This window comes from Exiguobacterium sp. UBA6309 (genome assembly GCF_002439205.1).
Classification (GTDB): Bacteria; Bacillota; Bacilli; order Exiguobacteriales; family Exiguobacteriaceae; genus Exiguobacterium_A.
This window is the reverse complement of the sequence record NZ_DJTL01000039.1, coordinates 1-55307: the sequence shown is the minus strand read 5'-3', so window position 1 is coordinate 55307 and position 55307 is coordinate 1. Positions and strand designations below refer to the sequence as shown.

61 protein-coding genes and 1 other RNA gene are annotated in these 55307 nt (G+C 48.2%); 26 read left to right on the top strand and 36 right to left on the bottom strand.

Going from position 1 to position 55307, the window contains the following annotated elements; translation table 11 throughout:
• The first annotated feature begins 140 nt into the window (after window positions 1-140).
• The 3 genes from B3M90_RS14290 (at window position 141) to solA (ending at window position 3050) form a co-directional block, all read left to right on the top strand.
• On the top strand, window positions 141-581 hold the full coding sequence (locus tag B3M90_RS14290) for a hypothetical protein (protein ID WP_290784702.1): 441 nt from the start codon (window positions 141-143) through the stop codon (window positions 579-581).
• A gap of 122 nt (window positions 582-703) precedes the next feature.
• A complete protein-coding gene (locus tag B3M90_RS14285; protein WP_290784700.1) occupies window positions 704-1837 on the top strand; it encodes a methyl-accepting chemotaxis protein in 1134 nt (377 codons plus the stop codon).
• Between the two features lie 70 nt (window positions 1838-1907).
• The gene (gene solA, locus B3M90_RS14280; protein ID WP_290784698.1) at window positions 1908-3050 is read left to right on the top strand and encodes an N-methyl-L-tryptophan oxidase; all 1143 of its coding nucleotides are present in this window, start codon (window positions 1908-1910) and stop codon (window positions 3048-3050) included.
• A 58-nt stretch (window positions 3051-3108) separates the two neighbouring features.
• Here solA and B3M90_RS14275 read toward each other — a convergent pair whose 3' ends face one another.
• A complete protein-coding gene (locus tag B3M90_RS14275; protein ID WP_214855831.1) occupies window positions 3109-3378 on the bottom strand; it encodes a hypothetical protein in 270 nt (89 codons plus the stop codon).
• 149 nt (window positions 3379-3527) lie between these two features.
• Between B3M90_RS14275 and B3M90_RS14270 the strand changes: the two genes are divergently transcribed.
• On the top strand, window positions 3528-4046 hold the full coding sequence (locus B3M90_RS14270) for a transcriptional regulator (protein ID WP_214855829.1): 519 nt from the start codon (window positions 3528-3530) through the stop codon (window positions 4044-4046).
• Between the two features lie 63 nt (window positions 4047-4109).
• Entirely contained in the window at window positions 4110-5225 is a 1116-nt protein-coding gene (locus B3M90_RS14265; RefSeq protein ID WP_290784695.1) for a hypothetical protein, read from the top strand.
• A gap of 52 nt (window positions 5226-5277) precedes the next feature.
• On the opposite strand, the gene B3M90_RS14260 is transcribed toward B3M90_RS14265, so the two are convergent.
• On the bottom strand, window positions 5278-5628 hold the full coding sequence (locus B3M90_RS14260; RefSeq protein WP_214855825.1) for a cupin: 351 nt from the start codon (window positions 5626-5628) through the stop codon (window positions 5278-5280).
• A gap of 196 nt (window positions 5629-5824) precedes the next feature.
• Here B3M90_RS14260 and B3M90_RS14255 point away from each other — a divergent pair, with 196 nt between their 5' ends.
• The 3 genes from B3M90_RS14255 to B3M90_RS14245 are packed head-to-tail and all read left to right on the top strand — an operon-like array spanning window position 5825 to window position 7700.
• Window positions 5825-6052 (top strand): PLD nuclease N-terminal domain-containing protein, encoded by a 228-nt coding sequence (locus B3M90_RS14255; RefSeq protein WP_290784692.1) that lies wholly within the window; start codon window positions 5825-5827, stop codon window positions 6050-6052.
• The gene (locus B3M90_RS14250) at window positions 6049-6933 is read left to right on the top strand and encodes an ABC transporter ATP-binding protein (protein ID WP_290784690.1); all 885 of its coding nucleotides are present in this window, start codon (window positions 6049-6051) and stop codon (window positions 6931-6933) included. The genes B3M90_RS14255 and B3M90_RS14250 overlap by 4 nt, the downstream gene beginning before the upstream one ends.
• Window positions 6930-7700 (top strand): hypothetical protein, encoded by a 771-nt coding sequence (locus B3M90_RS14245; RefSeq protein WP_290784688.1) that lies wholly within the window; start codon window positions 6930-6932, stop codon window positions 7698-7700. The genes B3M90_RS14250 and B3M90_RS14245 overlap by 4 nt, the downstream gene beginning before the upstream one ends.
• Before the next feature lie 46 nt (window positions 7701-7746).
• Here the strand turns inward: B3M90_RS14245 and B3M90_RS14240 are convergent, their stop codons facing one another.
• Genes B3M90_RS14240 through nikA form a run of 5 tightly spaced genes read right to left on the bottom strand, consistent with a single transcriptional unit; the run spans window position 7747 to window position 12750 of the window.
• Complete coding sequence (locus tag B3M90_RS14240) at window positions 7747-8544, bottom strand: ATP-binding cassette domain-containing protein (RefSeq protein WP_290784686.1); 798 nt, start codon at window positions 8542-8544, stop codon at window positions 7747-7749.
• Entirely contained in the window at window positions 8541-9347 is an 807-nt protein-coding gene (locus B3M90_RS14235) for an ABC transporter ATP-binding protein (RefSeq protein ID WP_290784684.1), read from the bottom strand. Before B3M90_RS14235 ends, B3M90_RS14240 begins: the two co-directional genes overlap by 4 nt.
• Window positions 9344-10189: a nickel ABC transporter permease subunit NikC gene (nikC, locus tag B3M90_RS14230; protein WP_414655235.1), complete on the bottom strand. Its 846-nt coding sequence runs from the start codon at window positions 10187-10189 to the stop codon at window positions 9344-9346. The genes B3M90_RS14235 and nikC overlap by 4 nt, the downstream gene beginning before the upstream one ends.
• Complete coding sequence (nikB, locus tag B3M90_RS14225) at window positions 10186-11127, bottom strand: nickel ABC transporter permease (RefSeq protein WP_290784682.1); 942 nt, start codon at window positions 11125-11127, stop codon at window positions 10186-10188. The genes nikC and nikB overlap by 4 nt, the downstream gene beginning before the upstream one ends.
• Before the next feature lie 12 nt (window positions 11128-11139).
• Window positions 11140-12750 carry a nickel ABC transporter substrate-binding protein gene (gene nikA, locus B3M90_RS14220; protein WP_290784680.1) on the bottom strand — a complete coding sequence of 537 codons (1611 nt, stop codon included), beginning with the start codon at window positions 12748-12750 and terminating at the stop codon, window positions 11140-11142.
• Window positions 12751-13004: 254 nt separating this feature from the next.
• Here nikA and B3M90_RS14215 point away from each other — a divergent pair, with 254 nt between their 5' ends.
• Window positions 13005-13562: a hypothetical protein gene (locus tag B3M90_RS14215; protein WP_290784678.1), complete on the top strand. Its 558-nt coding sequence runs from the start codon at window positions 13005-13007 to the stop codon at window positions 13560-13562.
• Window positions 13563-13617: 55 nt separating this feature from the next.
• Here the strand turns inward: B3M90_RS14215 and B3M90_RS14210 are convergent, their stop codons facing one another.
• The gene (locus B3M90_RS14210) at window positions 13618-14574 is read right to left on the bottom strand and encodes a sensor domain-containing diguanylate cyclase (protein WP_290784676.1); all 957 of its coding nucleotides are present in this window, start codon (window positions 14572-14574) and stop codon (window positions 13618-13620) included.
• A 382-nt stretch (window positions 14575-14956) separates the two neighbouring features.
• On the opposite strand from B3M90_RS14210, the gene B3M90_RS14205 reads away from it, so the two are divergent.
• From B3M90_RS14205 to B3M90_RS14180, 6 genes are all read left to right on the top strand, one after another.
• Window positions 14957-15949, top strand: coding sequence for a siderophore ABC transporter substrate-binding protein (locus B3M90_RS14205; RefSeq protein ID WP_290784673.1), 993 nt, complete (start codon window positions 14957-14959; stop codon window positions 15947-15949).
• 20 nt (window positions 15950-15969) lie between these two features.
• Window positions 15970-16965, top strand: a complete 996-nt coding sequence (locus B3M90_RS14200) for an ABC transporter permease (protein WP_290784710.1) — start codon at window positions 15970-15972, stop codon at window positions 16963-16965.
• A complete protein-coding gene (locus B3M90_RS14195; RefSeq protein WP_290784671.1) occupies window positions 16962-18026 on the top strand; it encodes an iron chelate uptake ABC transporter family permease subunit in 1065 nt (354 codons plus the stop codon). The genes B3M90_RS14200 and B3M90_RS14195 overlap by 4 nt, the downstream gene beginning before the upstream one ends.
• A complete protein-coding gene (locus B3M90_RS14190) occupies window positions 18023-18775 on the top strand; it encodes an ABC transporter ATP-binding protein (RefSeq protein WP_290757138.1) in 753 nt (250 codons plus the stop codon). Before B3M90_RS14195 ends, B3M90_RS14190 begins: the two co-directional genes overlap by 4 nt.
• A gap of 25 nt (window positions 18776-18800) precedes the next feature.
• Window positions 18801-19499 (top strand): dihydropteridine reductase, encoded by a 699-nt coding sequence (locus B3M90_RS14185; RefSeq protein ID WP_290784669.1) that lies wholly within the window; start codon window positions 18801-18803, stop codon window positions 19497-19499.
• A gap of 124 nt (window positions 19500-19623) precedes the next feature.
• Window positions 19624-20403 carry an HAD-IIB family hydrolase gene (locus B3M90_RS14180; protein WP_290757141.1) on the top strand — a complete coding sequence of 260 codons (780 nt, stop codon included), beginning with the start codon at window positions 19624-19626 and terminating at the stop codon, window positions 20401-20403.
• Window positions 20404-20438: 35 nt separating this feature from the next.
• Here B3M90_RS14180 and B3M90_RS14175 read toward each other — a convergent pair whose 3' ends face one another.
• Window positions 20439-20705, bottom strand: coding sequence for a hypothetical protein (locus tag B3M90_RS14175; RefSeq protein WP_290784667.1), 267 nt, complete (start codon window positions 20703-20705; stop codon window positions 20439-20441).
• 165 nt (window positions 20706-20870) lie between these two features.
• Between B3M90_RS14175 and B3M90_RS14170 the strand changes: the two genes are divergently transcribed.
• A complete protein-coding gene (locus B3M90_RS14170; protein ID WP_290784665.1) occupies window positions 20871-21977 on the top strand; it encodes a citrate synthase/methylcitrate synthase in 1107 nt (368 codons plus the stop codon).
• A 283-nt stretch (window positions 21978-22260) separates the two neighbouring features.
• Here B3M90_RS14170 and B3M90_RS14165 read toward each other — a convergent pair whose 3' ends face one another.
• The 7 genes from B3M90_RS14165 to B3M90_RS14135 form a co-directional block, all read right to left on the bottom strand.
• Window positions 22261-22818 carry a DUF1349 domain-containing protein gene (locus tag B3M90_RS14165; protein ID WP_251137927.1) on the bottom strand — a complete coding sequence of 186 codons (558 nt, stop codon included), beginning with the start codon at window positions 22816-22818 and terminating at the stop codon, window positions 22261-22263.
• A gap of 103 nt (window positions 22819-22921) precedes the next feature.
• On the bottom strand, window positions 22922-23449 hold the full coding sequence (locus tag B3M90_RS14160; protein ID WP_214855785.1) for a general stress protein: 528 nt from the start codon (window positions 23447-23449) through the stop codon (window positions 22922-22924).
• Window positions 23446-24492, bottom strand: coding sequence for a DUF871 domain-containing protein (locus B3M90_RS14155; protein WP_290784663.1), 1047 nt, complete (start codon window positions 24490-24492; stop codon window positions 23446-23448). The genes B3M90_RS14160 and B3M90_RS14155 overlap by 4 nt, the downstream gene beginning before the upstream one ends.
• Before the next feature lie 82 nt (window positions 24493-24574).
• On the bottom strand, window positions 24575-25948 hold the full coding sequence (locus B3M90_RS14150) for a PTS transporter subunit EIIC (RefSeq protein ID WP_290784661.1): 1374 nt from the start codon (window positions 25946-25948) through the stop codon (window positions 24575-24577).
• 12 nt (window positions 25949-25960) lie between these two features.
• The gene (gene murQ / locus B3M90_RS14145) at window positions 25961-26845 is read right to left on the bottom strand and encodes an N-acetylmuramic acid 6-phosphate etherase (RefSeq protein WP_290784659.1); all 885 of its coding nucleotides are present in this window, start codon (window positions 26843-26845) and stop codon (window positions 25961-25963) included.
• A 120-nt stretch (window positions 26846-26965) separates the two neighbouring features.
• Window positions 26966-28519 carry a lysine--tRNA ligase gene (gene lysS, locus B3M90_RS14140; protein ID WP_290784657.1) on the bottom strand — a complete coding sequence of 518 codons (1554 nt, stop codon included), beginning with the start codon at window positions 28517-28519 and terminating at the stop codon, window positions 26966-26968.
• 428 nt (window positions 28520-28947) lie between these two features.
• Entirely contained in the window at window positions 28948-29901 is a 954-nt protein-coding gene (locus B3M90_RS14135; RefSeq protein WP_290784655.1) for an SMI1/KNR4 family protein, read from the bottom strand.
• 156 nt (window positions 29902-30057) lie between these two features.
• Between B3M90_RS14135 and B3M90_RS14130 the strand changes: the two genes are divergently transcribed.
• Both B3M90_RS14130 and B3M90_RS14125 read left to right on the top strand, forming a co-directional pair.
• Window positions 30058-30969: an EamA family transporter gene (locus tag B3M90_RS14130; RefSeq protein WP_290784653.1), complete on the top strand. Its 912-nt coding sequence runs from the start codon at window positions 30058-30060 to the stop codon at window positions 30967-30969.
• Window positions 30970-30972: 3 nt separating this feature from the next.
• Entirely contained in the window at window positions 30973-31434 is a 462-nt protein-coding gene (locus B3M90_RS14125; protein ID WP_290784651.1) for a hypothetical protein, read from the top strand.
• 78 nt (window positions 31435-31512) lie between these two features.
• Here B3M90_RS14125 and B3M90_RS14120 read toward each other — a convergent pair whose 3' ends face one another.
• The 6 genes from B3M90_RS14120 to B3M90_RS14095 all read right to left on the bottom strand — a co-directional run bounded on the left by B3M90_RS14120 (window position 31513) and on the right by B3M90_RS14095 (window position 33619).
• Window positions 31513-31989, bottom strand: a complete 477-nt coding sequence (locus B3M90_RS14120) for a glutathione peroxidase (protein WP_290714634.1) — start codon at window positions 31987-31989, stop codon at window positions 31513-31515.
• Window positions 31990-32062: 73 nt separating this feature from the next.
• Window positions 32063-32281 (bottom strand): hypothetical protein, encoded by a 219-nt coding sequence (locus B3M90_RS14115; protein ID WP_290784649.1) that lies wholly within the window; start codon window positions 32279-32281, stop codon window positions 32063-32065.
• A 73-nt stretch (window positions 32282-32354) separates the two neighbouring features.
• Window positions 32355-32477 (bottom strand): hypothetical protein, encoded by a 123-nt coding sequence (locus B3M90_RS14110; RefSeq protein WP_290784647.1) that lies wholly within the window; start codon window positions 32475-32477, stop codon window positions 32355-32357.
• A gap of 133 nt (window positions 32478-32610) precedes the next feature.
• Complete coding sequence (locus tag B3M90_RS14105; protein WP_290784645.1) at window positions 32611-33102, bottom strand: GNAT family N-acetyltransferase; 492 nt, start codon at window positions 33100-33102, stop codon at window positions 32611-32613.
• 25 nt (window positions 33103-33127) lie between these two features.
• Entirely contained in the window at window positions 33128-33418 is a 291-nt protein-coding gene (locus tag B3M90_RS14100; protein WP_290784643.1) for a hypothetical protein, read from the bottom strand.
• 51 nt (window positions 33419-33469) lie between these two features.
• On the bottom strand, window positions 33470-33619 hold the full coding sequence (locus tag B3M90_RS14095) for a hypothetical protein (protein WP_290784641.1): 150 nt from the start codon (window positions 33617-33619) through the stop codon (window positions 33470-33472).
• A 492-nt stretch (window positions 33620-34111) separates the two neighbouring features.
• Here B3M90_RS14095 and B3M90_RS14090 point away from each other — a divergent pair, with 492 nt between their 5' ends.
• Window positions 34112-35338 carry a hypothetical protein gene (locus tag B3M90_RS14090; protein WP_290784639.1) on the top strand — a complete coding sequence of 409 codons (1227 nt, stop codon included), beginning with the start codon at window positions 34112-34114 and terminating at the stop codon, window positions 35336-35338.
• Window positions 35339-35553: 215 nt separating this feature from the next.
• Here the strand turns inward: B3M90_RS14090 and B3M90_RS14085 are convergent, their stop codons facing one another.
• A complete protein-coding gene (locus tag B3M90_RS14085; RefSeq protein ID WP_290757190.1) occupies window positions 35554-36699 on the bottom strand; it encodes a THUMP domain-containing class I SAM-dependent RNA methyltransferase in 1146 nt (381 codons plus the stop codon).
• Between the two features lie 111 nt (window positions 36700-36810).
• Window positions 36811-37184: RNase P RNA component class B (gene rnpB, locus B3M90_RS14080), an RNA gene on the bottom strand.
• Window positions 37185-37318: 134 nt separating this feature from the next.
• Here rnpB and B3M90_RS14075 point away from each other — a divergent pair.
• A complete protein-coding gene (locus tag B3M90_RS14075; protein WP_029341396.1) occupies window positions 37319-37762 on the top strand; it encodes a hypothetical protein in 444 nt (147 codons plus the stop codon).
• Between the two features lie 46 nt (window positions 37763-37808).
• Here the strand turns inward: B3M90_RS14075 and B3M90_RS14070 are convergent, their stop codons facing one another.
• From B3M90_RS14070 to B3M90_RS14055, 4 genes are all read right to left on the bottom strand, one after another.
• Window positions 37809-39152: a S8 family peptidase gene (locus B3M90_RS14070; protein ID WP_290784636.1), complete on the bottom strand. Its 1344-nt coding sequence runs from the start codon at window positions 39150-39152 to the stop codon at window positions 37809-37811.
• 49 nt (window positions 39153-39201) lie between these two features.
• On the bottom strand, window positions 39202-39615 hold the full coding sequence (locus B3M90_RS14065; RefSeq protein ID WP_023467922.1) for a hypothetical protein: 414 nt from the start codon (window positions 39613-39615) through the stop codon (window positions 39202-39204).
• 59 nt (window positions 39616-39674) lie between these two features.
• On the bottom strand, window positions 39675-40367 hold the full coding sequence (locus B3M90_RS14060) for a hypothetical protein (protein WP_214855594.1): 693 nt from the start codon (window positions 40365-40367) through the stop codon (window positions 39675-39677).
• A 69-nt stretch (window positions 40368-40436) separates the two neighbouring features.
• Entirely contained in the window at window positions 40437-41432 is a 996-nt protein-coding gene (locus B3M90_RS14055) for a potassium channel family protein (protein WP_290779332.1), read from the bottom strand.
• A 68-nt stretch (window positions 41433-41500) separates the two neighbouring features.
• Between B3M90_RS14055 and B3M90_RS14050 the strand changes: the two genes are divergently transcribed.
• From B3M90_RS14050 to B3M90_RS14040, 3 genes are all read left to right on the top strand, one after another.
• Window positions 41501-41728 carry a hypothetical protein gene (locus B3M90_RS14050; protein ID WP_035408455.1) on the top strand — a complete coding sequence of 76 codons (228 nt, stop codon included), beginning with the start codon at window positions 41501-41503 and terminating at the stop codon, window positions 41726-41728.
• Window positions 41729-41763: 35 nt separating this feature from the next.
• Window positions 41764-41970: a DUF2922 family protein gene (locus tag B3M90_RS14045; protein WP_035408457.1), complete on the top strand. Its 207-nt coding sequence runs from the start codon at window positions 41764-41766 to the stop codon at window positions 41968-41970.
• A gap of 89 nt (window positions 41971-42059) precedes the next feature.
• Window positions 42060-42953, top strand: coding sequence for a hypothetical protein (locus tag B3M90_RS14040; RefSeq protein WP_035408459.1), 894 nt, complete (start codon window positions 42060-42062; stop codon window positions 42951-42953).
• Between the two features lie 94 nt (window positions 42954-43047).
• On the opposite strand, the gene B3M90_RS14035 is transcribed toward B3M90_RS14040, so the two are convergent.
• The 5 genes from B3M90_RS14035 to B3M90_RS14015 all read right to left on the bottom strand — a co-directional run bounded on the left by B3M90_RS14035 (window position 43048) and on the right by B3M90_RS14015 (window position 47282).
• Entirely contained in the window at window positions 43048-44118 is a 1071-nt protein-coding gene (locus B3M90_RS14035; RefSeq protein WP_290784634.1) for a hypothetical protein, read from the bottom strand.
• Between the two features lie 12 nt (window positions 44119-44130).
• The gene (locus B3M90_RS14030; RefSeq protein ID WP_290784632.1) at window positions 44131-44949 is read right to left on the bottom strand and encodes a hypothetical protein; all 819 of its coding nucleotides are present in this window, start codon (window positions 44947-44949) and stop codon (window positions 44131-44133) included.
• On the bottom strand, window positions 44946-45626 hold the full coding sequence (locus B3M90_RS14025) for an ABC transporter ATP-binding protein (protein ID WP_214729804.1): 681 nt from the start codon (window positions 45624-45626) through the stop codon (window positions 44946-44948). Before B3M90_RS14025 ends, B3M90_RS14030 begins: the two co-directional genes overlap by 4 nt.
• Window positions 45627-46036: 410 nt before the next feature.
• Complete coding sequence (locus tag B3M90_RS14020) at window positions 46037-46459, bottom strand: hypothetical protein (RefSeq protein WP_290755701.1); 423 nt, start codon at window positions 46457-46459, stop codon at window positions 46037-46039.
• A gap of 148 nt (window positions 46460-46607) precedes the next feature.
• Window positions 46608-47282, bottom strand: coding sequence for a CPBP family intramembrane glutamic endopeptidase (locus B3M90_RS14015; RefSeq protein WP_214729803.1), 675 nt, complete (start codon window positions 47280-47282; stop codon window positions 46608-46610).
• Between the two features lie 107 nt (window positions 47283-47389).
• Between B3M90_RS14015 and B3M90_RS14010 the strand changes: the two genes are divergently transcribed.
• The 3 genes from B3M90_RS14010 to B3M90_RS14000 all read left to right on the top strand — a co-directional run bounded on the left by B3M90_RS14010 (window position 47390) and on the right by B3M90_RS14000 (window position 49576).
• Window positions 47390-48073, top strand: coding sequence for a lytic transglycosylase domain-containing protein (locus B3M90_RS14010; RefSeq protein ID WP_058704753.1), 684 nt, complete (start codon window positions 47390-47392; stop codon window positions 48071-48073).
• Window positions 48074-48088: 15 nt separating this feature from the next.
• Window positions 48089-48670: a DUF1643 domain-containing protein gene (locus B3M90_RS14005; RefSeq protein WP_214729802.1), complete on the top strand. Its 582-nt coding sequence runs from the start codon at window positions 48089-48091 to the stop codon at window positions 48668-48670.
• A gap of 105 nt (window positions 48671-48775) precedes the next feature.
• Window positions 48776-49576: an SMI1/KNR4 family protein gene (locus B3M90_RS14000; protein WP_214729801.1), complete on the top strand. Its 801-nt coding sequence runs from the start codon at window positions 48776-48778 to the stop codon at window positions 49574-49576.
• Between the two features lie 75 nt (window positions 49577-49651).
• Here the strand turns inward: B3M90_RS14000 and B3M90_RS13995 are convergent, their stop codons facing one another.
• The 3 genes from B3M90_RS13995 to B3M90_RS13985 all read right to left on the bottom strand — a co-directional run bounded on the left by B3M90_RS13995 (window position 49652) and on the right by B3M90_RS13985 (window position 54937).
• Complete coding sequence (locus B3M90_RS13995) at window positions 49652-52027, bottom strand: glycoside hydrolase family 31 protein (protein ID WP_290784626.1); 2376 nt, start codon at window positions 52025-52027, stop codon at window positions 49652-49654.
• A gap of 153 nt (window positions 52028-52180) precedes the next feature.
• Window positions 52181-53704, bottom strand: coding sequence for a cardiolipin synthase (locus tag B3M90_RS13990; protein WP_290784624.1), 1524 nt, complete (start codon window positions 53702-53704; stop codon window positions 52181-52183).
• Between the two features lie 111 nt (window positions 53705-53815).
• Window positions 53816-54937, bottom strand: coding sequence for a GTP-binding protein (locus tag B3M90_RS13985; protein ID WP_290784708.1), 1122 nt, complete (start codon window positions 54935-54937; stop codon window positions 53816-53818).
• Between the last annotated feature and the right edge of the window lie 370 nt (window positions 54938-55307).

Here is a 55307-nt window from a genome sequence, read left to right as displayed (position 1 = left end):
AAAAATCGTTAAAAGGTCCTGTTTAATATGTATTTTACCAACCGATAAATGAATTATAGATAGAAAATATGAGTTGAGAGGACTAGTTACAAGTGAAGAATACAACCAAAAACCATTCCATCCGAACACGCCTTTTAGTAATGATTAGTTTAATTTTGATTGCCTTTTTTGTTTTTAGTAGTCTGGCCTTATACTTCAATACGAAGCAAACTGCGGTTTCAACGCTTAAAGCGACCGCTGAAAAGGATGCGCTACGCATCAGCAAGACATTCGACACGGCGGCTTATAGCGAATTTCTACAATCGCCTATCACGTCTGAGCAATATGAAACGTTACGAAATGAACTTGATGCATTACGTAAGCAAAACGGACTCCTGTATGCATACACAGCACACATCGACCAAAATAAGGTCCGTTTGCTGATTGACGGTCTCCCAAAGAAAGATGCGGCTAAAATTGATGCGCCAGCAAGCGGTGCAAAAGTCGCGGATATGCAAGATGTTTTAAAAGGCGACACACATGCGACGGACATCATTAATGATCCTGAGAATGGACAGTATATGAGCATCTACGTCCGTTAAAAGATGCGTCCGGTCAAGTCATCGGTATTCTTGGAACAGACATCGATGCGAAGGAAGTCAATGCGCTTACGACGGATCTATTACAACAAAACGCTCCGATTTTCATCGGGTTAATGCTCCTGTTGTTAACGATCACCCTCGTCTTGCTCTACATCGTGCTCGGTCGAAAATTACGTCCGCTCGAGACGTTACAGAAAGTCGCCGCATTGATTGCCGACGGACGACTGAATCAGGCGAAACAGACGTTGAGCGATTTGACAATCGCTTCAAAGGACGAAATCTATGCGCTTGCGATCTCGATTCGTGATATGAATGAGATGCTGCGGACGATGATCGTTGATATCAAACAGACAGCCACTCTCGTCTCGACGACGAGTCAATCGATTGATCAAAGTACATCAGAAGTACTCGACGGATCTGAGCAAATCGCTCATACGATGTCGGAAATCGCAACGGGAACTGAAAGTCAGACGCAAGTCACGCTTTCATTGAATGACGAGATGAATCAGTTCGCAGCATTAATCGAGACGACGAATCAGTCTGGTGTCGAAATTCAAGGAACGACGGATCAGATGGCAATACTGACACGAGTCGGACGGGATCAAATGTCTGCTTCTGTCGAACAGATGCGCCACATTCATCAACATGTCACCCAGTCTGCTGAACAGATTGATCTACTGAAACAGCAATCATCGGATATCCAAACGCTCGTCGGCATTATCCGCGGTATTTCCGAGCAGACGAATCTACTTGCCCTCAATGCCGCGATCGAAGCAGCACGGGCTGGCGAACAAGGCAAAGGCTTCGCCGTCGTTGCGACCGAGGTCAAGAATCTCTCAAGTCACGTCGCAAGTAGTGTCAGTGAAATCGCAACAATCGTCACCTCGATTGAAGACAGTGCGCAACAGATGCAACACAGTTTCAAGACGACGGTCGAAGCAACAGCAGCCGGTAAGCAGATCGTCCTTGATACGGATACAACGTTCGAACGGTTGACGGATCAAGTCACGTACGTCTCGTCAGCAACACAGCAGATGACGCAACAGATGGAAGACGTCTTGCAGGCAGAACGATTCATTCGCAATGCCTTGACGGAAATTGCCGCTGTCGCGGAAGAGCATACGGCAAGTAACGAGGAAGTCGCCGCTGCGTCTGAACAGATGATTGCGACGATCACGACGTTGCATACGCTCGTCGGTGATTTAAACGCACGAACGGAACATTTAGAACAAGAAGCCCGTCGCTTCGAGATTTGATATCACATTTGTCATGTTTTGGTTCTCACTTTATACTGGTATGAATATACATATGAAGGAGTCGAACCACATGTCCCAATATGATGTCATCATCGTCGGTGCCGGATCCATGGGAATGGCTGCCGGTTACTATCTTTCACGAACCAATCAAAAAATCTTACTACTAGACGCCCACAATCCGCCGCATGATCAAGCAAGTCATCACGGGGAGACCCGGATCATCCGCCATGCCTATGGTGAAGGTGAAGCATACGTGCCACTGGCGTTAGCCGCACAACGCTTATGGTACGAGTTGGAACAGATCAGCGGTCGGAGCTTGTTTCTGAACACCGGAGTCTTGAATGCCGGTCAACGCTCGTCCCGTTCGATGCAGACGATCATCAGGAGTGCAGCGCAATACGATTTGCCGCTCGAGGTCCTGACGGCTGAGGAAGTTAGAACCCGCTGGTCCGGCTTAACGATGCCCGACGATTATATCGGTTGTTTTGAACCGACGTCTGGTGTGTTGAAGTGCGAGGATTGTATTGAAGCGTATCGCGATCTTGCTGTCGCGAATGGTGTCGACATCCGGACGAATGCGAAAGTGACGACGCTTACCGCCCACGCCACTGGCGTTGACGTGACCGTCGGAACAGACACCTATTCAGCTGAAGCGTTGATTGTCGCAGCCGGTGCCTGGTCTGGTCCATTGCTCGAACAAACTGGACTCGCCTTACCGCTACGCCCGGTCCGCAAGACGTTCGCCTGGTTCGAAGCAGCGGAAGAGGTATTCAATGACGCGGTGTTCCCTGCCTTTGCCTTTGATACACCCGCCGGTTATTATTACGGTTTTCCAAGTATCGCTCAAGCCGGTCTGAAAATTGGACGCCACGACGGCGGCATTCCCGTTGATCCGAATCAACCATGCCGTTCATTCGGTCAAGAGACGGGTGATCTGGCTAATTTACGACAGTTCACGAATACGTTCATGCCCTCGATCGATACTTTAACTCACGGCAAAACGTGTCTTTATACGATGACGCCAGACGAGGACTTCATCATCGATTTGCATCCAGACTATCCGCACATCGCGATCGCCGCCGGCTTCTCCGGTCACGGGTTCAAGTTCAGTAGCTTAGTTGGAAAAGTACTTAGTGAATTGATCATGGAACGATCGACGACTGAACCAATCGGACCGTTCGCGATTAAGCGTTTTAAACAATTGAACACATGAAACGATAAAGACCGGCAACGAAAATGCGTTGTCGGTCTTCTGTATCAACGGCATGATGTCACACCGATTCATTCGATTCTTGCTGATTTTGTGCAGCTAGCTTTTCACGCTGCTTTTTCTCATCTTCAGTCCACCAGCCATGGCTTAAAAAAACTAATCCAACGATTAATGCACTGATTGGAAAATACGTTAAGCCATACTCTCCAAGGTTTTCTCCTAGAAATTCAGGAGATAATTCAATATACGCTCGGAACATCTGAATGATGAAGAATAAGAAAAAACTTGTAATGAGGGCATATGTACCGTAGCGATAACTTGTATTTTTCATGTGAAGGCTCCTTTCTAAAATATACTCTAATGTAAATCATTCAAGGAATACATCAATTTCCCTCTTTTTACATTATCATTTTTAAGAATGTTTCCAAAAGCATGATAAGATAGTTTTAGAATCGATTGAACGAAGGAGTGAAACACGTCGTGAACTTTAACTTATTCAAAAATCATGTCCGGTTTAAGATTGCACTCGAATTGATTGATCGCGAAGACGGCTTATCAATCATGCAACTGAATCAACGTTTAACGGATGTACCGCAGTCTACTTTGTACCGGCAAGTTAATGCGATGATGGACGATCAGTTGTTGAAAATCGTCGCCGTCCAGCGCGTCGGAAAAGTCGAGGAAAAAATCTATGCCTTGAACACGAGCGGTTATCAAATCAGCGAAGCAGACTGGAACAGTGCGACGTACGATGAAAAAGTGAACTTCGTCTCGTTCTACTTCATGTATGTCTTGCAGCAGTACAAGACGTACTTCGAACAGACCGTTCAAACGCAAGGTCAGGACCATTCGACGTTCTCGATCGCGAAATTGCAACTGACGGATGAAACCTTCAATGATTTTCAACAGGACATGCGGACACTGCTCGAAAAATATCATCACCTGGAGACAGAAGACCAGGCAACTGAACGGACCGTCTCACTCGTCATCTTACCGTAGACACTCTCCGAATTCAGGAGGGTTTTCTACGACACAACTTTATTAGGGAGCGAAATGAAGACCATGAAACGGATCAAAGAAGACCTTGATGAAACGGCAATGGATACGTTAAACAATACCTTCACCAAATGGAATCTCGAGAACATACATAAAGAACAGTTACTAAAGATTGGTGAAGGAGCTTGGCACACTGTTTATAGAGTAACTAGGTCAGAGGATCAAGACCTTGTGATCCGACTAAAAAAGAATGAGGCTTATGGGGAGTTGCAACAGATTGATAAACAAGAGCTGACTACAGAGTATGAGTCAACGAAAGCTTACTATTTACATGCCAATACAAGTGACCAAAATGTCTGTCCTGACTTTTATCAGTATTTTATTGAAGATGACACAGTATTTACAGTAGAAACGTTCATGGGTCGTGGAACAGATTTATTGTTATTCGATCAGAATAAAGCCCATTCTTACGGAACGAAATTAGGACAAATTTTTCATCGTATACACAACCATGAAACCTCTATTACAGGCTTCGGGGAACTGCACTGGCAAGGGGAAACTTTACGAGGTAGCGATTCAAAAAACAGGGATGCATTATGGCAGGAAGAAAATGAACGTGCCTTAATCGCCTTGAATACGCTCATTCACTCTAGTCTTTGCTTTGATAAAGAAAAAGTCGGTCAGCATATTCATGCTTTAATTGAGAATAGACGAACTCAGGTTCAAAACATCTCGCTCGTCAATCAAGATGTAACACCAGAAAATCTAATTTTAACTGATGCACACATTGCAATCATTGATCCGTTTCCAAGATTGGATTTTGATTTGAAATATGCGACTTACTTCGTTTTTTGTTACAAATTTCTGCTACCAGCCTTTTCAAATGCTCCACGATACATAAATCAAGCGTATCAAGAAAAAAGTAATGTTCTAAACAAAATCGCTGACGGATTCATAAGTGGATATTGCTTTAACGTGGTTGGAGACGAACGCACCACTCAAATTCAACGATTAAAGGATGAGTATACATTATGGATATTGCAAGAAGCGTATGAGCACTACGACGTGTTACATCAGCCTCATCTCACTAATAAAACTACGCAACAGATGGGGAGTCGAGAAATGATAAGTGCTCGGTTACGTTTATGTCTCGAAGAATTAGAAAAATGGTGTACGGAATAAGAGTAGAGGCTGACGCATAAGTCAGCCTCTTTATGTATCAAGCTTAGTTTCGTCATACGGAAACGAGGGCTGACGTATCGAGTTCTTCACTTTCAATTACAATCGCCGTTAACCCAGTATCCGTCTTCGTTTCGTGCCATTCTCCTTGATCCCAAAATACGGCTTCCCCACGCTGAACATTTATGTAGTCATCCGTTTCTCCTCTCACCCATCCTTCACCCTCTACGATTAACAAGAGTTGCGGCACGACCGCCTGGTGATAACCGACCACGCCATTCTTTTCTAAATGGATGCATCCGATATGCGTCACTTTTTCCGTCTGCATGATCCGTGACATCACAAAGTTCGAATCGAATTTCGTAATTTTCTTGCCCACCTCTTTTTTAAATTGATAAATCTGCATATAATCCTCCTCGACATCATGATTCATTTGATAGTTCGTCTTTCATCTAGACGATTTGATTCAAATCGCATTTGGAAAATTTTGATAAGAAAAGTTTATCATAGCTCTAACTGATTGAGAACTAACGATGACTCGTCTATGGCATTGACTTTTCTATTTTCATTATTGATAATGGTAATAGAAAAGGAGGGTTTTTATGAATACAGATTTCTCTGCCTTATCACACATCGACTGGGAACGATTCCTGCCCCTATTATTGATTTACATCTCCATCAACCTGATTCTACTCAGCTGCGCCTGTATCGATTGGTTCAGACGGAAGGACCGGATCGCGACACCGGCAATATGGTTGATGGTCATTCTCCTCGTCCAGCCGATTGGCTCGATTCTCTACTTCGTCCTCGGAAGGAGGATGACAGCATGATTCAGATTTCTCATCTCCAGCTTTCACTTCAACGACGTCTTATCCTAGACGATATTTCCTTTACGATTCACGAACATGAATGTCTTGGACTGATTGGTCCGAATGGTGCCGGAAAGACGACACTCCTGAAATGTCTTAGCGGCATGATCGAGAGTGACCGTGGTTCCATCACGATGTCTTCGCGCTCCATCCGTCAACACCAGCAATCGATCGGCTACTTATCACAACAGACCGACTTTAAGCCTTGGATGACGTGTGAACAATCATTACGTTTTTTCGGTCGCTTGTCAGGTCTCGATCGCGCAACGTTAAATAAGCGGATTCCAGCCGTTCTACATGAAGTTGGACTCCACGCTCAACAAGCAGAAGTCATCGAACGCCTGTCCGGCGGCATGCGCCAACGTCTCGGAATCGCCCAAGCCATCTTACATGAACCGACATTTTTGATTCTTGACGAACCGGCTTCCGCCCTAGATCCGAGTGGTCGACATGATATCAATCAATTGATTCTCCGCTTAAAGAAACGGATGACGATCATCGTCTCAACGCACTTGTTAGAAGACGCAAAGACGTGTTGCGACCGCTTCCTCGTCATTAAACATGGAAAATTGCTGGGACCGCTCGATAATCAACGCAACGTGGATCAATACCGGATTCAAGTCGAGACGCTTACAGCTGTCCCTTCGTTTTCTGCGACACGATTTCCACGAGTCGAGATTGATCGAATCAACCCGTGCTGCTATCAGTTCTCCGCACAGCAGCCGCTTGATCTCTCACAATTAGCGATCACTCTGATTCAACAGGGATGGTCGATTGCTTCAATTGCCTATCAACCGATCGGACTCGAGGAACGATTCCTCGACATGGTGGCAGACGTATGAGGACCTTTTATACGCTGACATGGACCGAGTGGTTGGAAGCATGGAAAGAATGGAAGATCGTTTGGTTACCGCTGTTCTTCATTGCTCTCGGTGTGACCCAACCGTTGCTGTTGATGTACATGGATGTCTTGCTTGCACACGTCGGGAACGCGGACGGAATCATCGTCGATCCGAATCGTCCTGTTCCACAACCGCTTGACGTCTTCAGCGCAACGATCCACGGGCAGTTCAATCAGCTTGGCTTGATCGTCCTGATCATGAGCTTCATGGGATTGCTTGCTTCAGACCGACAAACCGGCATGCAGGATTTCATTCTGACGCGCCCTGTCTCTCGGAATGTTTATCTCCTGTCGAAATGGTTCAGTCACGGGATGATCAGTCTATTCGGGATGCTGATTGGTGCCCTCACATCCTACTGTCTGACCGTCTATTGGTTCGGATTCCTTTCGCCGATGCTTGCGCTACGTATCATCCTCGATTTTAGTCTTTGGACGTTATTCGTCGTCAGTCTGACGCTTCTGATCAGCACTTTCTTGCGACGCGCCGTTCCGATTGGTATCCTGTCGCTCGTCGTTTCCTTACTACTTGTTGCACTTCCTTCATTAATGCCAGACATTCTATTCTTTATGCCTGGCGCGCTACTGTCGCTCCCATCGTACACGTCGTTTTTTTCTTCGTCCCATCTAATCGGAATCATTTCTTGTCTCATTTGGATTCTTCTCATACTCGGCTGGTCAGCACTTCGGTTCCGAAAAACGGCTTACTGATCCGGCTCTACAACAAAAAAGGATAACGGAGCCGTTCAGCAGTCCGTTATCCTTTGTTTGATTGTGTCTTTCGAATCGTTCGTTGCCTTGGATGCACGGCAAGCTTTGCTTGGCGCATCCGTTCAACGGCAGGATCCGTCGCAGCATCAAATGCAACTAGACTCGGGTAATGCCCGACGAGGCATCCTTGCTCTAAGATCGCGAAGCTGTCACAGAGTTGCTCGGCAGCTTTAATGTCATGGGTGATGAAGACATATGTTAAGCCGTGTAGCCGCTTCAAGTCTGCTAACAATGCAAGAATCAATCGTTTGTTGACCATGTCGAGACTACTGACTGCTTCGTCTAACACGATTAGACGTGGTTCAGCAGCAATTGCTCGCGCGATCGCGATCCGCTGCAGTTGCCCGCCACTGAACTGCGCCGGATATTTCGTCAAATCCGTCGCCTTGAGCCCAACTTGTTCGATAAGCGTGACGAGACGCTGTTGCCGTGCTTCACCCTTTAAACGAATGAAGTTATCAAGCGGTTCGGCGATGATATCGGCAGCCGTCAGCTTTGGATTGACAGCAGCAAACGAGTCTTGGAAGACGACTTGGACATCTCCTTGAAACGGTCGTTTTGTCGCGTGGCGATCGACACCGTTAAACCAAATCGTACCGCTTGAAGGACGTTCGAGCCCAAGCAACAATCGTCCGAGCGTACTTTTGCCGGCACCACTCGACCCAAGTAGTCCGAGACAACGTCCCGCTTCAAGCGTCAACGACACATCATGTAAGACGGTCTGTGCAGGTCGAAATCGACGTTTATAGACGTGTGAGACTTGATCGATCTGTAGTAAACTCATCCGAACGCCTCCCTTCCTAGATGCTGTGCGAGAAGGGACTGTATGTACGGATGTTGCGGTCGATCAAACAAATCAAAGACATCTGCTTGCTCAACGATCCGTCCTTGCTGCATGACGAGGACATCGTCTGCAAGTTCAGCGATCACACCGAGATCATGTGAGATGAGCAAGATTGCCGTTCCGTAAGTCGCCCGCATCCGTTCGAGTAATTCAAGAACCGTCTTTTGATTAAAGACATCGAGTGCCGTCGTCGGTTCATCGGCAATCAAGACGCTTGGGCGCAGGGCGACGGCTAAGGCGATCATGATCCGTTGCAACATTCCGCCACTCAGTTCGAATGGATAAGCTTTGAGCAACCGGGCGGCGTCCGTCAGATTGACTTCTTCGAGTGCCGTCATCGCTTGTTGTTTTGCTTCACGTTTTGAACAACGTGTATGGGTCTGAATCGTCTCGATCATCTGGTGCCCGATCGAGTAGACCGGTGTGAAGGCACTCATCGGATTTTGCATGATGAACGCAATCTCACCGCCCCGAATCGTTCGCACAGCGCGTTCTGATAAGGATTGAATTGATGTTCCGTTCAGTCGAATATCGCCGGTGACGTCTGTTGTCTGTGGATTAAGCAGACGCATTAAAGCGAGACTCGTCACCGTTTTTCCGCAACCACTCTCTCCGACAAGACCAAGAATCTGTCCAGCTTGAATTGAGAACGTCACCCCTTCGATCAATGTTACTTGTTGTTTCGTACGGACGGTCAGACCGTCGACAGCTAAGATCGGTTCGATACGGGCACCTCCTCTCATTTCATCGTTTTTGATACACCGAATCGTTCTGCTAACTGTTCTCCTACTAGGTTAAAGCTGATGATGACGAGCATGATCGCAAGTCCCGGATAAATCATCAATTCCGGATTCGTCCGGATGTACGATTTTCCTTCGTGAATCATCGCTCCCCACTCGGCAGTTGGTGACTGAACACCAAGCCCGAGGAACGACATCGCCGAGATATCCATGATCGCCCAGCCCATCTCAAGCGTTCCGATGACGAGCAGCGGTGGTAAGATGTTCGGCAGGATATGCGTCCGGATGATTTTCCACGAAGACGAACCGTTGACGCGAGCAGCGGCGATGAACGCTTCCGTCTTCAGCGTCATGACCATTCCGCGGAACATCCGCGCGTAGTAGACCCACTGGACGAGCATCAAGGCGATAATGACCTGCTTGAGACCTGGACCGAAAATACCGACGAGACCGAGGACGAGAATCAGACTCGGAAATGACATTACACCGTCACACAGGCGCATCAAGAGCTGGTCGACCCAGCCTCCACGGTAACCGGCAAGTGTTCCGACGAACAGTCCGATTGCGAGCGAGGCGATGAAGATCAACACGGCACAGCCGAGTGAAATCCGCGCGCCGTAAATCAAACGCGATAAGAGACAGCGTCCGAGCTGATCGGTTCCGAGCGGATAGGCTGACGACGGACCATGGAGCTTTTGCGTCAGGTCGACGAGGTTCGGGTCATACGGCGCAATCCATGGCGCGAACAACGCAATGCCTGCCATACCGATTAAGACGAATGCACAGAGATATAGAAGCGGCGTATACCGCGACCGGATCATTGTTGCTGGAAGTGGAGTATTCATACCGTCCCTCCTTTTTTCGCTAGTCGTGGATCGAGCACGGCTTGAATGATGTCGACGAGCAAACTGCTGCCGATGAAGACGAGGGCAGCGAGAAAGACATAGCCTTGGATGACCGGCATATCCCGATCAAAGATTGCTTCAATGAAGTAGCGACCGAAGCCTGGCCACGAGAAGACGGTTTCGACGATGATCGTTCCCGTCAGCAACTTCCCGAGGTTCATCCCAAGACCCGTGATCATCGGTGGAATCGCCATCCGGAGAACGTGTTTCCCAAGAATCCGTCCTTCCTTTAATCCACGTGTCCGGGCAAACAAGACATACGGTTCGTTCAATGCTTCAATCACACTGCCACGGAGCAATCGTGTATACAGGGCAATCAACGGAAAGGCGAGTGTCAATGCCGGTAAGATCAAGTGCATCACACTTCCCGTCCCACCGACCGGAAACCAATCCAGCTTTACGGCAAAGAAGAAGATGAACAGATACCCGAGCCAAAACGACGGAATCGAAGCCCCGATGAAGGCGATTGCCCGACTGAGATGGTCAAAGAAACCATTCTTCTTGATCCCGGCAAGGAACCCGAGCGGGATACTGATGACGAGTGCGAGCAGTAGACTTGTCACTGCCAGCTCGACCGTTGGTGGTAAACGGAGCAAGACATCTTCAAGGACCGGTTTTCCGGAAAGATACGATGTGCCGAAATCGAGCTGCGCCAAGCGGATGACGGCATCGAAGTATTGTTGGTAGAACGGTTGATCGAGTCCGAATTCTGCTCGTTTGGCAGCAAGCAGTTCATCCGTCGGTTGGATATGGGCAGCGGATAGATAGGCCTGTGCCGGATCAACCGGTGACAAATGAATCAACCCTGTCAGAATCAAGACCGCAAGTAACAAGATCGGGATGACGGATAATATGCGTTTGACGAGGAAGACCCCCATGTCATCCCTCCTTTACTTAATGCCGATCCGGGCAAATGGACTCTCATCCCGGTTCGCCGGGAACTGGAAGTTCGTCACATCCGACTGATAAATTGCCATCTTCTTCAAGTACGAAATCGGAATCAATGCCCCTTGATCTTGGAGTGATGGCAGAATATCGGCGTACATCTTCTGACGTTTCGTCTCGTCCGTTGTCTTCAAAACATCTTTGATATCTTGCAACAGTTGTTCTTTATTCGGATAAGCTGAAATCGCTTCTTTGAAGCCGAAGCCATCCGTATCAATCAGGTTCACAAATGTATGCGGATCATACGGTGCACCGAAGTTACTATAGAAGTTGATGTCAAATCGGTTGTCTTTGAAGCGCTGGACTTGATCCGGCAGTTCGACAGCTTCCGTCTTCAGCTCGACGCCGATTTTCGACCATTCCGACTGGAGTGTTTCGGCCATCGCCTTTTGGACCTGCTCGGCTGCGTCATACATCATCCCGATTTGCAGCGGTTGACCATCCTTGACGCGGATCGTTTCACCTTTCGGCAGTTTCCAACCTGCTTCATCAAGAAGACGATTCGCTTCCTTGACGTCATAATCGCGTTGCTTCACTTTCAGGTTCGACGTGTACGGCATGTTCGGTGGCAACAGGTAGTCAGCTGGTGCTTCTATTCCCGACGTGATCCCTTCGACGAGAGCGGCTTTATCAAACCCGTGCTGGAGCGCCTGGCGGACGCGTTCGTCAGACAGACGCTTATTTTTTGTATTCAAGACGAGAAGACGCGTCGCGACTGGTTCGGACATTTCTGTCTTGTAGGATTTATCCGTCTTCAACTGGTTGAAGGCATCGATGCTGATCGCCCCTTCACCGTAAATCAGATCAACCTGTCCTTTTTCGAGTGCTAAGACACGTGTTTCCGCATCCGGGATGATGTCGACCTTGATGTGATCGACGTTCGGCTTCGGACCCCAATAGTTCTTATTGACCTTAAACGTCGCATACTGATCCGGTTTGTATTCGTCGAGCATCCATGGACCTGTTCCGACTTCTTTTTTGACACCCTTCGACGTATCGCCGTTTTCCGGGAATCCCGCTTCTCCGAGGAAACGGACCGGGCGGACGACCGCGAGTTCTTGAATCGTCGGGTAATAGGCTTCGGATAATGTCAAGCGGAACGTCTTCGCATCGACAGCTTCCGTCTTCTCGATTTTCGTGATGAAGCCAAGCCAGCTATGTAAGGCTTTTTGTTTAAGGATCGAGTCAAAGTTCTTTTTGACGATCGCTGCGTCAAACGTCGAACCGTCCGAGAACTTGACGCCGTCACGAAGCGTGAACGTATACGTTTTTCCGTCTTCAGAAATCTTCCAAGACGAGGCTAAGTATGGCTCGAGCTTTCCACCTTCTCCATAGTGGACGAGTGGCTCATAGATCATCGACTGTGCGAACAGTTGTGATGGATTATAGACGTGCGGGTTCATCGTTCCAACGTCGCGTGGCCACGCGAGCGTCAATGTATCTTTATCTTTTCGCTCTCCTGTCGACTCGCCCGGGTTCGAGCAGCCGATCAATAATGATGTCAAAGACAGGATCGAGACGGTAGAAATTAGTAATTTTTTACGGTTAACGTTCATGGTAAGCAGATCCCCCAACTTGTATTGATAATCATTTTCAATTGTAAGAGGGAAAGATAAGGATTGTCAATGAATAATCTAGATGTTGACTGGACTTTAAGCGCTTTTTGACAGGGTTTCCACACTTAACTGAGCCACGTTCTGAGCACGTCTCTTTTTTGTAAATAATTGTAATCAAATACGTTAAACGGTATCCTAATTTGTAGGATATGTCTCTTGTGCAACAAGACGATTCGTATTGAAAGGATGATGTTATGTCACGACTGGTTTCCTCCGTCTCGCTTGTGTTGCTCAGTCTGCTCTTAGTGCTCCCTTTACTGATGATCGATGGACTGATTTTATCCGTCGGAGATGTTTCCTACGACTCGTTCGTTGGTTGTCTCGTATTTCTTTTATGCTTCTATCTTGTCAGTCTACTCGTTAGCGTCGTGTTCGATGGGGTGATGCGTGCGTTCGGTGGCCTTTTTAAACGCCCTGTCTCGAACGTACTCTTTACCGTAGTGAATTTTTGGGTAAGTTTAAGTGTCCTGCTTTGGATGGATCTCTATGTTGAGTCCATCACGATTTCGTTTGCGACGAAAGTCGTCCTCGTTTTTATCCATACATTGTTGTTTTATTTGATGCATCACTTGAGCGACTCGACTGCTAAAGCTTCCGAAGTCACCGAATCACTTGATCCAGTCGTAAAGGAAGCCCTCCGCTTGTTAGAGAATGAGGATCCTGTGACATGTGTCGAGACGTTGTGTCTCAGGTTTCCTGACCGTACGAAAAAAGACGTCATTCGGATCGTGCATCGCCTACATAGTAAGTAAAAAGACCTGATCGTTTCTGAGGAGATTCAGAAGCGTCGTGTCTTTTAATATTTCGTCATTTATTCGCCTGCTCATAGAACTGATACGTATTCTTTCCTGACGACTTAGCGGCATATAGTGCAACGTCCGCCTGTTGTAACAAGACTTTTAACTCTGGACGAAATTCGGTGTCATATATCACAATCCCGATACTCGTCGACACGCGGTAGTCCGTTTCCCACTCACTTAACGAAGTGACGATCCGCTCTGCGAGTCGTTCCCACCCTTCCCTTGAATCCGAATGACCGAAATGGAGGATGAACTCATCACCGCCTAGGCGAACAGCCATCGCATCGTCTTGCTCGCGCACGAACTGTCGCAAGCGTTGCGCGACCTCTTGCAAAACGATGTCCCCCGTCTCGTGTCCAAAGACGTCGTTGATCTGCTTAAATCCATCAAGATCAAGGAAGAAGACGGCTCCTGTCTGTCCGGGATGCTCCTCGAACTGCTTCGTTAAGTACCGCCGATTGTGCAGTCCTGTCAACGCATCCTTCCAAGCATGACGCTCAAGCTCCAAATAGTACAAGAAGAGTCGGACGATCCGTTGCAATAACCGGATGTTCTTTTGTTCATACAAGCTGACCCGATTATTGATCGCACATAATGTGCCGAACGTCTCTCCGCTCGTCAAGACGATTGGAATACCTAGATAGGAGCGGACGTGAGCCTCCTCCAGACCCTTTCGCCAGTCGCCGAGTTGTTCCGCATTCGGAATATCTTCGAGGACGACCGGCTGTTTTGTCTCGAAATCAATCAGCTTACATAACGATTGGTTCAATTCAATCTGCATGCCTTCCACCATCGGGATATCTGCTTTGTCGTTCGCAATCTTCAACATCCGTTGTTGTCCTGCTTCGATTGCTGATAAATACAGCATTTGGTCCGGTAGAATCTCTTTTGCGAAATCGAGGACATCATCCGCCAATTCATCAAAATTTTGATACATCTTCAAGTCTTCAAATGGTTGATTCATACAGCACCTCATTTCGAAGTCATCTTCTGCGGTGTCTCTGATTTAAAAATTTGATACATATATTACCACTTTCTCTTTTTGAAGTCGTCTAAACCTCTGTTTCTCAAATGCGTCCGATGGTCCTATTTCTACATCCAAATGAGAAGGATTATCATTTTTTTATTTTTGTATAGTTTATAGAAGTAAAAAACTGTTCCAGGTAATTCCTTGGAAAATGGCGTTGCGTCTACCAAATTCATTTGCTATGATTCTCAGTGAACATGACAATGATAATCATTATCACTTATTGAGGACAGATTAATCACGTAGACATACATAATCCATCTGCTGCTCAATCCGTGATTTATGTGTTATCAAATTAAACAAAAGGAGCTGAATCATCATGGGGAAATGGAAAACACCACTCGTCGTGAGTTCGCTTGCTGTCTTACTGGCGGCTTGCGGGAACGCAGGAGTAGCAGACACTAAGAAGAACGCGGAGGCACCGAAGACGGTCAAAATCAAGGACGCACACGGAACGGTCAACGTTCCAGTTGATCCGAAGAAAATCGTCGCACTTGATAACCGAACGTTCGAAACACTTGCCGCATGGGACGTCGAACTCGCAGCAGCACCAGTCGGACTGCTCCCGGCTGAGTCACCTTATGCAAAAGACAAGGATATCGTCGACGTCGGCATGCACTTCGAACCGAATCTCGAAGCGATCGCCGGTGTTAATCCGGACGTCGTCATCGTCGGACAACGCTTCGCTGATCATTATGAAGACATCAAAAAACTCGTTCCGAACGCCGCTGTCATCGATCTTGACATCACTTTACCGGAAGACTCTGGTACGCCAGGTGAGTTACTCGTCAAAGGACTTGAAGACACGACAGAGACACTCGGACAAATCTTTGATAAAAAACAAGAAGCGGATCAGCTCGTGACGACGCTCGAGCAATCGATCAAGGACGTCAAAAAATCGTATAACGGACAGGACAGCGTCATGTCGGTCATCGTCTCAGGCGGCGATATCGGCTTCTCGGCTCCGATGAGTGGACGTGTCTTCGGACCGATGTATGATTTGTTCGACTGGAAACCAGCGCTCGAAGTCAAACAAAAATCAGGGAACGATCAAGGTGATGAAGTCTCGGTCGAAGCGATTGCTCAAAGTAACCCGGACTGGTTACTCGTCCTTGACCGCGACGCGCCACTAGGAAACGCAGAAGGTGCCGTGCCGGCGCAAGACGTCATCGACCGCGCTCCTGCCCTGCAGAAAACAAAAGCAATCAAAGACGACAATATCGTCTATGCACCAAAAGATACGTACTTAAATGAATCGATTCAGACGTACTCTGAATTCTTCACTGACATCGCGAAAGCGCTCGAGAAGTAATGGCACACGCACAGCAACAAATGAATGGAAGAGTTGAGCCACCCGCTCGACCTTCCTTTTCTGTCGTTTGGACGAAGCCGTTCGTCTTGACCTTATGTCTCGTCTTAGCGCTCGCAGCGGCTTCCCTCTTCACGGGCGTCTACGAACTACGGAGTGCAGCGAACGATTTCGATATGTTCTGGATCACACGTGTTCCGCGGACACTCGCCTTGATGCTGACGGGTGCTGCGATGGCAATGGCTGGACTCGTCATGCAACTGATCACGCAAAATCGGCTCGTTGAACCGACGACGACGGGAACGATCGAGTGGGCGGGACTCGGACTGTTAGCCGTTTACTTACTCGTTCCGGCACCGTCCTTGATGATGCGGATGACCGGAGCCATCGTGTTTGCGTTCATCGGGACGATGGTCTTCTTCTGGTTTCTCCGTTCGGTCCGACTGCGTTCATCGTTGATCGTCCCGATCATCGGTCTGATGCTCGGAGCCGTCATCTCAGCGATATCGACGTTTCTCGGGTTGTTTTTCCGTGCCAGCCAAGCGATCGAAGGCTGGTTCGTCGGTTCGTTTGCGACCGTCCAGATCGGTCGCTACGAATACCTCTGGATCATCATCGGTGTCACGGTCTGTATCTTCTTTCTCGCGAGTCGCTTGACGCTCGTTGGACTCGGAGAGGACGTCGCGACGAGCCTTGGCGTCAACTACAATCGACTGATGCTGATCGCGACTGGGCTGATCGCTCTATCAGTCGGTGTCGTCGCGACCGTCATTGGCAACCTCCCCTTCCTCGGCTTGATCGTTCCGAACATCGTCTCGATGTTTCGCGGTGACGATCTCCGTAGTAATCTGCCGTGGGTCTGTCTGATCGGGATGGCAACGATTTTAATCAGTGATCTGATTTCACGCACGATCATCCGTCCGTTTGAACTGCCGGTCTCCTTGATTCTCGGAACGGTCGGGGCAGCCGTCTTCATCATCATTCTGTTACGTCGACGGAAGACTGGAGGTGTCAGATGAGTACCGCGATTAGACAACAGAAACATACACGAATTCAACCGAGCGTTACACGTGAAACCAATCGCCGGGCGTCTGCGTTTCAGTCGAAACGACTCGAGCGCCGCTACTGGATTCTCCTCATCCTGTTCCTCAGTGGCGGAGTGCTCAGTACGATCGGTCTCTTGCTCTACAATAATCCGGTTCCGTTTGATTCTCCGTCCTTTTGGCCGGTCGTCGAACGCCGGATCACGGCAGTCATCACGATGGCGATCGCAGCAATTTGTCAAAGTCTTGCGACCGTCGCCTTTCATTCGGTCACGAGCAACCGAATCATCACACCATCCCTGCTTGGTTTTGATGCTCTCTACTCGACGATCCAGACATCGATGATCTTCTTCTTCGGTGCGGGAGCACTCGTCGGCTTTACCGGCACGAGCGCTTTTTTGACACAGGTCGCGATCATGCTCACGATGAGTCTCTTATTATACGGATGGCTCTTATCCGGAAAATACGCGAACCTGCAGCTGATGTTGCTCGTCGGAATCATTCTCGGCACGGGTCTGAACTCGCTGTCGTCATTCATGCGTAAGATGCTTGCACCGTCCGAATTCGATATCTTACAAGCACGATTATTCGGTTCGGTCACGAATGCCGACGCATCTTACTTCCCGATCGTCATTCCGGTCGTCCTCATCGTCGGTCTGTTGCTCTACTTCTCTTCAAGACGACTCAACGTCGTCGCGCTTGGAAAAGAGGTCGCGACATCGTTCGGCGTCAATCATCGTGGCAGTGTCATCTACTTCTTGATTCTGATTTCACTCCTGATGTCGATGTCGACGGCATTGATCGGACCGTTGACGTTCTTCGGCTTTTTAGTTGCGACACTCAGTTATCAGGTCGCTGCGACGTATGATCACAAATACGTCTTCCCGATGGCATTCGCAATCGGTTTCTTCGTTTTGACGACTGCCTATTTCTTCATGTATCACATTTTCAACACGCCAAGCGTCGTCTCCGTCATCATCGAACTGTTCGGCGGTCTGATTTTCCTTGTCGTGTTGCTTAGAAAGAGGTCCCTATGATATCACTCGAACAAGTTAAAAAATCGTATACAGATGAGGTCCGAATTGGTCCAATCGACTTAACGATCCCAAAAGGTGGATTCACGGCGCTGATCGGTCCAAATGGTGCTGGTAAGTCGACGACGTTAATGATGATTGGCCGTTTGCTTGATCTCGATGCCGGGCAGATTGAAGTCGCTGGCATGGATGTCACGAGTAGCAAATCGAAAGACTTAGCAAAGATCATCACCATCTTACGACAGGAAAATCATTTCGTAACCCGGCTGACGGTCCGGCAGCTCGTCGGTTTCGGACGTTTCCCCTACTCACAAGGCCGCTTGACGGCAGACGATGAGACGATCATCTCGAAATACATCGATTTTCTTGAGTTGACGTCGCTTGAGAACCGCTACCTCGATGAATTATCGGGCGGACAGCGGCAACGGTCATATGTCGCGATGGTACTCTGTCAGGAAACGGAATACATTTTACTCGACGAACCCCTCAATAACCTTGATATCGCCCGCTCGGTCCAGATGATGGGGTACCTGCGACACGTCGCTGATACGTTCGGACGAACGATCATCACCGTCTTGCACGACATCAATTTTGCTGCGAAATATGCCGATCACATCTGTGCGATGAAGGACGGACAAATTGCCGCTTTCGGAACGGTCGCCGAAGTCATGGATGAAGCGCTGTTATCCGAGATCTTCGAGACCCCTCTTGAGATCATCGAAGGTCCATACGGTCCGATTGCTGTCTATTGATACTTTATATAGAAATGAGGAATGAATGTTGCAGATTGTTTGGCTACCACTAGAACAAGTAACGCAAGAAGGCGAACACACTTACACGTTTCACTTGAAACGTCCAGATGGTTTCGTTTGGGAAGAGGGCGCCCATACGCATATGGCGCTAGAAGGTTTTAATGCAGGCGAAAAGCCGAACCGCAGTCTGATTCGGCACATGTCGATCTCGACGCTCCCTCATGAAGAAACGATCGGCATCACGACGCGGATCAAACCAGAATGTTCCGTCTTTAAGGAGACACTTCGGCAGCTGAAAATGGGTGAGAAGATTGCTTTGTTTAAGACGCATTCGAACGTTCCGCTACGTCGGGAAAATCGTACGGTGTACTTACTGTCAGCCGGCGTCGGTTTGGCAACGTTTCGTCCGATCATCTTGCAACATCAGGCTGATAGAAGTGGCATTCCGCACATGCACTCGTTGAACGTCGATTCTGCGCGAACTGAACTATTTAAAACTCAGCTTCCTTCGCATGAGCAGTTCAGCCCGGCTTATGTCGAGAGTCGCGCTGCCTACTACGATGCTGTCAAAGCGATGACAGCGGACAAGGACGGTTTGTTCTATATCGTTGGTAGTGATGAATTTCTCCGTGACACGATTGACGTGTTGCAAGGCGCTAACATTCCAAAGTCTCAGATTATGATTGATAAACGTCAAGACCAATTAGATACGTTTTTTGTATAAGGTACCAATGATTAGACTTCAGCATTGACTGGAGTCTTTTTGTTTTTTCAAAATAAGGAATTGGTATGTTATCTGTAAATATTTGTTATGATAAGTGCATCAACTGACTTTTGGAGGGTTGCTTATGAATTTTGTATTTGATCTCGATGGAACAATCTGTTTTAAAGGAGAACCGATGTCTCAAGACATCGTACAGGCGCTTCATGCAGTCGAGGACGACGGGCACCGTGTGATTTTTGCTTCGGCACGTCCTATCCGTGACATGCTACCCGTCATTCATCCTTCATTCCACGATCATATCTTAATCGGCGGAAACGGATCGTTGGTCGCATCGGAACAAACAATCGTTCAATCAAAATCGTTCGACGATCGTGAGCTTTCTTTTATCACAGAATTACTCGACAAGCATAAAGCCACATATTTAATCGATAGTGACTGGAATTATACATATAACGGACCGCAAGACCATCCTATTCTGAACAATCTAGATCCGGGTAAGACGGCACAAAATGTTCCGCTAGCTCACCATGATCGAATCATAAAAATCCTCATTTTGAGTGCCAACAATCTGAAATCCTTAGAAAACGAGCTACTTCGAATGGATGTCGTTGTTCATTATCATGGATCGGAACAAGTATTGGATATCAGTCCAACCAGCATCAATAAACGGACTGCTTTACAAAGTCTTGGTATCGAGAGCGAGGGATACATTGCTTTCGGGAACGACGCGAACGATATCGAGCTATTCAAAGGAGCGCAGTATGCGGTCATGATCGGAAGCCATAAATCACTCCGTATTTACGCAGATCACACCATTGACTCCACCAGTCATTTAGAATCTCGCGTAGTCGAACAAATCAGGCATCTAAGCCAAAAATACGTCTATTCCACGTCGTATTCCTAAATAACGCCTGGTGAAATTTTCGGATCAATAGTTACTCATCCAAAGAGGAATACGATGGGTAAGAATAATCCGCTCATCAAGAGCATCCCTATTATGACAGCGATACTCGATTTGAAAACCGACAGCGTTTGTTCTTCTAGTGGCTTAAATCGTTTTACGGGAATGAGCATGGTCAATGAAGCAACGACTAATGCCATTGGCTCAAGAATCGTTCGGCTCACTGAAAAGAAAATATCGATCATTAAAAAGACATGTAATACAAAGAAAAATCCCAATAAGCGAATGATCATTTCTTTATTCATATGTACTCCTTCATGGTTACTATCTATTTGATTTGTTTCATGAAACAGAATGCCCTCTAATTATAGCGCTTCACAGAATAATTTTGGAAACGTATTCAAATAACTGGTGATTTGGTATCGTTGTAAGTCATACTGACAGTAAATATTAGAAAAGGAGTGTTGAAGATGGAATACAAAAAAGGACTCGAGGGCATCATTGCCGCTGAAACACAAATCGGTTTAGTCGATGGAACATTAGGTCACCTTATCTATCGTGGACACTGGGCAAAGGAACTCGCATTATCCTATTCATTCGAAGAAGTGGCGTATTTCATCTGGAACGGTGCGTTCCCGACTGAAGCGGAACTGGTCACATTCAAGGAACAGATGACGAGCTACCGTGAACTTCCTTCTTATATTAAGACGATTCTCGATACATTGCCGAACGAGATGGATGTCATGAGTACGATGCGAACAGCAATCTCGGCACTCGGCACACCCGCTTTCGCTTGGCCACCGACAATTGATCAAGCGATGCACGTAACAGCACTCTTGCCATCGATCATCGCCTATAAATATCAAAAAAATCAAGGCGCTGACTTCATCGAACCGAATCCGGAACTCGATCACGTCGCGAATTACATCTATATGATTAAAGGACAATTACCAAGTGACGTCGAGATCAAAGCGCTGACGGCGTATCTGATTCTAACGATTGAACACGGTATGAATGCTTCGACGTTCGCTTCCCGTGTCGTCGTTTCGACGGAATCGGAAATAATTTCTGGCGTCTGTGCTGCGATTGGCTCCATGAAAGGACCGCTTCATGGTGGTGCCCCGTCAGAAGTCATTGAGATGATTAATGAGATCGGAACGATCGACAACATCGAACCGTGGATTCGGAACAAATTAGAAAAAGGCAAAAAATTGATGGGCTTTGGTCACCGCGTCTATAAAACACGCGATCCGCGTTCAGAAGCCTTGAAAGTCGTCTCAAAGGGTCTCGCACAAGAGAGCGATTGGTTCAACCTGATTACACAAATGGAGCAAACAGCGATCGATTTACTCGAGGAATACAAACCAGGTAGAAAACTGTATACGAATGTTGAATTCTTCGCGGCAGCCGTCTTAAAAGGACTTGACATTCCGAAAGAACTGTTCACACCGACGTTCACCTCTAGCCGTATCATCGGCTGGACGGCACACATCCTCGAACAATCGCAAGACAACCGGATCTTCAGACCTCAATCGTCATACACAGGACAGATGCCGGAACAAGCAGCTAAGTTTTGATTAGTCTCTAGTTACGATCAAAAAATGAAGCTGACTCAAAAAAAGAATGACGCGTCTTTTCACGCCCTTTCCTCAGGCGAGACACAAGCCAGTTTTCCTGCTCCGTTGAAGCAGGAAAGCGGGTCTTGTTCGTCTCTGACAGCGCATAAATGCGCTTTTCCTGTAGGAGTGGCGCGAAACGCGTCATTCTTTTTGTTACGAGATAAGGATGGCAGATCATCATTCTGCCATCCTTATCTTTGTAGAGACTGACTTTTGAGTCAGCCCCATTTGCTATGGCGTTTTATTTAACGATAGTTTCTAATGAGAAATCTAGTACTTCCACTTCACACCCTGCCGCTTCTACATCCGGACTACACGCATACGGTCCGATCTTCAAATCGGTCACGTCATGTAAGTGTGCGATCCGGAGTTGCTCTTTGTGCTCTCCTGTTACGTGATACAACGTGACATCTTGATTGAGATAGTGGAGTTCAAAGACAAGCGGTGCATCAAATAGTGTGTTGTCGACATCCCGACACGACCAGTCCGAGTACCCAAAGCTCGTCACGACGGCACCGAGATGAGATGGACCATCCGGAATGAACTCAGCCGAGACTTTCACCCAGTGGTCATCGTTCACATATAGTAAAATCCCCGCTTGATCATATGTAGCATTCGGTTTTAATTTCACTTCAATCCGGCATTTGAATTCTCCATTTGGAGCATCCTGCAACAACGCATGCCCCGTCTGACGATTAAACTGATAATGTGTGTTGCGCCAAAAATCCGTATCCGGATCCGTCATGAAGCGTAACGGTGTCTCTTCTTTAATACGCGACGGTTGATTGAGCCAATTCATCAACATATCCTCCTTTTTCTCAACGCCCTCTTAATTTCCGTAACTTTCGATAGCCACGAATGAGCATATCGAGCATACAATCCCTCCTATTTTCTATGAACCCTCAGACTACTTTACGAAGCCGTTGCATATCCTTATTCAATGCTGATCGTTTCAAACGTCGATTCCGTATTAAGTATTGCACATCTGACCGGTTATCGTACATCAGTTGGATATGGAAATAATTGATATATTCAAGGATTGCGAAAATATATAGAAACAAGGTGATTCGTATTCCATACACCGGAAGCTCAGATTGAAAACGAATCCAGTCGATTCCGAACGCACACGCTGTCAGAACGATCAAAGCCAGATTGATGACACGACAGTGACGTAATCGTCGGACGACCGGTTCTCGGGTAATTGACGTTCCTTCCTTCTTCAGACGCCTTGACTTGCTGTACCAATACCAAGCTCCTTGAATCAACAACAGCTCAAACAAAAACAGTGACATCCAAAAGGCACTGAGTTCAAATAACTGCAGTCGTGGAAAGACACGATTCCCAAACCAACTCAGCGGTAAAATCGTGACGACCGTGAACAATTCCCCTCGGTATAGATAGGCGAAGCGCTCGGCAACGATCTGCCTCATGGCGCCACCCAGTCAATCCGGAATTTACTTCCTGGACCAAGCTGTGCGATCAATGGTTGATCGGCCTCAACGACACGTCCGAGAACGTTGACTCGCTCATCCGCAGGTAGATTACGTTTCGTGATTTGCACCTCACCGGCGTATCGCCCGTAGCGTTCATTATCAATCGTGATTGTGCCAAGCGGGCGGGCAGACGGATCTTTCGGTGTTAGATCAATCGTCGACGGACTCATGCGCGATTCAACGGATCGAATGACATCCCGCGCCGGATCAAACCGATTCGTTTCCGTATCCCGTTGTGCTTGCTGTCCGTTCGCTACTGCCCGAAGTACGATGATTCCGTCTTGCTCTGCTTCAAATTGCCGAATCGTAGCTTCCGTCAACCGTGGATCGCCGACAAGGATTCGGTCGACAGTCGCTATTAAGTCCAAATAACTTGCGAACGGTGCCACTCCTCGATGGTCTTCAAGTGTCGGTAACGTCTCGAATAATGGTCCGCGAAGTGTTCCGTCACCCGGTATGAACGCTTGGACCCGTAATCCTTGCGCCTGTAACCAGGCGTTTTTTTCGTCAAACCACGTCCGGTCGAGTCCTGTTTCCGGTCGCGGATAAAAATTATGCCACGCTTCCGTGTGATCGATTCGCAGACCCTGTGCCTTCATCTCCGTCAATTCGTCTGCTGTTAACGTACTGGCATTGAGCGCGACCATCATTTGGTTCGATAACGTCGCGATTTGCTGCGGACTGATGCCGTAATCAAGACGGAGTCCTGTCACACCCCAGTCCGTTAACGTCGCTGCCGTCTCCCATGTCTTGCCGAGCGTCGCGAGCGACGCTGGTGCGATGTCCGCCACGAGTTCGAATCCGAGCTCACGTGCTAAATGACCGAGCGCTTGCAAGCGTTCGACGTACAGTGAAGAATCATCCTCGGGAATATGTAGCGATGTAAAGAGCGACGTAAAGCCGACAGCGCTCATCCGCTGTAGCCACTCGCTCGTCTCCTCTGTGATCGGTTCACTTAAATAGATTGATAATCCTTTCATACACTCACTCCTTCACTTCTCTACTTAGGGAAAAAGCAGCTGATCCCTTCTTTTTCGAAGGATTCAACTGCTTTTCAATACGTTAAATACCGTCTGCCATCTCTTCTTTGAAACCGAACCAGTATGTGAACAGGAATCCTGCCGCGTACGAGATGACGAGACCTCCGATGTACGTCAAGTACATTCCGTTGTCAATCAACGGTGTCAATGACAACCCGGATACGCCGACACCGAGTGCGGTCGTCTTCATCGTTGCTTGGAAGGCACCACCGACTGCTGCGCCGAGACATGCCGTTACGAACGGACGACCGAGTGGTAACGTAACACCGTATAACAACGGTTCACCGATTCCGAGGAATCCGACCGGGATCGCCCCTTTGATGATGTTACGCAGGCGCGGATTGCGCGTCTTGACGAAAATCGCCATTGCCGCCCCGACTTGACCCGCTCCTGCCATCGCAAGAATCGGTAAGAGTGGTGTGTTGCTAATCGTGTTCAAGAACTCGAGATGGATTGGTGTCAATCCATGGTGGAGACCGACCATGACGAGTGGTAAGAAGAAGCCAGCCAGCACGGCTCCGGCGAGTGGTCCACCGACCTCAAGTACGGCATTGATTGCTTTCATGATGCCGTCTGACAACAGTCCAGCCACCGGCATGATCGCATACAGCGAGGCGAATCCGACGATCAGCACCGTCAACAGTGGCGTGAAGATGATGTCGATCGATGCGAACATGAAGCGACGGATGTGTTTCTCAAGATACGTCATCAACCACGCGGCAAAGATGACCCCAAACAAGCCACCCCTGCCCGGAACAAGCGGTTCCCCGTAAATCGTAATGTCCGCAAGCACGGGGTTGAATAGAATCCCACCGGCAATCGCCCCGAGTACCGGCGTCCCACCGAACTCCTTCGCCGTGTTCCAGCCGACAAGGATGGCGAGATATAAAAAGACCGTCCCACCGATCAGTAGTAAAATCTGCATCCATGTCTGTGTTTCATCGACACCCGCATTTTTTGCGAAGTTCGCACCACCGTTGATGATACCGGAAGCGACAAGACCCGGAATGAGCGGAATGAAGATGTTCCCGATTCGGCGCAAGAAGCGTTTGAACGGTGACTGTTGTTTCGCTTTCACTTTTTGCCGCTCGACAGCTGCTCGTTCTTCTGGTGTCAAATTCGGATCCACGGACTCTTCCCCGATCGCAAGTCCCGTTTCGCGACTTAAATGATCGGCTACCCGATTGACTGTTCCAGGACCGACGACGATTTGTAACGTTTCGTCATCGATGACCCCCATGACCCCATCAATCTGTTTTAGAGCATCGATATTTGCTTGCGTCGGGTCCTTTAACGATAAGCGAACTCGCGTCATGCAGTGCGCAAGCTGCCGGAGATTGTCTTTTCCACCAACGTGCTCGAGGATCGCTTGTGCCAGCACTTCTTCCTTCTTCATCGTGTTTCCCCCTTAGAGTGCGTCTCGGACGAATCCGTTCGCTTGCTGTAATCGTTCGACGGCTTCCGTGTACGGAATGTTTGCGAGAATCATGACGATCGCCGTCTTGACGTGCCCGTGTGCTTCACTAAAGACACGCTCCGCCGTTACGGCATCGACTCCTGTCGCCTCACTGATCATCCGCTTCGCCCGGATCTCGAGTTTTTCGTTCGTTGACTGGACGTCGACCATCAGGTTTTGATAGACCTTGCCAACACCGATCATCGCCGCCGTCGAAATCATGTTCAAGACGAGCTTTTGTGCCGTTCCAGCCTTTAGTCTTGTTGACCCCGTCAAGACTTCCGGACCTGTTTCGACTTCAATCGCATATCGTGCGTGCCCACTGATGACCGCATCCGTGTTGCAAGAAATCGCTGCCGTCACCGCTCCGACTTCCTTCGCGTAATCAAGCCCGCCGATGACATACGGCGTCCGACCGCTTGCAGCGATCCCGATCACGGTATCACGCGCTTCTAGCTGGAGCCCTCTCAAATCGTCGACGGCAAGCGTCCGACTATCCTCGGCTCCCTCGACCGCCTTGATTAACGCACGTTCGCCACCAGCAATCAAACCGACGACCATGTCTGGTGAGACCCCGAACGTCGGAACACATTCTGCCGCATCGAGAATCCCGAGCCGCCCGCTCGTACCAGCACCGATATAAATCAAGCGTCCTCCGTTTTTGAATGACGCAATGACGTGTTTGACGACTTCCGCGATGACGGGAATTTGTTCCCGAATGACCGTCGCGACCGTTTGATCCTCAGCGTTCATCACCCGTAAGACATCTTCGACTGTCATCTCATCGAGTTGCATCGTCCGTTCATTTCGACGTTCCGTTGCTAATTGATCTAACATCTGCTTCACCCTTTCTCTTCCCTCCCTTTATTATACAATTAAGAAATTTTAATTCAATATTATTTATTTAATTTTGAAATTAAATTTCTATATATGAAAATAAGGTTTTGTACTTCTTTTTCAGGCTCGGTCTCTTGATTTCCTGCTTGTCGTAATTTCCTCATCCGCAAATTCCAGTAACTCAGACATTCGCTCCCGACCAATCGTCGCGACGAGTAACGGGATGCGTGGTCCGTAGGATTGATTGATCGTCAGTTGATAGAGTAGCGTCGCATAGTGTTTCTGCAGGCGAAGTGTTTCCTTTTTTTCAGCTTGCCGTGTCAAACGGTAGAAGGCAGAGAGGATGTCTTCATCCGTTCTGAGAGCAACGACGAATCGTTGGATCCAGTCCTGTTCCGTTTCCGTTAGTTGCGCATGTAGTTCACGATTCGGAACAGTACTGATTTGAAGTTCCCGTTCCGGACACCACTGCGTAACGAAAGTACGGGCACGGTCAATCTGTTCAGGCGGAACGCTCGCGCAAAACACATTTTCAATCAAATCAGGGTCAAAACCAACCATCGGACCAATCATCGTCAACTGCGTAAACGAAACAAGATGAGCAGTTCCACGATGACTCCAACGCAGACTTTGCTGAATGTCTTCGGATTGACGCGATGAGTGTGCGACAAAACGCTCGAACTCACTATAATTGCGTAACACATCTTCATCTAGCCCGATATGAAAGGCGTGATTCGGACGATGTTTCGCAAATAAGAACAGAAGAATGCTCGGTGGATAGACGGCGAGTAGATCTTGCGGAGTCAAGACACCACCGCTTGAACTCGACATTTTTTTCGACTCCCCTTTTAGACGAATGAATTCATAAGGGAGATAGAGCGGTGCCGGCTGTTGGAAAATTTCTTGCGCAATCCGGGACGAAACCGTGTAACTTCCGTTTGCTGCTGAATGATCCTTTCCACCTGGCTCGAAATCGACGCCTTCATGTGCCCAGCGCATCGCCCAGTCGACTTTCCAGTTCAATTTCATCCGATGTTCCGTCCGCATATCGACCGTTGCCATATGACCACATCGACAGCTGTAATGGTACGTGGCTTCAGCTTCATCGAATGCATCGATGGTAGTCGCGTCGGTTCCACAAGCAGCACAATAGACGGTCGCCGGGTAAAACGCTGCTCGCTCAGCATCGGATCCTGCCGCTGTCTTATGGTCGATCAAGATGTCATAAATCGCGTGACGATGGCGAAACGCGTGGATGATTTGTTCAGCATAAGTGCCAGACGTATAGGCTTCATGTTGATAACGGTAGTCTGGTGTGATCTCGAACGCTGCCAGCATCGTTTCGAATTGCTGTTCAAAGTACGTCGCGTAACTCATGTCGGATCGATCCGGTGCCGGAACGGCGTTATAAGGCATCCCGATGTATCGAGTAAATGCTTGATCGACATCCGCGGGTACTTTGCGGAAGCGATCGTAATCGTCCCATGAAAACAAGAAGCGGACATCTTTGCCGAGATCTTGCAGCGCACGCGCAACGAAGTACGTCGTGACGACTTCCCGGAAATTGCCGATATGAACGGGACCCGATGGACTGATCCCAGCAGCGCAGACGTATGTCTCTTTATCTGGCTGACGCTCGATGATGGTTCTTGCAGTGTGTTCTGCCCAATGCATGATGATTCCTCCAGTAGTAGACAAAAAGCTGATTTTCGCCCGTTAGTTGCCTAAAGGACGAGAATCAGCTTCCCGTGGTACCACCTTTGTTCGTCCGCCTGTCACCAGACGAACCTTCACATGTACAATCATACATGCTCTCGATAATGGGAGAACCCATCGTAGCATCATCCATATCGGAATCCGTACGAAGCTCGGAGGCTTTTTTCAGAGAGAAACCCGGTCATCCGCTCTCACCATCTCGGACTCGCTTGGCACCGTCAATTTCTTCCTACTCTTCTCGTCATCGCCTTGACTATGTAATTTTGATTAGCATACAGATTCATCCAGTTCATTGTCAATTCTTTTTTGAAAGATGAGTGGATACAAGATAAAACTTTATTTTGAGTTTCGATGGTGAAAATCATCGAATCCGAACATTGATTGTATCATTCCCACCCTGGAAGTGGGCGTGGTGGTTCCTCAACAAAGGCACGATATCCATCGAAGCGCAGTCCTTGACGTTGCGGATTATAGTTACGAATCAACGGATCACCTGTCTCGTCCTCGTTCTGCCAAAACCAATGTTCCGTTTGAAAGACCATGATTGACGAATACTGGAATCGCTCTGCCATTAGATATTCTCGAACCGATTGCATCACTTTTTCAAAGCGCGAATCCGAGTCGTAGCTTGAACCAAGGCGTTCTTGTTCTTGTTTCCCTTCGAAAATCTTAACCGAGAAATACGCATCCCTCTTCGCAATCGGATACTCGATTTCAACGCGAACCGAGTCGACGAAGCGAATCGGTCGTGGTTTGCTCACTTCCTCTTCAGAATTGTGATTCTCTACATAATAAGTATTTGTTGCAATCGAGAAGTCCTTGAACTCCCAGAACATATCCCCTTGCGAAATGATCGCATATTCAAGGAACGTGCCGAAGTTCTGTCCAATCGGATCAGTCTCCTCTGTCGACAACTCATGAAACATCCAGTGCATATAGGGTGTCTCATCTGTCTTCGCATCTTCCGTATGGATCAAGACGTATCCTTCGTTCATTTCGCCAATCATCAAGAAATGATCGTAGTCTTCATGGATCAGGTCGTACTCTTTAGCTTGGATCGTCATTTCAATGACTTTCTCAAGTGGATAGAGTTCGATGCCGAGACCTTGAATCATAAACAATTCCGTTCCGTCATGTAAACGAAGGAATGTCTTATATTCACTTGGTAACGTTAGCTTGAACTGTTTTTCAAATGACTGGATCGCCTGTTCCGTCACCGGGTCATTCAAATTGAATTGAGCGACTCCTGTATCGTATCGCCGCTGAATGAAGGTCGACCCGTGATTGATTTTTTGCGATAAGACGTCAAGTACCGCTTCGATTTGGTTCATTTCTTTCATGGGGTCCATCCTTTTCATTTTCGTATTCGTGAATGATACGACTTCACCCTATACACCATACCATTTTTTCAATTATTTGGTGTATTCCATCCTATTCGTTCTGTGGTATTCTCGTTCTAATATCATTTTAAAAAATTACATTCGAAGAGGTGACCCATGTCTAAATCATCATCGATGTTGCTCATATTACTTGCTGCGATCTTTTGGGGCACGACGGGGACCTCACAAGCCTTTGCGCCAGAAGATGCACACCCGATTGCAATTGGTGCCGTTCGTCTTGCTGTCGGTGGACTGTTCTTACTCTGTCTCGTTCTCTTCAAAGGAACGCTGACGTTACGCGACTGGCCGTTGCGGACGATTTTACTCGCTGCCGTCAGCATGGCGGCTTACCAACCGCTGTTCTTCTCCGCTGTATTGATGACCGGTGTCGCCGTCGGTACCGTCGTCGCAATCGGTAGCGCACCAATCTTTTCCGGGTGTATCGAGTGGCTGTTCCTAAAGAAACGTCCAGCGCTGCTGTGGTGGGCATCGACCGGACTATCGATCACCGGCTGTCTGTTGCTATTGAACAATCAAGGAACGGTTGCGATTGATCCAATCGGAATCGTCCTTGCACTCGGTGCCGGACTATCGTTTGCCGGGTATACGTTCGTCAGTCGAGACCTCGTCAAGACACACGCACCGCTGTCAGTCGTTGCCGTCATTTTCATGACGAGCGCCTTACTCTTGTCACCTCTGCTCTTCTTATTCGATCTCTCCTGGTTGTTCACGTCACGTGGTGCCGGAATCAGCCTCCATCTCGGCGTCGTTGCGACTGGAATCGCTTACTGGTTATTCGCGAAAGGACTATCGAACGTACCATCGTCGACTGCCGTCACACTTTCGCTCGGTGAACCGCTGACCGCCGCCTTGCTTGGTGTGTTCGTCCTCGGTGAAGAATTAAGTGGTACGGCCTGGTTCGGAATCTCGTTATTATTACTCGGAATCGCCTTATTGATCGGTTCGTCTCGCCTAGCAGCGCGCCAAACCGTTTTGACAGAAGAACGACAAACTCGGACTGGAGGCTAAATCATGCAAGAAATCACGCTTGAGAAACTACAATTTCGCGAAGATTATCACATCGGACTCAATCAGTTCTTGATGGATGTCGCGAATGGTAACCGATTGATCTTTCATTTCCGTGGGCATACGGAGGAGACGATGGTCATCGTCGGTGACTATAGCTGTAATTACTTCCGATTGACCTTCGAGGCGGATGCGATTCTGCTTCGTTCACCGGACCTCTATGAACTAAAAGAAGATGTCGAGATCAATCCGATTCCACTTCTGACGCTGACCGATTCAAAGCTACTGACGTTTGTTCGTAAAATGATGAATCTCGATCCTACAAAAGACTGGGTCCATTACTGGCTCCGGGCGTTCGAACAGGATTTTCATGTCTTGTCCCCCCGTCCACCGGTCCTGACTGATCTCGGACATAAGCGTAGCGATGCAATCGTCACCTATTCATTTGATTCGCTCATTGTTGAATGACATAAAAAAGCCCTACCTCGCCAAAGGTAGGGTATTCGTTCATCCCGTCCAACGACTCGCGCCGGACGGTTACTTGGATTATAGATAAAAGGATAAGGTTTTTTCAACTGACTGGACGGAATCGACCGGACTGAACCGCTGTACGACACGTCCTTGGCGATCGATTAAAAACTTCGTATAGTTCCATTTGATCTTTGACGACAGTAGACCCGACCGTTCGCGTTTTAGGAATGTATATAGCGGATGTTCATTTGGTCCATTGACGTCGATCTTCTGAAACATCGGAAACGTCACGCCATAGTTCAGCTGACAGAACTGCATCGTCTCTTCCTGACTCGCGAACTCTTGCTGATTGAATTGATCGCACGGAAAGCCAAGCACCGTGACTCCTTGCTCGTCATATTTATCGTACAATGCTTGTAATTCGCCAAGTTGTTTGACGAGCCCACATTTGCTTGCCGTGTTGACGATCACGAGGACACGCCCAGCGTAGTCACCTAATGAAACAGTCTCTCCCGTTGCGTTTTGTACGGTTGCATCGTATACGGTTTGCATGTTTCCCAGCTCCTTTGCCCCGAGTATAAGACAAAACGCGTACCCTGTCGTTTTCAGGCATGCGCGTAATGCTTTACCAGATCGTCTCTTCTTTGTCGCTCAGTTTGATGACGAACGGTAGGATCAAGACGAACAAGAGACTGACGTATCCGAGCGATAAGTAATGTTGCGAGTCTTTTGAAATGTACTGCTTCACGCCGCAGTTCGGACACGCTTTTCCATGTTTCGCAAATCCGACAGCGAGCACTTCTTTCGTTTTGAACTTATAGTGGCAATTCGTACAACGTACCATCTAATCATCCCCTTCCCCTGTATCTACTGGTGGATTCAAGAAACAGTTTCATGAAATTGAGGTAACCGACATCTTACTTCATCGATTCTTCCCGGTCGCTCAACCGAATCAGAAATGGCAAGATCAGGACGAACAATAGACTGATATTCCCGAGTGATAGATAAAATTGCGACTTTCGAGACATGTATTGTTTCACGCTACAGTTCGGACACGTCTTGCCTTTCCCATGTATTGCAACACTGACAGCTAGTACTTCTTTTGTGCTGAACTTATACTGTCAATTCGTACAGCGTGCCATGACATCATCATTCCCTTTTCTGTTATCTACTTCATGATTCAGGAAAAGGTTCCGTTGCGTCGATGGGTCGTAAACGCATCTTCAAAAATTCATAGCTTCCACCATTCATCGCCTGTTGGAACCGTTCGACGGGAAGGAAGCCACTTTTCGTATACAAGCGAATCGCCCGCTCGTTGAATGTCGCGACAGCTAATTCGATTTGTTTAGGTGCATACCGGTCCATGATGAACGCAAGACCGGCTTCTAAAAATGCCACTCCATTTCCTCGTCCCGTCAAGTCTGGTCGCATACCAAGCCCGACATCAACGACGTCTGCGTTTGGTTCAAATACATAATAACCAATCAATTCTTCCCCATCCAACACAGCGAAGTAATGTTCCGTTCGCTTTGCTGGATCGAGAAATTCTGCTAAATCTTCTGCGTCATTCGGCATATCATAAAATGCAAACGCCCCGTCATATTGCCACTCGTAGGCAATATGTTCCGCCTGTCGTTGAGTCAGCGGTGAAAATGTATAGATCATCAGGATTCCGCTCCTCTTGGATTCCTCAACGAGATCGATTCTTTCGGTAGTCTAACAGTTGCGGCAATACGTTTAATCCGATCGAGATGAACGTCAATACCCACAGTGCCCGCTCCATGCCCGGTACGATGTCTTGTAACGCTGCCCAGTCCTCCCGCGCCACGAATTCCGCGACGAGTCGGTATTCGGCACACAGCGTCAGTGCCGTAAAGCTCAGTCCGAGCACCATCAGGAAACGATAGTCCTTACCGATCACATAAAAGATGATGTTCAGCGCGGTAAATCCAATCGCCAGTAAACCCAGTATGATCCACATTGAATCGTCTCCTCCTTATTCCACCTCTTTATTTACTATATTTGGAATCTGTTAATTGGTATATCCGCCTAGAGTTGGATTTTCTGTCCGCTCAGCGAAATAACGCTCGAGCAGCCGATGATGGAGTAACGTTTCGACCAAACGGACGGTTTCGAGTGTTGCTGCAAAATCAACCTGTTCAAAATCCGTATGCTCATGCATAATGTTTATCTTTTGACTACTGTTCATATCATCCTACTCAAAAATATTATTTGCGCTAATCAAAAACACCTTCAAAACTAGTACTTTTTAAGTATGTCATTTCAAAGTTATTTTTTATAATGCCTTAATTTAATCTAGAGAGGTTCTTAAGAACTATGTAATGATTGTGCAACACTGGTCACGCGAATACCAATGTAACTTAAGCATAAGACCTTTTGCGATAGAAACTATAACACTTGGAAAATAATGCAATAACTATATTTCAATATTCATACAAGTTAGATATACGATTGTTAGATGCGAAGATAGTTATCCTATCGCTTAAATCAATGTCGCATAGTAAATCATTTTGAGCTAAAATTAATATGGAAATTAAAAACATAAATGTTCTAAATAAGGACTAAAAAAATAATTACTAATGGAGGATATATCGTGGACAAAGAAAGGAAACATACTTTCAAAAATGGTCGTTATAATAGACGGACCATCCAGATGCGCTGGGTCATCGGAATCCTCGCGGTTATATTAATTGGGGGATCGTACTTTCTTGGGATGCACGCTAAATCATCACAGGTTAAAAAAGAAACTCCTATTACCGAATCAAAAGCAGAAAAGACCAAAAAAAATGACACACCTGTAGAGTCTGATCCGAGAGATCTTGCCTCTTTCGGACATGGAACAAATGTAAAGCAAACGAACAACGATTTCTCACCAGAAGATATCCAAAATGCTTTAGATACAGGGAAGCCTGTTGTTGAGAAAGCTATTTCATCCACAACCGAGTTAGTGAACAGTATTGTTAAAGAACAAAAAGAGATGAAAGAAGCAGAGCAACTGCGAATCAAAGATTTTCAAAAAACCGTCACCCAAGATGTTAGAGATCGAGTAGATGCTCAAGTTGAAATGTTGAACGAAGCCGCACAAATTGCTCATATGATGGCTGCAGGTTCGTACATGGCGAAAAATGAAGACGTCCCATTTACAAATGCAGAAAACGTGATAGCGGAAAAACTCGAAACTCTTTCTCAGAACCTATTAGATATGGCATATAGTCTAGAAACGTATACGGTCGCTAAGAGTTTTGAAACGTGGAACGAAGCCGAAAGCTATTTGCCCAATAGAGAGGAGAAATCACTACTTGCAATACCTATAAACGAAGCAATAATTAATTCTTCCTCTATTATCGATCAACCAGTCATTGCAGAACCGGTCACAGAGGAAGGAAATACTAATAATGAATCAGCTATAGCCGATCAAACGGATGCAGAGAAATATCCTGAAGCCATTACTAGTGTTTTTAAAATTTCAGAAGCTATGAACGCTATTTATGTAGAAGCCGATGAATTGCAAAAGAAATTCACTCCTTATAAAAAGAAAGATGGATTTAGTCAATTTGAATATATTTCAGTAGACGATTTGAAAGATTTATATAAATTTGATGCTACCATAGCAAATGAAATTACCGCGAGTACTCACTTTGAAGCACCTGACTATACGACTAATGGATTTACACAGGCCATGGAATCACATCGCATTATTATCAAAGAGCTTGATCAATTATCATTGTTGCTTGAGGATTACCCTGAAGATTTCCAAAAAGATCCTGACGGCACACTAATGAAAGCAAAAAGTCATTTCGAACGAATCAAGGACACAGCACAGACTGAGTTACTCGGATTCGAAAAGTTCTTCGAAACTGCTGGTCCAGAAGCAAACTAAAAGGTGTACACTGAAGGCACTCAGGTGCCTTTTTTGCTGACTTAAACCAAACTTACATACCAAGAGGAAATTACAACATGATACTGCTAATCAACTCGCGGCATTAATAGACGATAAAAAAACCGCCCAACCGAGCGGCTCGTGACATCTTGGCGAAAAAAATAAAAAGTGGGAAGTAAGTGGGAACTGACCCCCATTCACCTCCCACAAATCGATTAAGCCTGCGGACGTTTCCGACGCAAACCATAATACTGATAAAACTGAACTTCGATGTTCCCGTTGTACAGCTTCCGGCGTTTCGTTGCTGGACGTCCGTAGGCTTTTTCGAACTCGACATACGACGTGATCATGTAGACACTGTAGTATGGGAATTCTTTATACGCTGTTCCGATCTTACGGTACAGCTGATGGACTTCACGCGCGTCCTCGAGACGTTCCCCGTAAGGCGGGTTCCCGATGATGACACCGAAGTCTTCCTTCGGTTTGAAGTCTGCCGCGTCACGTTGCATGACGTTGATCGCATCGCGGACGTCTGCGAGTTCTGCGTTCGTTTTCGCAAGCTTGACCATCTCTGGATCGACATCGCTTGCGTAAATTTTCAATGGTTTGTCCCACTCTGCTTTTTCGTTCGCTTCGTTGATCGCATCAAACCACGCTTTCTTCGGAATGCATTTCCACTCTTGTGAGACGAACTCACGGTTGATGCCTGGTGCGATATTACGCCCGATCATCGCCGCTTCAATCGCCAGCGTACCTGAACCGGTGAAGACGTCGTAGAGCGGCATATCCGGCTTCCAGTTCGTCAGCATCAGCATCGCTGCCGCCATCGTCTCTTTCAGTGGGGCTGCTGAGTGGAACTCACGATAGCCACGTTTGTGTAATGCGTCGCCTGATGTATCGATCGTTAATGTCGCGATGTCTTTTAACAAAGCAACTTCAACCGGATAGCTCGCACCTGTCTTCGGCAACCATTCCGTTCCTTTGTTGTACGCTTCTTGCATGTGCGAGACGATCGCTTTCTCAGTGATCTTTTGACAGTCACGGATCGAGAACAGCTTCGATTTGACCGAACGACCGTTGACGATGAAATTCGCATCCCACGGCATCAATTCGTGCCACGGCAGTGCCTTGACTTGATCGAACAATTTTTCGAATGTCGTCGCGCGGAACTCAGCGACGACGAGTTTGATCCGGTCCGCTGTCCGGAGCCACATGTTCAAACGGGGTATGTCCTCCATCTCACAATCGATGTAGACCTTTCCGTCCTCGACCGTACACTCGTATCCTAACGCACGGACTTCTTTTGCGACGAGCGCTTCGATTCCCATCGCCGCTGTCGCGATGACTAAGCGTTTTGCCATATCGCGTTCACTCCTTTATCGTTTCTTCCACTGAATCGTTTCATTGCAATAAAAAAAGAGCCCAGGGTGGACCTGGACTCTCGTTCAACTTAAAAATAACAGCCTATGTGGTCCTGTAAGCCATGTTCTGTTCCTTAGTGTTTCAAACGGTTTGACCCTCACACGCAGGCGACAATCATCTATCTCCGTATTTGCATACGCTCTCCTTCGCGTTCAGTTCCGCTCCGGAAATTCCCCTACCAAATTTGGGTTTCTCGCTCGTGGGGTTTACCTCGTTCCACCTTCATGGTTTCCCATGAAGCTCCGTCACTGTGGCACCTTCAAGAAGTTTCGGCCATATCCGAAGACTTAGGCGTTCCTTCTGCCGTCAGCTTGACGCTGCCTACACTTATCTTTTTGTGTAGCACGATCACTACAGCCATCGCAGGCTGTGCGAGCATGGACTTTCCTCAAAGCACCGAAATGCCCCGCGATTGTCCGAACCAACATAGTCACTGCTTATGAGTGTAGCGTAGATGCCGCTTTCCTGCAAGAGGCAATTCTCGTTTTATAAACGAAAAAGTTGCGTCCCTGCCTCATTTCACGGTATAGTACAAGAGTTCAGAAGGGGGCATGCAGTATGAAAAAACGACGCTCTGGTACGAACCGGCGAACGGTTCGCAAGTTGACATTCCTGATCGAGATCGACGAGATCAAGGCACTTCATCTGCGAAACGGCATCTTCGCCTTCTATCGTCAAGGAGAGCTCATCCACGCGTTCGAGCCGTTCAACGTCAAGGCGCCCGATGCACTCTCAAAACGTAGCTATCATTTCGATCAACACGATATCTTGCTTATGAACGAACGTTTCCCTGAGCAAATCCCGTTGTATGATGAAGCGATGACGTTACGCTCTTGGGCCGACCAGGTCGCTTATGGTTTATACCAATTGATCGATTCCAGTCGCCTGTCTTTCGTCCATGAGGATGACACAGGATACAAGATGGAAGCGATGATCACATGGACTGGAGAGGCATTGACGCCTCCGACGCCCGTCTATAAAAAAGGAAAAGACCCGAAGTAACCTTCAGGTCTCGTACGGCGCTTCCCACTCAGTGGGAGGCGCTTTTTTATTTGACTGTCAGTAAGCGTTCGACGGTCCGCGTATGCCGTCCACCTGTCGTTGTAAAGACAAGCTTATATGACCCCTTGTCTTTCAACTTATACGTAAACTTATGCGTACCGTTCGTTAAATTCGATTGCGTGAATGTCTTAACGACCTTCCCGTCCTTATAGAGACATGTCGTCGTCTTCGCACTCGCATACTCATCAAAATAGAATGTAAACGCCTGATTCGGCTTAACCGTTGCCGGTAACGAGATCTTCGAGATCGGTGCCGGCAGTGTCGCTAAGATTCCGGCATTCAAGCGACCTGCTCCGTAATGCAACTTCGTATCACCTGATTTTTTCGTCGCTGCAGCATATAACTTACTGCGCATCGTCGTGTTCGAGACGAATGGGTTCTTCGATTTCGCGAGCGCCAACACACCACTGACGACCGGTGTCGCCATCGATGTGCCGTCCAAGTAGCCGTACTTGTTGCCGACGATTGTCGAGTAGATCCCTTCCCCCGGTGCCATGATGTTGACTCCTTTCCCGTAGTTCGAGAACGTCGAGGCACGCCCCAGCGTTCCGACGGACCCGACACCGACGACTTGACTCATCGATCCTGGGAAGAGTACTTTATTGCGCCCGTCGTTTCCGGCTGCTCCGACGACAAGTATGTTCTTCGCTTCCGCCTTTTTGACCGCTGCTTCCATGTACGGATCAAACTCATATTGTCCGAGTGAGAGATTGATGACATCTGCTCCCTGCTCGATTGCATACAAAATACCGTCGCCGATGTCGATCGATGCGGCAAAGTCTCCATCGAAGACATCGGCCCCGATCAGTTTGACACCAGATGCGACACCGACGATCCCTTGACCGTCTTCACGCGCCGCGACGATACCGGCGACGTGTGTCCCGTGATCGTCAGGTTTCCGGATTCCAGAAATCGTCGTCGTCTTATAGATGACGTCCTTGAACTCGCGATGTTTCGTATCGATTGCATCATCGATGATTGCAACTCGGATATCCGATTTTCCGCGGCTGTACTTCCAGTAAGCCGGAATGCGTGACTGATCAAGATACGTTTGTTGAAATTGAGCGGAATCCGTTGCTCTCTTGACGTCCGTGATTGGAATCAAATCGGCATCAATATCCTTTTCTTCGAGATGCGCAAGCGGCTCAACGAGCGAGAATCCTTTTTGTTTCAAGGCACGAATCTCGGTCAGCCCCTGATTCGCCAACCACTCTTGTTTTTGTTGTTCTGTAAACGTCGGATCATATTGTACGTATTGAGACTGCGCGAAAGCAGACGTTGGCATGGCGACGATTGTCGCTAGCGTGAGTAGTGCAAGTTGCTTTTTCATGGGAACCCTGCCCTTCTCTGATTACGCGCCGACCGAAGAATCGTCTGGACTAAAGCGGAACCGTGCCGTCCGGTTCTTCGCTGACTTCAAAAGGAATGATCTTTCCGATCGTCACGTAAGCATAATAGCGTGCAAGGACCGCACGCCAACGCGTTGCATCAATCCCCGTCAGGTCTTCACCTAACGGGGAACCGTCGAATGTCTCGAACTGTTGGCAAAAGAAGGCTTCTTCCTCCTCATGCCACGTCACTTCTTCGCCGATGAACCCGGTCGAAAAGCGGACAAAATCCGCAATCGAGGGTCCAATCACTTCTGCCGGCAAGCGTTCGCTCATCCGTCCGACCAGTTCATACCGGTCGCGTTGTGCTTGTTCCGCTTCTTCAATCGAATGACACAGCAGCACTTCACGATTTATTTCTACTAACACGACATAGTCACCACTCGGTAAATTGACGTGAATCATCCCTACACCCCTCGGACTGAATTCGTGCGGCTTCTAGGTGTCATTTTTTCTTCGATAATTTATAATGTCCATTTTCGATCAAATGTTAATTCAATCGGCTCGTTATCTTTCGACTTTAACATAACGACCCGCGTCGTTTCAATTTGATCGACGAGATCCGCTTGACGAAGAGACTGAATTTCCTTTGAAGAACCGGCTTCAATCCGGTCTCTGTAAGGGGCAAGCAAGTCTTGTTGATTGCTTGCGAGTGCGTACCAGGCAAGACGGGCAAACGGTTCGTCCTTCGCCGTTTCAAGCGCATAACTCTCGAAGATATCTGGAAGATAACTGCTAAATTGATCAAGCGCGTCGATTCGTTCAGCGACATCTAAAATCGTCAACCAGCTCGGGAGTGAAAGCAACGATTCGCTCGACCACCAGTCGAGTAAATCGACATGCTCTTTAAGTAATTGATGAGCTTCCGGTCGATCGATCATATGTTGTAGCGTCTGGATGAGTTCGTTCCAGGCAAGTGACCAGTACTCCTCTGATGGATTAGCTGAAAGGAAAAATTGACGATAGACCGTCAACAATTCCGAAACGTCCGTTAATGGTTCGACTTCTAGCCGTTGATTGAATCGGCTAACTGCTTTTGTAAAATAATTTGGTTCAAGCGTCAGTGCCATATAAAGTAATTTTGGTGCATTTTTAATTTCGCCTTGATCGACCGTCTCAAATAATTCTTGAATCCATTCTGGTTGTGGTTGTGTCATAATCTTTTTCCTCCGTCTAGTAAATTTATTTACTATACCCGAAAAAAGATTGGTTAAATCCTTTCTTCTCTAAATCGCTCCGATTCGTTGGGCGGTTTCCTCCGAACACAAGACGATCAACGTCCCGTTTTTCGGAATCGCTTCATCGAGTCGACGGTTCAAATCGAGTCGTTTTCCATCAGATAAGATCGTCACGCCTTCTTCAAGCAAAGCATGATAAGCGTCACGGTACGTCCCCCACTCCGGTCTACTCGGAATCGAGAACATGCCTTCACCGTCCTTCGTCAACAAATCCGTCACGACCTTCGTCACACCAGGATGATGGGACGCGAGGATCGCCATCCGGGCAATCGTCTCATCACCAAGTAACACCTCATCAACCTTAACCTGTTCGAAGCTGTCGAGGTGTTCTTCAAGCATCATTTCGACGATTGTATAAATGTTCGGATTCGCCCGTTCGATGCTTGAAGCAATCAACAATGTCCGTCCGTCAGCATGGACCGGTGGAATCGAATGATCGGCGAGGACGATCGCGCGAACTGCCTTTTCGATGTGTGCCCGTTCGAGCGTCGATGTCAGTGCCGGATCACCACAGACGTAATGAAATCGTGGGTGACTGAATGGCTCGCGCTCTAGGTCGTCGACGAGGACGACATCCGTATGTTCGAGCAATGACTCGATGACGTGCTTCGAACGCCGACTGTATCCGAAGACGACCGTATGTCCTGTTTCCTTCACTTGTAATAACCCTCTTTCCTTTTGATTACGAATCAACTGGACACCGTCGACCAGTTTTGAGATCAATCCACCGACGATCCCGATCCCGAAGATGAAGACGAAAATCGTCAGAATCCGACCGGTATCCGAGTTCGGGAAGAAGTCGCCGTACCCGACCGTGACGACGGTCGTCATCGTCCAGTAGACGGCCCGGAAGTAGGAACCGAACGTCTCTGGCTCAAGCGCATACATGATGCCCGCGACACCAAAGACAAAGATCAAAGATGCATATCCGAGCGTCCGCATGCGTAAAAACGATACTTTTCGTAAAAAACGTAACCAGACCATCTTTTTTTCATTCCTTTCGAACAATCCGGTCTCTTCCCCTGTCAATAAGGGCGAAGGAGGTGATACACATGACACAAGCAGAAGAAATCAAGACGAGTCTCGTCATCGTCTTCGAGCGGAAGGACAAGGTGACAGCAAACGGTGATGCCGTCGTTGCTCGCCGCCGCTATAACGGCTTACGTTCGAATCTTCCAGCAGACGTCGTCGCTTCGATCGGTCAAGCGGTCGGCAGCTTACTCGACGGACGCTACGCGCTGACGGAAATCAGCCGTGACTACGCTCTACTCAAGGCATAACTCGTCCCTACATTTCATGAAAGGAGTGACCATTGATGGAACATACGATCGTCCTGACATTTGATACGGTGACAAAAAAACCGTATCGCTTGCGGATCGCTGGTGCGAAGGAAAATGCGACCGTGGCTGAGATCAAAGCAATCGGTGACTTGTTCGTCGCCCATGACCCGTTCATGAACGGTGTCACACGACTCGCGTCCGCTGAATTGCAAAATAGTTCGGAATCGCCATTCGTGTTGTAAGCTTTTTCAGTCCATCGTCACGGGATTACGTGACGATGGCTTTTTTTTGGTATACTAGAAACATCAACCAGCTGAAAGGAAGTCAATTTATGGCCAAACGCCCACTCACTCCTCGCGAATGCGAACTCGTCGTCTGTAGTCTCTACGTAATGGAACTCATCCCGTTCGAAGGCATCATGGAACGTCTCGAATCCATTACGCTCCGAGACATCATCGGCCCCGTCGCACGTGGTGAATCGACGCGGGAGCAAGCTGCTGACGCGCTTGACCAGTACATCAAGGTCCGACGTCGCCGGTTCCGCAACGTCCCACCGGAACATCTGTGGTCGCTTGACGACCGGATTGAACAAGAAGCTTTGCGGATGATCCGCAAGCGTTCGCCGCTCTCGGCAGGAGAAAAGCTCCAGCCGAAAGCCATTCCTCATGAAATGGGTGATACGGTCGAGTTGAAAGTGACCGAAATTCAGGATCGCAACAACAAAGTGACCTTGATCGGGAAAGTCGGAAACGTCACGGCGAAGCTCCCGGTCGCGAACCGTCAAGCCTATAAAGGCAATAAGACGATCTCTGCCTGGATCACGGGTGTCGAGAAAAAACCTGCCTTACTTCATCTGTCGACATCCGACTACGGTAAGCATCAGCCGTCAGACGACGTCAAAGCAGCGTACGCAACTGCCGTTGCCGCGTTACGTCGTTATTTCGAGACGAACGAACTCCCGACGACCGAAGAAGTCGATCTCGCGAAATCACTGTTCCAACGGATGATCCGTCGCGATCAGAATGATTGGTTCACAGTGTACGTCGCGATGGGTCGTCCGCAACTTGATCACGTCCGGCGCTGGGTCAAGGTCATTCAGATGCTCGCCCGCTCACTGCGCGGAGACGAGGAAGCGACACAACAACTCGCTTCGCAGGAAGATCGTTTCTTCAAGGACGCCTTATTGCGTGCCTGTAAAGCAGCAGAGAAAAACTTCACGTCTTGATGCTTTCGCCCTAGAACGTATCGATTCCTAGTCAAAACGAAAAAAACGCTTCGTCCCGGATAAGTTTTTCCGGGACGAAGCGTTTTTTCGTGGATCATTGAACCGCAAAATCATAGATACGCGTTCCTTTTTTACGATTCGCATCTTTGATTTCTCCTTGATACATCAGTTGCTCATTCTTCAGATCGATCACGGACACTTGGAATCCATCGTTTGTCTCGGAAGAGAGATAAAGTTGCATCTCGTCCTTCGAATCCAACCAATCAATCTTTTTCAAAACGAGCGGACTGCTTACGCTATGCTCGGATAATCGTTTCGTTTCCAAGTCGAACATCGACCATTCGATTCGTTTCGTCTCCCCTTCCGGCAGGCGGAAGCCGATGAGATAACGACCGTTCGCATAGGGCGTATAACCGATTTGTTGTTGATTCAACTCCTTGATGGAACGAACGCTTTTGCCGTCATCGAGGAAATAAGATAGTTTGGTGTTCTCCTCATCGCTGTCAGACGGTTGTTCCGTGTAGACGACCTCATTTTGATGAATCGCTAAAAATTGACGAGCGTGTTTAGGCGCTACTGGCTTTTGAAGAACAATCTCTTCGACCCGGTCGCCTGTTAAATCAAGTACGAGCAGTTTCGTTTCCCTTGGCTGATCGACTCGATCGAGTTGAATGTAGACCTTCATCGCCTGTTTATCGACGACAGTGGCTTGTATGTCCATCCCCGTCTCAAGTTTTGTATCATACTGAAATGTTTTCTCGAACATCTCCTCCGTCTTAAACGTAAACATCTTAAATTGCAGTTTATTGTGTTTGATCTGAATCGCATACTCTGATTGTCCATCTCCACTTACATTCGTTTCCATATGCGTCGTGAATTCGTAATATTTATCTGGCAAATCCGTCATGCTATCTTCACGGAATAGTTGTCCGACGTAAGAATTTGACTGTTTTTCGATGTCTCCCTTAGCGTTGACATCATAAATCGTCGAACGCATGCCTTTCGTCTGAAGACGTAAATTAAAATTTTCGATTTGCGAAGGTTTTCCACTGACGGTCTCGAGCGAAAAGTCTGCTCCTTTGATCGACAGCGTGTAGCCGATGTAGCTTCCGATTGTTATGAGAATGATCACTCCATAGATCAGAAGTTGACGATATCGTTTCATGAGATTTCTCCTTTAGACGGATAGACGCGTCTGGACTAACCGCAGATTTTTGTACGACACATATAACGTTAAGAGCACGATGTACCCGAGATAAAATTGCATGTGCAGTTGACTCAAATCGTTCGAAATAGCTGACAATGCTAAGCCCAAGATGATATAACCGCCAATCAACGCAATCCCATGTAATCCGACGAGCAAGAACGCTTTTCCCTTTCGGAACGATCGTTCAAGTAATACTGTCATGAAGACGAACGAGATGACGATGAATGTCATCAGTAAGATGAATAAAATATCACTCGGATACATCGTATAGAACAACTTCATATAGATGGAGTATTCATTGATGCTGGCTGTGACCTGTTGAGCATCTGGTAACAACCATAAGTAGAGATTACGACTAAGCAACAACAGCCCCCACTGAATTCCGATCAAACTAGTCACGACAAGTAAGAGTGCCGTCATTTTCGACCCAAAAATCGCCCGGCGTGATCCCGGTAACAATAGCAATCTGTAGATGTACTTCGTCTCACCTATCCAGTCGCGGTACCAAATCCAAAACGCAAACAGGATGATCATCCCCATTGCTAATACAATGATGGAATCGTAAAAATCCGTTGCCTGTGCGAATGTCAACGCACCACCTGCTCGCGCAATTGCGTCCATTTCTGATATCTGTTCAATCCGCATCGTTTTCTCGATCGTGCTTTGATAATCGTAAATTTGATAGAGCAGAGACGCGATTTCCGCGACGATCAAGCCTGAAATCAACAACACCAGTAATTTCGTACTTCGTTTCAGTTCTTCATTCGTTAATAACAACCAACGTTTCATCCTTGATATACCTCCCGCATCCGGTCCTGGACCGATTGATGATGACTGCCGCGCAGCTCATCCGTCTCTTTGACTTCAACGATCTTTCCGTCCCGTAAGAACAACACTCGGTCGATCACCTGCTCGACTTCAGCGATTTCGTGAGTCGTCATCAGGATGCTTCGTCCTTCCATGAACTCACTTGAGAAAATCCAGGCAATCTGTTCCTTCATGAACAAATCGATTCCCGCGAGCGGTTCGTCGAGTAATATGTATGGACGATCGAGGGCGAATCCTAAGACGAGATTGAACTTCGCTTTGTTCCCTTTTGATAAGTTCGCCATTTTATCCGTCGTAAACAGCTGGAACGTCTGCAGTAACCGTTCCGCTGTCTCTTGATTCCAGTCCGGATAATGATCTGCCATATATGCGAGCGCTTGTCCGATCGTCATGTAGCTCGGCATCGTCTGGAGATCAGGCACGAACGCGATCTGGTCGCGCGACGCTTTACCGTCGACTGTCACTGTCCCGGCATCCACCGGAATCAGACCGAGAATTGCTTTTAAAATCGTTGACTTTCCTTCCCCGTTTAAACCGATCAGACATGTCACTTCGTTTAGACCGACAGAGAACGTCACGTCACGTAAGACGTGCTTTTTTCGTCCGTATCGCTTTTGTAGCCCCTTCACTTCAAGCATTAGACTTCCTCCCTCAATTCCCACCATTGTATTAAGACAATAGTACATCTGTTAACTGTATGGTACATGCCATACAGTCTAGCGTCAACCTGTTTTTTCCTGCTATCATCCAGAAAATGAAAAGGAGCCGAACAATCATGTCCGACTCCGCGAGTATTCGACTTCGTTTTTGCTTTTTAATTTATGAAAGAAGAGAGACGTTTTGTTCACTCGAAATCGCTTTTTAAGGAAAAACAAGCAGGAGCGACCCTGCAACGAAGTGAAGCGGCGCGATGCTTGTCCCAGGAAAACGATTCGAGATGAACAAAAAAGTGCACGCTGTTTTCACGACGTCGAATTCTCTCGATTCGTTGATTAAAAAAAGAGAGGACGCCCTGATAGACGTCCCCTCTGAACACGTGACTGGTGTTTCAATAAATATCAATCGTCGACTCCAGTGCCCGGCATGTCCGACGCACGGTCGGTAAGAAGTCAGTCCGTTTTGCGACACCGCCTTCAATCTGGACATGCTGAATGCCTTTCTTCCGCTGCATCGCTGTTAAGACCGTGACCAGTTCGATGAACCAATTGGAGATCAGTTCGACAACCTGTTCGTCAAAAGCGGCAGCGCCATACACATCATACCCGTTCTCGCAGAGATGGTTCGGGAAGCGGGCTTTGAACCGATGAATCAAAGTGTCCGTCGTCGGAATCAAAAATTCGTCGTAGACGACACGTTGTTCGGCATCAAGCGTTTGTTCTGTCACACCATCCATCATCAAATGTGGCTGATTGCCGATATTCAATGTCCAACTCGTCTTCTTTCGCTCGCCAGTGGAAGTGATCGTTCGCATGGTTTCATCCATCTCCTTTTGATGTGTAAGCGTTTACCTTCTCATTTTACCTGTCATTTGACCTGTTCTGCAACCGTCAACTTGACCATTTTATAATGATGACTTCGCTTGACATTCAGTCTAACAAATTCAACGCTTTTTGACGATGTCAGGAATTAACATCGTCCTTGTAAATGTAGACAGCAACGAGATCGATCAAGACATGGATGATGATCAACGGCCAGAGTGTTTCGAGTGCTAGATACAAGTAACCGAATCCCGCCCCGATCAGTCCCGTGACGAGGATCGCAAACCATCCTTGATAACGATGTGCGACACCAAACAAGATTGCCCCGATCCAGACGAAACTGATGTTAGAAAACGGTAAAAATAATCCGAGAGCATGAAAGAGAAAACCGCGATAGATCAACTCTTCCGTCACCCCTGCCATCAGCGCGACCATCTGAAACCCGGTCCGCTCCTCTTTCGTTCGCGGCAGAATCAGTCGCTCCGCCTCACTTTGATAAAGCGGCAACAAACGTTTGCGAAACGCTGGAACAGTCGCCGTCAAAAGTAAGACGAAGCAGAGAAGGACGATCAGTCCGATCGTCGCGTACCAGACCGGACCACTTGGGACAAAAAACGTCAAGCCGATTTCTGGCAACCGTGTACCGCTGATCAGCGTTCCGCCGACGAGCAACAGACATAAGATACCACTCGACTGGACCATCGAGGGATAAAATTCCTTGCGTGGGACGATCGTCAAATCGACCGGTCGGACCGCTGCGATGATCGAAAGGACGACGAGCAATCCGAGTAAAAATCCATTTACGAAGAGATACATGACTTCGACTCCTTTTTTGATTCCACACTCCCGTCACAGAAAGTGCTATTAGACCCTACTAAAATATGATACCATTCAGTGGAATCCTAAACAGAGGAGAGAACAATATGCGAAAAGTTTTTCGAATCAGCATCTTGTTCGTACTGTTCGCCCTCATCGTCAGTAGCTTCATCTACTGGCAAAATCGGGAACGTGTTCAAAATGAAATGTATCGTACGTATTATGGACAGCATGGCGTACCTGCCGAGAACATCGACATCTACGAACAAGCCGCGGCACGTTACGGCATCGACTGGAAGCTGCTCGCCTCCATTCATCGCGTCGAGACGATCTTCTCCAACTCGTCAGCGATGCAATCGTCCGTCGGCGCTATCGGTCCATTCCAATTCATGCCGAAAACATGGGTCGGTTGGGGATACGAAGGTGGCACGTCGCTCGGTGACATCGAGCATGACGGCATCGACGTGACGGATCCGGAAGCCATCGAGAAATATGGTGGTCTCGGAGTGGACGCGGACGGCGACGGGAAAGCTGACCCGACGAGTCTCGTCGACAGCGCCCACACGGCAGCGAAATACCTGAAACAACACGATGTCACGAAGACATCCGACCGAGACACGCTCGCGACAGCACTGTTTGAATACAATCGCAGTGAACAATATGTTTCTGACGTGCTCGCCCAATACGATCGTTACCAGCAACACGTCGAGGCGATCGATGCGAACGACCTCGACCTCAAGAAGAAGACACTCGCATTCTTCCTTCGCATCAGCTCACGTTTGACCAATTAAAAGGAGGCACCACCCATGACACCAGCCGATTCTTCCGAACTCTTGATTGAGGAATCGTCGATCCGCGTCCAGACGACGTTTGATCGAGACAAGACGAAACGCTATTTACGCAGCTATATCTTTGACGACATCGCAGAAGGAACGCATGTCGCCGCTTTAATCTACACACCACGGACGACGGACGCCTTTCTCTCCGGAACGACGACACAACGTGCGTACAATTTGATGAAGAAGTATGTCAGTGATCCCGTTAAACAATATGACATCATCAGTTTGATGCCGGACCTGCTCGTCAGCGAGGATCTGCCATTCGCTCAAGCGAGTTTCGATGAGACGAACTATGCGTTCGTCGCGAAGACACTTGCCGATGTCAAAGCGAAAAATGGCGTCGTCCTCTGTGGCTGGGGATCGCCTGGTCGACTGATGCACCATTTACCGGCTTACGAGGATCTATTCAATGAATATGCCGACATCTTGTACTGCTCTGGCATCACGAACAAAGGTGAACCGAACCATCTGCGCTTGACGATGGACGATAGCCCGATGATCACGTATAACGACATGAAACAAAAAGCGAAAAAGTTGCGTCGTAAATGACACAATGGACCCTTCCATAACGGATAGGGTCTTTTTTTGAAACATTTTCCATCAGCTTCGCGTATAATCTAGGTCTACATACTACATAGCAAGGAAGGTCATACGATGCCATTTTGGGATAAAGAGTTACAAGAAGAAACGATGATTTCAGTCAAAGAAACAGACATTCAACGAATCGAGCAAGCCGTCAACGGTTCACTCCCCGTCCGTTACCTCGAACAAATCCGGGAACAAAACGGTGGTGCCCCAGAAGCTATGGCCGTGATGGTCGAGTTCAAGAATACATGGTCGGACGAAGAAAGCGGATTGCACCTCCCACTCCGCTCCATGACGTCATTGACATTCGAACGGTATCTGGACGAATTGTCGGTCCTCAGGGAATGGGATGTCGAAGGAAACGTCATGATGTTCGCGGAAGGAGAAGGGAGCTATTTTTGGTACTTCCACTTCATGGAGGCTGCTGAGCCGACTGTCTGGTGCCTCGATATTTCGGATGAAACGACCTATTTTGTCGCGGCGACCTATGACGAGTGGTTAACGAAGCTGAGTACCGATGTTCCGGAAGTCGTCATGCCGGATGTTGTATTTCTGACGTTACCTGAAATCAAGGACATTCTCCGTGGAGATGACGAAAACGAAAAACTTCTCGCATACTCCCACTGGATGATTCTCGATGAAGAACAGGAAGAACTCATCGAAGCGTTCATGACACTGATCGAACGAAACGACCAGCCTGATTTCCTCGACTCTTATGCGTATTACCTCATGGAAGTCTTGACGAACAACCCGGAGTTGTTAGAACAGAAACGAGATGACGTCACGACCTTGATCCTCAGTAAAGGTGACGATCTCGATGCAGAAGACTTGCTATCTTGGATGGATGAAGAGATAGACGAAGAGTTCTGACCTCAACCAGAAAGCCAGTATTCCTCGTCCATATGGATGACGAATACTGGCTTTTTCGCATGCCTATCCAATCGTTTAAGACAACATCAACTCAAGCAGACAATCGACGAGATCCTTCTCGAGTTCGAGTGCTTGCAACTGGTGCATCATGTTGACCGGGTCGAGCTTTTGTGACAGCAGGCGGTACAAACGGTCCTTCAAATCATAGCTGATTTCCGCTTGATCGAGGAATGCATACAACCGGTCCATCTTGTTCTCGTTCGTCGAGATCTCGACTTGAAGCGACAATGTGATCGTATCGGTCACTTCACCCAGTTCGACACGAAGGGACTGTGTCGCATGATCATAGACACCGGTGACACTCTCTCCGTCGCGCTGGACGTATCCTTCACGGACTCCACGTAAAATCAATATGATCGACCGATTTTCCGGTAGCAAGTCACGATGTCCAGTCGGTGCAGCGATCGTCAGTTCACGCGCTTCCCAGTCGAGCGCGAATGTCGTCTCAACATTGACGCCGTCGCGGTGTGCGACCCCAGTGCTGTCGTCTTCAAACAACGTAAACCGGTTCGATGCTCCCGGGAAGACGACGACTTCGAGATCGTCCGGATTATGCAATGCATTCGAATGTTCGAGATGACGACCGAGTGGGACGATCGCACCGGCTTTCGCGAGTACGCCTTGGTCTTCGAGATAGCGGAACAGACGGATCTGTTTGCCGCCACGGTACCGGTGCCCATTGAAGAAATCGAACCATTCCCCTTCTGGCAACCATGCAGTCGCAGCCGTCATGTGCAGTTTCCGGTGCATCGGTGTGACCATCGGCGCAACGATCAATTCCGTTCCGAAGTAGAACTGATTCGGAACGTTGTATGCTTGATCGTCTTCTGGATGCTCATAATACATTGGTGAGACGAGGGGCAAGCCGTCAAAGTGATTGCGGGCATTCATCGTGTAGATGTACGGCACGAGCTGATGCCGGAGTCGTAAATATTTCTTCATGACGTTCGCCGCATCGGTCGAATAGCGCCATGGTTCCTTCCCATTGAAGATGCTCATCGTACTATGCAGACGCATGATCGGACTAAAGACACCGTACTGGAGCCAACGTGTCGATAACTCGTCATCTTTTTCCCCGCGCTGGTGCCCCCCGATATCATGACTCCACCAGCCGTAACCGATGTTCGACGCCGTCGCCGTGAAATACGGCTGGAATTGGAGCGATGCCCACGAGATGATCGTATCGCCCGAGAACCCGACCGGATAACGATGACTTCCGGGACCCGCGTAACGCGAGAAGATCAACGGTCGATTACCATTGCGGGCGATATCAAGCGCATGATAATGGTTGAGCATCCAGAGCGGATCGAGCCCCTTCATCTTCGAGTTCGCGCCCTGCTGCCAGTCGATCCACCAAAAGTCGACCCCATCCGCCTCATGCGGATGATGCAACTTCGTGAAGTAGTTCTCAATGAACGTCCGGTCCGAAAAATCAAACGGAATCCGAACATCCGATTCGGGATCAACGCCCATCGCGACCGCCATCGCCTCGTATGCTTCCTCAAACCCACGCACCCCGTCCGCCGGGTGCAAGTTAAGCGTGACCATCCGGTCGTCGTCCTTCAACCATTGCAAGAAGCCCCGTGGATCCGGGAATAGATCACGGTTCCACGTATAACCCGTCCAACCGCTCCCGTATCGTTCCGGAATATCGGTGACGTGCCAGTCCATGTCGATGACACTGACCGAGAACGGAATATCTTCCGTCTTGAAGCGTGTCATCAAATCTTTGTATTCCTTCTCACTATAACGCCAGTAGCGACTCCACCAGTTACCGAGTACCTGACGCGGTAACATCGGCGTCGGTCCTGTCAGGTGGTAGAAGTCACGCAGTGCCTGTTTGTAGTCGTGACCGTATCCGAAGTAATAGATGTCATGCGTACCGGAGCGTCGCGGTTCGACGAAGTGGTCTTCCGTCAGCACGAAGGCGTTCGAATCGTCGATCGCCGCGTATCCTTGCCGTGAGACAATTCCTTCTTCGAGAGGAATGACACCGTCCGCGTGGTCAAGCGTCCGTGCCGTTCCTTTTAATGTCCGGAGTGGTCCGCCGAACGTATAACGGCTGTAATAGGTACTGAAGTTCCCTAAGACATCGATATAAAGTGTGTTCGCAGCGAACGGTCCCTTCGTATAATGCAGATGGACGTGCTCGGTGATGATTTGCAATTCTTCCTCGTTTTCGACGATGCGATAAGCAGGTACCGGGAAATCACGATTGAAGACCGTTTGGGTCGGTCGATCCTCGAATTGTCCATCCGCCGCGTATTCGAGTCGGATCATCCGACTCGTCAAGACCGTGAAACGGTAGACATCTCCTTGGATGATAGCGTCTGGTCGTGCTTGTGGTTTCATGTCGCGCGTGTAGAAATGGGATTCATCAATTGTTCGCATACGAATTCGGGACTTCCGCCCCTTTCACTTCCTTCCAGGCTAAGTAGTGTGCAACCGATTACACATCTAGTGTATAAGAGTTCATGTTCCCACTTCAAGGAAGAATGAATCAAAAAAACGTCCCGCACCTGAAAATCGATGCGGGACGTTGCGTCATAATAAGGGTGAAATCAAGCGCGAAAGTGACTCGAAAATCCGGAAGCGGAGCGGACGTTTGACGTAATCATTCGATGATAACTGAATCGAGACGTCGAAATCAGCAATGAAGTCACGCTCGAGCTGTTCGGCACTTTCCGTATCGTACAGGAACGCCATTAGCTCATAGTTGAGGACAAAACTGCGAATGTCCATGTTTGCCGTTCCGACAGCCCCAATCTTGCCGTCGACGAGAAATAGTTTGGCATGGATGAAGTGACGGTTGTACGTGTAAATCTTGACCCCATCTTTCAGGAGTGGTCCAAAGTAGGAACGGGTGCCGTAGTAAGACGTAAAGCTATCGCCTTTCCCCGGTGTCAGGATGCGGACGTCAAGCCCGGCACGTGCAGCAAGTCGAAGTAACGTCATCGTCTCATTGTCCGGAATCAAATACGGTGTCGCGATCCAGATCGAGCGTTGCGCCGAGATGATGGCCGCAATCAAGGCATTGCGAATCGCGGGATCCTTTGAGGTCGGTCCGCTCGTGACGATTTGAATCGCTCCGTCGGACGCAACATCATGTTTCGGGAAGTACTGGTGGATTGTCTCTTCCCCCGCAAACGTCTCCCATGTGTCGTCCGATTCGATTTGGGCATAAATCCAGTCGTCGAGGAACGTCGCTTGTAATTCCTTAACGGCACGTCCTTCGAGCCGTAAGTGCGTATCGCGCCAAAACCCGAACTTCTTACTCTTGCTATCGTACTCATCACCGACGTTCAGTCCACCGGTGAAGCCAACCTTCCCATCAACGACGACGATTTTCCGGTGATTGCGGAAGTTCGCCGTGAAGATGAATAAGGGACTCGAGATTGGATCATAGGCTGCGATATGTGCCCCAGCGTCGCGTAACGGACGTAGGAAATTCTCACCAAGCATATAGCTTCCAAGTCCGTCATACATGAACCGCACTTCGACCCCCGCTTCGAGTCGCTCGATCAATGCTTCCCGGATTGCCTTGCCTGTCTCATCGTTTCGATAGATGTAGTACTGGATGTGGACGTGATGTTTCGCTTGACGAATTGCGTCAAGAATCGCCGGGAACGTCGCTTCCCCGTTCGTCAAAATCTCACTTGCTGTATGAACGTCCACCCCGCCCCCACCGAAGTTACGAATCGTGTTCGCAAGCTTCAAGTGATTCGGTGGCAATTCACTGACGGCAAGCGACCGGACTGGACGAATCGCTTGTTTCAGCAATTTCCGTTCGTCATGCGAACGACGATTCCGGCGGCGACGCCGTGGATTCCGACCGAACATCAACCAGATGATGACTCCGAGAATCGGTAAGAAAATTAGAACGAGGAACCAAGCGATCGTTGATTCCGCTGTCCGGTTCTCGATGAAGATGATCATGATGACGGCGAGCGGCACGACCGTCGCTGAAATCGTTAAGACATAAAATAAATAGCCGAGTTGATATAGTCCCCAAATGATGCCACCGGCGACTAAAAATACGAGTGCGAATTGTAAAATCCGGTTACGCACAGACCTTCCTCCTTCAATTAACATACCTTCACTAGTATTCTTTCCCCATTCACTATGAAAATATAACAAAAAAGAGAAACCGCAGATACGGTTTCCCAAAAGATTGACCTCTTATAGAAAGTTTTCTTCGTACATCTCGCGACCAGGGATTGGATCATTCAGTGACGACCAGTCCGTTTCGTGTTCCTGGACGAGACACGCATCGAATAGTGCTTCGAGCTTCTCTTGCTCCAGTCCGATGCCGATCAAGACGAGTTCGGTCCGTCGGTCCTCATCTGATGCAAAACGACCAGCATATTCCATGTTCGACGCATATCCTGCCTGATGGAACAATAGTGCCATCTCAGGACGTGTCGCGAGGAACAAGAATCCTTTCGCCCGGACGACTTCTTGCGGCCAATCTTCGATCAAGGCAAGCAAACGCTCAGGATGGAATGGCACGTCGCGTTTGTAGACGAATGAACTGATCCCGTATTCTTCCGTTTCCGGAAGATGTTCTTCGGCATTCAACTCGCGGATCCAACCGGCACTTGCTGCTGCTTGTTCGAAGTCAAATAGATCAACGTCTAATATCTCTGTCGGATCGACTTGACCATACGTCGTCTCAATCAGACGAGCCACTGGATTCAATGCCTTTAGATAGCCGATGACGGTATGGCGTTCTTCCGGTGTCAGGCGATCGACTTTATTTAAGACAATGATGTCCGCAAACTCGACTTGGTCGACGAGTAGATCGACGACTTCGCGCACGTCTGTCTCATCGACTGCCTGTCTGCGCTCGATCAACGACTCACCGGATTCGAAGTCCTTCAGGAAACGGTACCCATCGATGACCGTGACCATCGCATTGATTTTCGTGACTTGTGATAAGTCGATGGCACTGTCCGGATCTTCGTACGTGAAGGTCTGGGCGACCGGAATCGGTTCCGAGATACCACTCGATTCGATGACGATCCCGTCAATATCGCCTTGATCGACGAGGCGTTTGACTTCAAGCAACAGATCATCACGCAATGTGCAGCAAATGCAGCCGTTCGAGAGCGTGACGAACGACTCTTCAGTCCGCGAGAATCCGCCTTGCTCAATCAATGCCGCGTCAATGTTGACCTCACTCATGTCGTTGACGATGATCGCAAGGCTGCGCCCTTCGCGATTATGTAGCAAATGGTTCAATAGTGTCGTTTTACCGGATCCTAAGTAACCGGATAAAACGGTGATCGATATCGGTTGCATCATCATTCACTCTCCAAAACGTAATCGTTACGTTTTATAGGGTAACCGACTTTTTATCTGACGTCAATCGTAATGATTTCGATTTATTTTGTTCCCTAAAAAAAAAGCCGATAAGCATCGACTCAAGGAGTAGACCGGGCTGACTCCAAAAAAATGACGCATCTTCTCACGCCCTTTACTCAGGCGAGACAAAAGCCAGTTTTCCTGCTTCCTTCAAGCAGGAAAGCGGGTCTTGTTTGTCTCTCACAGCGCATAAATGCGCTTTTCCTGTAGGAGTGGCGTGAAACGCGTCATTCTTTTTGTTACGAGATAAGGGTGGCAGATCATCATTCTGCCACCCTTATCTTTGTGGAAACTGATTTTTGAGTCA

What these genes read in the sequence shown, in the direction of transcription:
- B3M90_RS14015 (WP_214729803.1), bottom strand. Translation starts at nt 47,282, where the DNA reads ATGTATCTCTTCGTAAATGGATTTTTACTCGGATTGCTCGTCGTCCTT.
- lysS (WP_290784657.1), bottom strand. Translation starts at nt 28,519, where the DNA reads ATGCATTGGGCAGAACACACTGCAAGAACCATCATCGAGCGTCAGCCA.
- B3M90_RS14070 (WP_290784636.1), bottom strand. Translation starts at nt 39,152, where the DNA reads ATGAAAAAGCAACTTGCACTACTCACGCTAGCGACAATCGTCGCCATG.
- B3M90_RS14055 (WP_290779332.1), bottom strand. Translation starts at nt 41,432, where the DNA reads ATGGTCTGGTTACGTTTTTTACGAAAAGTATCGTTTTTACGCATGCGG.
- B3M90_RS14120 (WP_290714634.1), bottom strand. Translation starts at nt 31,989, where the DNA reads ATGCAAACCGTATACGATGCAACCGTACAAAACGCAACGGGAGAGACT.
- B3M90_RS13995 (WP_290784626.1), bottom strand. Translation starts at nt 52,027, where the DNA reads ATGCGAACAATTGATGAATCCCATTTCTACACGCGCGACATGAAACCA.
- B3M90_RS14215 (WP_290784678.1), top strand. Translation starts at nt 13,005, where the DNA reads ATGTCACGACTGGTTTCCTCCGTCTCGCTTGTGTTGCTCAGTCTGCTC.
- B3M90_RS14260 (WP_214855825.1), bottom strand. Translation starts at nt 5,628, where the DNA reads ATGCAGATTTATCAATTTAAAAAAGAGGTGGGCAAGAAAATTACGAAA.
- B3M90_RS14010 (WP_058704753.1), top strand. Translation starts at nt 47,390, where the DNA reads ATGCGAAAAGTTTTTCGAATCAGCATCTTGTTCGTACTGTTCGCCCTC.
- B3M90_RS14150 (WP_290784661.1), bottom strand. Translation starts at nt 25,948, where the DNA reads ATGAAGAAGGAAGAAGTGCTGGCACAAGCGATCCTCGAGCACGTTGGT.
- B3M90_RS14035 (WP_290784634.1), bottom strand. Translation starts at nt 44,118, where the DNA reads ATGAAACGATATCGTCAACTTCTGATCTATGGAGTGATCATTCTCATA.
- B3M90_RS14185 (WP_290784669.1), top strand. Translation starts at nt 18,801, where the DNA reads ATGTTGCAGATTGTTTGGCTACCACTAGAACAAGTAACGCAAGAAGGC.
- B3M90_RS14235 (WP_290784684.1), bottom strand. Translation starts at nt 9,347, where the DNA reads ATGAGAGGAGGTGCCCGTATCGAACCGATCTTAGCTGTCGACGGTCTG.
- B3M90_RS14200 (WP_290784710.1), top strand. Translation starts at nt 15,970, where the DNA reads ATGAATGGAAGAGTTGAGCCACCCGCTCGACCTTCCTTTTCTGTCGTT.
- B3M90_RS14245 (WP_290784688.1), top strand. Translation starts at nt 6,930, where the DNA reads ATGAGGACCTTTTATACGCTGACATGGACCGAGTGGTTGGAAGCATGG.
- B3M90_RS14190 (WP_290757138.1), top strand. Translation starts at nt 18,023, where the DNA reads ATGATATCACTCGAACAAGTTAAAAAATCGTATACAGATGAGGTCCGA.
- B3M90_RS14100 (WP_290784643.1), bottom strand. Translation starts at nt 33,418, where the DNA reads ATGTGGATCATACTGGGTTTACTGGCGATTGGATTTACCGCGCTGAAC.
- B3M90_RS14205 (WP_290784673.1), top strand. Translation starts at nt 14,957, where the DNA reads ATGGGGAAATGGAAAACACCACTCGTCGTGAGTTCGCTTGCTGTCTTA.
- B3M90_RS14125 (WP_290784651.1), top strand. Translation starts at nt 30,973, where the DNA reads ATGCAAGAAATCACGCTTGAGAAACTACAATTTCGCGAAGATTATCAC.
- B3M90_RS14025 (WP_214729804.1), bottom strand. Translation starts at nt 45,626, where the DNA reads ATGCTTGAAGTGAAGGGGCTACAAAAGCGATACGGACGAAAAAAGCAC.
- nikC (WP_414655235.1), bottom strand. Translation starts at nt 10,189, where the DNA reads ATGAATACTCCACTTCCAGCAACAATGATCCGGTCGCGGTATACGCCG.
- B3M90_RS14250 (WP_290784690.1), top strand. Translation starts at nt 6,049, where the DNA reads ATGATTCAGATTTCTCATCTCCAGCTTTCACTTCAACGACGTCTTATC.
- B3M90_RS14060 (WP_214855594.1), bottom strand. Translation starts at nt 40,367, where the DNA reads ATGACACAACCACAACCAGAATGGATTCAAGAATTATTTGAGACGGTC.
- B3M90_RS14240 (WP_290784686.1), bottom strand. Translation starts at nt 8,544, where the DNA reads ATGAGTTTACTACAGATCGATCAAGTCTCACACGTCTATAAACGTCGA.
- B3M90_RS14095 (WP_290784641.1), bottom strand. Translation starts at nt 33,619, where the DNA reads ATGCATGAGCATACGGATTTTGAACAGGTTGATTTTGCAGCAACACTC.
- solA (WP_290784698.1), top strand. Translation starts at nt 1,908, where the DNA reads ATGTCCCAATATGATGTCATCATCGTCGGTGCCGGATCCATGGGAATG.
- B3M90_RS14175 (WP_290784667.1), bottom strand. Translation starts at nt 20,705, where the DNA reads ATGAATAAAGAAATGATCATTCGCTTATTGGGATTTTTCTTTGTATTA.
- B3M90_RS14045 (WP_035408457.1), top strand. Translation starts at nt 41,764, where the DNA reads ATGGAACATACGATCGTCCTGACATTTGATACGGTGACAAAAAAACCG.
- B3M90_RS14195 (WP_290784671.1), top strand. Translation starts at nt 16,962, where the DNA reads ATGAGTACCGCGATTAGACAACAGAAACATACACGAATTCAACCGAGC.
- B3M90_RS14090 (WP_290784639.1), top strand. Translation starts at nt 34,112, where the DNA reads ATGCGCTGGGTCATCGGAATCCTCGCGGTTATATTAATTGGGGGATCG.
- B3M90_RS14160 (WP_214855785.1), bottom strand. Translation starts at nt 23,449, where the DNA reads ATGAGGCAGATCGTTGCCGAGCGCTTCGCCTATCTATACCGAGGGGAA.
- B3M90_RS13985 (WP_290784708.1), bottom strand. Translation starts at nt 54,937, where the DNA reads ATGCAACCGATATCGATCACCGTTTTATCCGGTTACTTAGGATCCGGT.
- B3M90_RS14180 (WP_290757141.1), top strand. Translation starts at nt 19,624, where the DNA reads ATGAATTTTGTATTTGATCTCGATGGAACAATCTGTTTTAAAGGAGAA.
- B3M90_RS14210 (WP_290784676.1), bottom strand. Translation starts at nt 14,574, where the DNA reads ATGAATCAACCATTTGAAGACTTGAAGATGTATCAAAATTTTGATGAA.
- B3M90_RS14105 (WP_290784645.1), bottom strand. Translation starts at nt 33,102, where the DNA reads ATGATCTATACATTTTCACCGCTGACTCAACGACAGGCGGAACATATT.
- B3M90_RS14130 (WP_290784653.1), top strand. Translation starts at nt 30,058, where the DNA reads ATGTCTAAATCATCATCGATGTTGCTCATATTACTTGCTGCGATCTTT.
- nikB (WP_290784682.1), bottom strand. Translation starts at nt 11,127, where the DNA reads ATGGGGGTCTTCCTCGTCAAACGCATATTATCCGTCATCCCGATCTTG.
- B3M90_RS14265 (WP_290784695.1), top strand. Translation starts at nt 4,110, where the DNA reads ATGAAACGGATCAAAGAAGACCTTGATGAAACGGCAATGGATACGTTA.
- murQ (WP_290784659.1), bottom strand. Translation starts at nt 26,845, where the DNA reads ATGTTAGATCAATTAGCAACGGAACGTCGAAATGAACGGACGATGCAA.
- B3M90_RS14005 (WP_214729802.1), top strand. Translation starts at nt 48,089, where the DNA reads ATGACACCAGCCGATTCTTCCGAACTCTTGATTGAGGAATCGTCGATC.
- B3M90_RS14290 (WP_290784702.1), top strand. Translation starts at nt 141, where the DNA reads ATGATTAGTTTAATTTTGATTGCCTTTTTTGTTTTTAGTAGTCTGGCC.
- nikA (WP_290784680.1), bottom strand. Translation starts at nt 12,750, where the DNA reads ATGAACGTTAACCGTAAAAAATTACTAATTTCTACCGTCTCGATCCTG.
- B3M90_RS14135 (WP_290784655.1), bottom strand. Translation starts at nt 29,901, where the DNA reads ATGAAAGAAATGAACCAAATCGAAGCGGTACTTGACGTCTTATCGCAA.
- B3M90_RS14050 (WP_035408455.1), top strand. Translation starts at nt 41,501, where the DNA reads ATGACACAAGCAGAAGAAATCAAGACGAGTCTCGTCATCGTCTTCGAG.
- B3M90_RS14085 (WP_290757190.1), bottom strand. Translation starts at nt 36,699, where the DNA reads ATGGCAAAACGCTTAGTCATCGCGACAGCGGCGATGGGAATCGAAGCG.
- B3M90_RS14030 (WP_290784632.1), bottom strand. Translation starts at nt 44,949, where the DNA reads ATGAAACGTTGGTTGTTATTAACGAATGAAGAACTGAAACGAAGTACG.
- B3M90_RS14170 (WP_290784665.1), top strand. Translation starts at nt 20,871, where the DNA reads ATGGAATACAAAAAAGGACTCGAGGGCATCATTGCCGCTGAAACACAA.
- B3M90_RS14040 (WP_035408459.1), top strand. Translation starts at nt 42,060, where the DNA reads ATGGCCAAACGCCCACTCACTCCTCGCGAATGCGAACTCGTCGTCTGT.
- B3M90_RS14165 (WP_251137927.1), bottom strand. Translation starts at nt 22,818, where the DNA reads ATGAATTGGCTCAATCAACCGTCGCGTATTAAAGAAGAGACACCGTTA.
- B3M90_RS14275 (WP_214855831.1), bottom strand. Translation starts at nt 3,378, where the DNA reads ATGAAAAATACAAGTTATCGCTACGGTACATATGCCCTCATTACAAGT.
- B3M90_RS14000 (WP_214729801.1), top strand. Translation starts at nt 48,776, where the DNA reads ATGCCATTTTGGGATAAAGAGTTACAAGAAGAAACGATGATTTCAGTC.
- B3M90_RS14020 (WP_290755701.1), bottom strand. Translation starts at nt 46,459, where the DNA reads ATGCGAACGATCACTTCCACTGGCGAGCGAAAGAAGACGAGTTGGACA.
- B3M90_RS14065 (WP_023467922.1), bottom strand. Translation starts at nt 39,615, where the DNA reads ATGATTCACGTCAATTTACCGAGTGGTGACTATGTCGTGTTAGTAGAA.
- B3M90_RS14155 (WP_290784663.1), bottom strand. Translation starts at nt 24,492, where the DNA reads ATGAAAGGATTATCAATCTATTTAAGTGAACCGATCACAGAGGAGACG.
- B3M90_RS14115 (WP_290784649.1), bottom strand. Translation starts at nt 32,281, where the DNA reads ATGGTACGTTGTACGAATTGCCACTATAAGTTCAAAACGAAAGAAGTG.
- B3M90_RS14075 (WP_029341396.1), top strand. Translation starts at nt 37,319, where the DNA reads ATGAAAAAACGACGCTCTGGTACGAACCGGCGAACGGTTCGCAAGTTG.
- B3M90_RS14255 (WP_290784692.1), top strand. Translation starts at nt 5,825, where the DNA reads ATGAATACAGATTTCTCTGCCTTATCACACATCGACTGGGAACGATTC.